Origin of the sequence: Nocardia sp. NPDC051052 (assembly GCF_044456045.1) — a bacterium.
Lineage (GTDB): Bacteria > Actinomycetota > Actinomycetes > Mycobacteriales > Mycobacteriaceae > Nocardia.
Genome location: NZ_JBITFL010000012.1, coordinates 113102 through 170123 on the forward strand (window position 1 = coordinate 113102; position 57022 = coordinate 170123).

Here is a 57022-nt window from a genome sequence, read left to right on the forward strand (position 1 = left end):
CCGTGCAGGCGTGCATCGCGGCCGGGGTGAACATCACCTACAAGCTGCTCTACAACGACGTCGTCGCGATGACCGGGGCACAGGACGCCGAGGGCGCGCTCGCGGTGCCGATGCTGACCCACAAGCTCAGCACCGAGGGCGTCGCGCAGATCATCATCTGCGCCGACGAGCCGAAGAAGTACCGCAAGCGCGACCTCGCACCGGGTACCCGGCTGTGGCACCGCGATCGGCTCGACGAGGCTCAGCGCGTGCTGCGTGAGGTGCCCGGCGTCACCGTGCTCATCTACGACCAGCACTGTGCCGCCGACGCGCGTCGGCAGCGCAAGCGCGGCACCCTGCCGACGCGCCGGACCCGGGTCGTCATCAACGAGGCGGTCTGCGAGGGCTGTGGTGACTGCGGCGTGAAGAGCAACTGCCTGTCCGTGCAGCCGGTGGACACCGAATTCGGCCGCAAGACCCGGATCGATCAGACCTCCTGCAACACCGACTACACCTGCATGGACGGCGACTGCCCATCCTTCGTCACGGTGGAACTGCCGGATCCCGCGAAAGCCAAGAAGCGCAAGGCAATGCAGCGTCCGGCCCCGGCGGTGCTGCCCGATCTCGCGCAGCCGGCGCTGACGACGACACAGAACGTCTTCCTCGCGGGCATCGGCGGCACCGGCATCGTCACCGTGAACCAGGTGCTCGCCACCGCCGCGCTGCGGGCAGGCTACGAGGTGGCCAGCCTGGACCAGATCGGCCTGAGTCAGAAGGCGGGACCGGTCGTCTCGCACCTGCGGTTCGCCACCGGTGAACTGGAGCCCGCGAACCGGCTGACCCCGGGCTCGGCGGACTGCATCATCGCCTTCGACCTGCTGACCGCCACCGACAACAAGAACCTGGCCTACGGCTCGAACGCGACCACCCTGTCCGTCGCGTCCACCAGCAAGACCCCGACCGGTGACATGGTGTACGACAAGGCCATCGAGTACCCGGAGACACCGGCGCTGCTGTCCAGGCTCGAGCAGGCGTCGCGCGAGGTGCGATCATTCGACGCGCTCGCCGCCGCCGAGGTGCTGTTCGGCAACACCGCGGCCGCCAACTTCCTGATGGTCGGCGCCGCGTACCAGCTCGGCGGGCTGCGCCTGCCCGCGGCGTCGATCGAGGAGGCCATCGAGATCAACGGCGTCGCCGTGAACGCCAATATCGCGGCGTTCCGCTGGGGCCGGATCGCGGTCGCCAGGCCGGACGACTTCGCCGCGGCCGCGGGTCGCCCGCAGGCCGAGCGCCCCGAAATCAAGGTTCCTGCGGACCTTTTCGACTGCCTGACCGCGACGGGTGAGACCAGGCGGCTCGTCGAACTGCGGGCTGCGGAGCTGATCGGCTTCCAGGGCGTCCGCATCGCCCGCGACTATGTGCGTACCGTGCAACACATTTGGGACGCGCAGCTGCGCACCACCGAGCGCACCGAGTTCAGCGAGCAGGCGGCGCGTGGACTGTACAAGTTCACCGCCTACAAGGACGAGTACGAGGTGGCCCGCCGCCTGGTCGACCCGGCCTTCCTGAACGAGGTCGCGGGTCAGCTGCCCGAAGGGGCGAACCTCACCTACAAGCTGCACCCGCCGGTGTTGCGGGCGATGGGCCGCAAGAAGAAGATCGGCATCGGTCCGCGCGGGCATCTCGTGCTCAAGGTGCTGGCTAAGGGAAAGCGGCTGCGCGGCACCAAGTTCGATCCGTTCGGTTATGCCCACGTTCGTCGGGTCGAGCGCACCCTGCTCGCCCATTACACCGAGATGGTGACGACGCTCGCGGACACACTCGACGAGGCCGGTTACGACCGCGCGGTGCAGGCCGCCGCACTCGCCGACACCGTGCGTGGCTACGAGGACATCAAGCTCGCCAACGTGGAGCTGTACCGGAACAGCCTGCGCGACCTCGGCATCGAGCCGCCGGTGCTCGAATCCACGAGCGCGGCTGGGCAGTAGACCGCGCGCCTGGTCGAGCGTGAGGCCACGCTCCCGGGTACATGGAAAGCGGCCCGCAACTGCAGAGTTGCGGGCCGCTTTCTCGTTGACGGGCTATCTGACGTCGGCCGATATGACCGCTCAGCTGGACGTGTTCCTGCGCGAGATCATCACCGGCTGACCGGTCGGCGGTAGCGACTCGCAAATCGGTTGTCTCGCTATGGAACCGATCGGGCGGTTCGCACGTCCAACCAGGTAGTCAGGAACAGTAAGTCAGTGGGGGGATTCCATGAACACCGCACAACTGAGCCGGGACATCACCGAGATGGCCAAGCCGAACGCATTCGCGCATCCGAGTCTGCGCGACTATCTGGATCCGGCGAACGGGCCATGCGGGAGCCTGCTGGCTCCGGCTTTTCAACTGGAGTTCGCCGACTACGACGAACTCACCGCGCGCGGCGACGTCGACGGTGCGCCGATCGTGCTGCCGGTCAATACCGAGCCCCAGGCCGACAGTCTGCGCTCGATCCGGGCGACGCATGCCATGGGACTGATCGTTGCGGTCACCAACGACCTCACCGGCCACTCGACCTATTTCGCCATCCGCTCGGGTGCCAACTTCGTGGTCAACATCGCGATATCCATCGAGCGGCAAGCCGAACCCTTGCGCGCCCAACTGCTCGACCACGTACGTTCGGCTCGCGACAACCGCCGCCCGCCACGCGACGTGATGACTGCCCGCCGGGCACCGGAGCTCCCGCGCTCCCGAAACCTTGTACCCGCCAGAGAGGTCCGCCGACCTGCCCCCTCCACCTTGGACGACTTCGATACCCGGCTCCTGCGCATGCTGCGCACCTCGATGACGGTCGCCGAAATCGCCCGCCACAACTACCTTTCGGAGCGCTCCATGTACCGGCGCATCCGAAACCTCTACGACACCATGGGCGTACACAGCCGCGCCGAGCTGGTCAGATCGGCGCCCCGCGACGATGCCCCCGCCCCACGCACCATGTACCGATCACGGCCGGCGAGTTGATCGAATCACTCAGCGCTACACCATCCGTAGCCGAATTGAATACCGATGCTTTGGAGGAAGATATGGTCTCGAAGGTTCGACGTCTACTGCTGGTCGGGGTTGCGAGCGGCGGTGTGTTGATGATCAGTGCATGCGGGGGAGGGGGTGAGGGGGCGGCGCAGCCGAGTCCGGTGCCGCTGCCCGAGCCGACGTCCAGCAGGCAGGCGGTGGCCAGCGAGAACCTCGGGTCCCTGTGGCCGTTCACGGTCGATCACGGCACCCTCGAGTGCCGGGCGGGGGTGCAGGCGGTGTTCGTTGCGCCGGACGGGAAGTCGTACGCGCTCAACGACAAAGCTGAGCAGGCGGGGGTGGCGGGCGTTGAATCGTTGCGGGCCAAAGGTTCCGGGGGTGACGAGATCAGTCTCGGTGCGGTGCGCAGCAGGGCGTTGCGGTTGTGTGAGTTCGCGGGCTAGTCAGGTGTGTTGGTTCGGCCGGAGAGTTGCTCGACGACGTGCAGGACCGCGATGTGGTCGAGGTGACCGAGGTCTTGGGCGACGAGGGCGGCCATCAACTGCGCGGTCCAGGTGGCGAGGGGCACGCTGACGCCGTGGGCACGGGCTAGGTCGAGCACGATGCCCATGTCCTTGTGGTGCAGTTCGGCACGACCGTGGGGGGTGTAGTCGCGCGCGCACATCGCGCTGCCGCGCCGGTCGAGCAGTCGACTACCCGCGAGTCCGCTTGCTAGAACGGATAATCCGGTTGCCGCGTCGATGCCGCAGGCTTCGAGCAGGACGATCGCTTCCGCGAGCAAGCCGAGCGTGCCGCCGACGACGAGTTGGCTCGCGGCCTTCACGATCTGTCCCGACCCCGCCGGGCCGACGTGGGTAATGGTGGTGCCCACCGCGGCGAGCACGGGTCGGGCGCGTTCGACGCAGTCGTGCGCACCGCCGACGATCACCGTGAGGGTGCCGTCGATCGCGCCTTGCTGTCCGCCACTGACCGGGGCGTCCAAGACGTCGACCCCATAGCGGCCGCCCTCCTGAGCCAATTCCTGTGCTAGAGAAGGGGGTACGGTACTCATGTCGATGTAGAGGGCACCGCGGGGCAGTGCGGGCAGGATCTCGGACAAGGCGATCTGGCGGACGGCGTCCGCCGAACCGAGCACGGTGATCGCCACCTCGGCGGCCTGGACCGCCTCGGCCACGGAATCGCGCAGCTCGACGCCCTGAGTCACGAGGGGGCGAGCCTTGTCGAGAGTGCGGTTCCATCCGGTGACTTCATGACCGGCGCGGGCCAAATTCAGTGCGATCGGTGCGCCCATGGCGCCGAGTCCGACTACCGCGACTCGTGCCATCAGCGTTCCCCCTGGGCGGGGCGCAGTGTGACGGGAAGGGATCGCAGCGCACGGACGGAAAGGTTCTCGTGCCACTCGATTTCCTCGCGGACCAACCGGATATCGGTGGTGCGCCGGCTGAGTTCGCCGAACAGGATCTCGGCTTCCAGCTGCGCCAGGGCCGAACCCGGACAGGTGTGTACCCAGTGCCCGAAGGCCAGGTGCCGCCCGCCGGGTCGAGTGATATCGAAACGATCCGGATCGGTGAACACGCCGGGGTCGCGGTTGGCCGCACCCACCATGAAGAAGACCAGCTCATTGGCGGGGATCTGCTGACCACTCAACTGGATATCCGCTGTCGTCATCCGCGACAGCCGCTGCACCGGACTCTCGACCCGGAGCATTTCTTTGATCGCGGAATCGAGGAGCTCCGGCGTCGCACGGAGTAGCCCGAACTGCTCGGGGTGCCGCATCAGCAGTAACAGCCCATTGCCGAGCAGGTTCGTGGTGGTCTCGAATCCGGCGAAGACCATCATGATGCAGGTGGCGATGATGCGGTCCTCATCGACCGCGCCAGTGCGGCGTGACGCGGCGAGCAACGCGCTGATCAGGTCGTTGCGGGGTTGCCGCGCCCGCGCGCGCACGATGGGCCGCAGGAGTTCGACCGTGTCCTGCAGCGTCCGGGTCGCGACATCGGCCTTGGGCAGGTACGTGGCCGGCGGTGTGCCCAGAAAATCGACGATATCGATCGCGCACCGCTTGAGTGGATCGAGCGCGTCGCGCGGCACGCCGAGCAGCTCGGCGACGACGTAGAGCGGCAGCGGGACGGCGATGTCGGCCACGGCGTCCACGTGCTGCCGGTCGAGCGCGCGGTCCAGAAGTTCCGTCACCACGGCGTGGACCAGCGGACGAAATTTCTGGATGACCGACCGGTGCATCGCCGCGGTGAGCGGCGCGCGTTCGGTCGCGTGGCGCGGCGGGTCGAGCAGCAGTGGCCACTGCGAGAGCACCTTCGTCAACTCGCCGAAGCGTGGCCTGTCCGCCGCCGGGAACTGGCGCAGCCGCGGGGTGATGCGGTCGGCGGAGACCGCGGGGTCGCTCAGTCCGGTGACGACGTCGCGGTACCGAGTGATCAGCCAGGCGCGCCACTGGGCGCTGTAGTGCACCGGTGCGTCCGCACGCAGACGATGGAAGGCGGGATACGGGTCGCGACGGAAACCGGAGCTGATCAGGTCGGGCAGGTTGGATGCAGTCAGAGTTGGATGAGACAAAGCCGCTGACCTCCTGACGAGGCAAATGTGAACGCGGATCCTTCCAAACTGTACGAAGTTATTCTAACAGTGCGAGATCACTGCTTCGGACACCCATCTCCGGAGGTGGTGGATTCTTGAACGTGCCTCTTTTAAATTTGAAGAGCAGGTGTCGAGTCGTGCGAACCAACTATGGACAAGTGATCAACAGTGGTCTGACCGGGGATGGTTATGGTTACTTGTGAGTATCCAGATGGAAGGTTTATGATCAGTAAGATCATGCGGGAGTGATCTTGACGTGTTCTGATCGGTCGGCGACGTTCGGGGAGGATCGGTCACGTGGAAGCCGAAAGGAGCTCTCTCGCAGGCATTTTGGCGGGCGATTCTGCTGTATTCGGTGCTGACGAGGGCGATGTCGCTATTGTCGGAATGGCCTGCCGATACGCCGGTGATATTCGATCTCCGGAAGATCTTTGGCAGTTCATTGTCGATCGTCGTGATGCAATATCTGCCTTCCCGCATAATCGTGGATGGAATGTAGCGAATCCGAACAATTCTGAACCGCTCGATTCACTCTATGTGCGCGCTGGCTGCTTTCTGCATGACGCAGATGAATTCGATGCTGGATTCTTCGATATTTCGCCGCGGGAAGCCCTCGCCATGGATCCGCAACATCGTCTATTACTGGAAATCTCGTGGGAAAGTATAGAAAGCGCCGGCATCGATCCGGCGACGCTCAAGGGCAGTCAGACCGGCGTCTTCGTCGGCGTCACCGATAGCGACTACGTCGAGCTCTTGGAACAATCGGAGACGACCGAAGGCTACCGGGTTCTCGGCACCGCACTCGGCATGGCATCGGGCCGTATCTCCTATGCGCTCGACCTCAAAGGGCCGGCACTCACCGTCCACACCGCGTGTTCGTCCTCGCTCGTTGGTCTGCACCTTGCCGTTCAAGCGCTGCGCCGCGGCGAATGCGGCATGGCCCTGGCCGGCGGCGCCGCCGTGATGTCCACGCCCCGGACCCTCATCGAATTCTGCAAGCAGCGTGGCTTGGCGCCGGACGGTCAGTGCAAGCCGTTTGCCGCGGCGGCGGACGGCACGATGTGGGCCGAGGGCGCCGGTGTGCTTCTGCTGGAAGGGCTTTCGGCGGCCAGGCGGAACGGTCATCCGGTGTTGGCCGTCGTCCGCGGGTCGGCGGTCAATCAAGACGGCCGGAGCAACGGGCAGATAGCACCCAACGGGCTCGCGCAGCGGCAGGTGATCGAGCACGCGCTCGCCGACGCCCGGCTCGGCCCGCACGAGGTCGACACGGTGGAGGCGCACGGCACCGGCACGGTGCTCGGCGACTCGGTGGAGGCGGCGGCGCTGCTCGCCACGTATGGCCGGGACCGGCGGCCGGATCGTCCGCTCTGGATCGGGTCGGTGAAATCGAACATCGGTCATACGACGGCCGCGGCGGGCATCGCCGGCGTGCTCAAGATGGTGCTGGCGATGCGCAACGGTGTATTGCCCGCGACCGTGCACGTCGACAAGCCGACGCCGCACGTGAACTGGTCCGGCGGATCGATAGCGCTGCTGACCGAGGGCACCCCGTGGCCGGAGCAGCCGCGGCCGCGCCGGGCGGGAGTGTCGGCGTTCGGCGTCACGGGAACCAATGCCCACGCGATCATCGAAGCCGCCCCGCAGGGCCCCGAGCCGGGCATGCGCTCCGAAGGCGATCCGGCACCTCGCGAATTCCTGGTGCCGAGCCCGATCTCGGGCCGAGGTGACGCGGCATTGATCGAACAGGTTCGCCGGTTGCGCGAACACGTGCTCGCGCACACCGAAATCTCGATCGCCGATCTCGGATTCTCCTTGGCCACAACGCGTACCGCGTTCTCGCACCGCGCGGTGGTGCTGGCTCGCACCAGGACGGATTTCCTGGCCGCGTTGGATTCCCTGCTGGCAGAGCGTGATACGCCGGGCATCCAGCGCGGTGTGGCGCCATCCCGTACTCGGCTCGCTTTCCTTTTCGCGGGTGGCGGATCTCAGCTCGCGGGTATGGGCAGGCAGTTGTACGAAACACTCCCGGTCTTCGCCGCGGCCTTGACCGAGGTCTGTCGGCACCTGGACGACGATCTCGGCTGTTCGCTGCGGGAGGTCATGTTCGCCCCCGCCGGTTCCGAGCGGTCCGCGCTGCTCGACGAGATCGCGTACGGGCACCCCGCGTTGTTCGCCCTCGAGATCGCGTTGTTCCGGGTGCTGGAAAGCTACGGAGTGCGCCCGGATGTCGTGCTCGCTCACTCTGTCGGCGAGCTGGCGGCGGCGCACGTGGCCGGTGTCCTCGCCCTGCCGGACGCATGTCGGGTTGTCGCCGCCCGGAGTCGGCTGATGCAAGCCATGCCGGGCGACGGTGCCATGATCGCGATCGGGGCGCCTGCGGACGCGGTGCTGGCCACGCTAACCGGATACGAAGACCAGGTGAACGTCGCCGCATCGAATGGGCCGTCGTCGACGGTGATCTCCGGCGACGGGGCGATCGTTGCGCGGATCGCCGAAGCGTGGGCGGCACAGGGCTATCGGACTCGCCGGTTGCGCATGAGCCGGGCCTGTCATTCGCCGCATATGGACGGCATGCTGGACGAGTTCCGGAAAACCCTTGCCACCGTCGACTTCTCGCCACCGAACATGCCGATCGTGTCCACGGTGACCGGTGATTTCGCGTCGGCCGAGCAACTCTGTTCGGCGGAGTACTGGGTGACGCAGGTACGCGATACCGTGCGCTTCCAGGAAGGTATGCGTCGACTCGAAAGTTGCGGCGTCACCGGGTTTATCGAACTGGGCCCGGATGGTGCGCTGACCACGCTGGCGCGGGAATGTCTGCCCGATGACGCCGTCACCATACCGATGCTGACCGCGCGTGACGGCGGTGTGCCCGGTGTGATGGGCGCACTCGCCGCGCTCCACGTGCACGGTGTGACGCCGGACTGGCACGCCGTCTTCGCAGGACGCACCACTCGGCGAATCAGCCTGCCGACCTATGCCTTTCAGCGACGGCGCTTCTGGCCCGAGATTCGCCGGGTGCGGACCGGCACCGCGTACGGCCATGACGAGATCGGCCACCCATGGCTGAATAGCGTTACCGCCGTCGCGAATACAGACACCTTCCTGCTCGAAGGCTGCGTGTCCACCCGTACTCAGCCGTGGCTCACCGAGCATCGGGTACTGGGCGCCATCGTGTTTCCGGGCACCGCCATGCTCGAACTCGCGCTGCGGGCCGGTCGACTGCTGGGTTGCGCGCGGGTGCGGGAGCTCGTGCTGGAATCGCCGATGGAATTGCCGGAAGACGGAGAACTGTGGCTGCAACTGGTCGTCGGTACCGCGCACGAAACCGAGGGCCGATCAGTGGAGATCCTTTCCCGGCCCGCCGGGACCACCGATACCGCGCCGTGGACCCGGCACGCCACCGGTGTGCTCGCGCCCGCCGCCCAGCCGCTCGAATACGACGCCAAGGCCTGGCCGCCCGCCGATGCGGCGATCGCTGAGATCGGCGACTTCTACCATCGGCTCGCCAGACGCGGCTTATCCCTCGGCCCGGCCTTCCAATGCCTGCGTGCGGCGTGGGTGGGCGCAGGCGAGGTCTGCACCGAGGTCGATCTCGCCGGGCATATCGATCCCGGTGTCCGGCCGCGGTTCGATCTGCACCCCGCGCTGCTGGACGCGGCTGTGAGCGGCGTCGATTTCATCGCGCCGTCCGACACCGACCCGAGTGGACCGCCGGTGCCCTTCGTCTGGCGGGGCGTATCCGTGTATTCGCGGGGTGCTGAACGCCTGCGTGTTCACGTGGTGCCGACCGGGCCCACCGAGGTAGCCATCACGGCCACGAACGAGGCCGGTGCGCCGGTCATCTCGATCGAGTCGTTGCGGTGGCGGCACGCGCGCGCTCGGGTTGCGCGCCCGGAGCCCAGGCTGTACCTCCCCGGATGGACGCCGATGCCGAAGCCGGCCGACCCGACTTCGCCGCCGGAAGCCCAAATAGTCATCGCGGCAGGCGATGTCGAGCGACTGGCCGCGCTGGCGCGCGAACCGGTCGTACCGGCGGCGGTGTTCGTGCAGTGCTTTGTGCAGGGGGACATCGAGTCCGCGGATCGGATCCGCAGCACCGTTACCGAGCTGTGCGACCTGATCCGGCAATGGACGTCGGACGACCGATTCGCCGCGTCACGGCTGGTGGTGCTGACCCGGGGAGCCGTCGCGGTCGGCGTCGACGAGGGCATATCCGACCTGACGTGCGCTCCGGTCTGGGGGCTTGTCCGCTCGGCGCAGGCCGAGCACCCCGGTCGGCTCGTACTGATGGACCTCGATCAGCACGCGGACTCATGGCGCGCGATGGTGGCCGCGCTCGCCACGGGCGAAGATCAGGTGGGGATACGGGAGGGCCGGTTGTATCGCCCGTCGCTCAGCGGCGACTTTGCCGACTTGCCCTGTCCGGCCGGTGAAGTGCCGTGGCGGCTCCGCCAACAGCAGGCGGGGTTGCTGGACGATTTCGCGCTCCTGCCGCACCCGGAATCCATGAAGCCGTTGCAGCCCGGCGAGATTCGTCTCCGCGTTCGCGCAGCAGGGCTCAACTTCCGCGATGTGCTCACTGCCCTCGGCCGTCTGCCCGGCGCGATCGGGCGAACCGGCGAGGCAGCGGGCGTCGTCATCGAAACTGGCTCGGACGTGGTTGATTTCAGGCCGGGAGATCGAGTGCTCGGCCTGTTCACCGCACCCTTCGCCGCCATCGCGACCACCGATCAGCGCCTTGCCGCCCCGATCCCCGCCGGGTGGTCGTTCGGCGCCGCGGCGGCGTTCCCGGTGGCGTACCTCACCGCGTATCATGCGTTGACCGAGCGCGCCGGGCTCCAACCCGGCGATAAGTTGCTTATCCATGCCGGGACCGGTGGCGTCGGCATGGCCGCGATCCACCTCGCCGCGCACCTTGGCGCGGAGATCTTCACCACCGCGAGCGCAGCGAAGTGGCCGGTCCTGCGCGCGCTGGGAATACCGGACACTCATATCGCGTCCTCCCGTGATCTCGGCTTCGCCGAACAGTTCGGTGCGCGCACCGGCGGCCGCGGGCTCGACGTGGTGCTGAACAGCCTCGGATCCGAGTACATCGACGCGTCGCTGCGGCTGTTGGCGCCGGAGGGACGCTTCATCGAACTGGGGAAAGTCGATATCCGCAGCCCCGAACGGATGCGGGCCGAACACTCCGGCGTCGCCTATGCCGCGTTCGATCTCGCGGACTTCGACGCGGACGACATCCACCGAATGCTCAGGGAGCTACTGACATTGGTCGCTGCCGGGCAGATTTCGCCGTTGCCCGTGCATGCCTGGCCGATCGAGCGAGCGCCACGGGCGTTCCGGTTCATGAGTCAAGCCAGGCACGTGGGCAAGGTCGTGCTGAGCGTGCCGACGGCGGTGAATCGAGACGGCACGGTGCTGATTACCGGCGGTACCGGGGCGTTGGGCGGGTTGGTCGCCCGGCATCTGGTCGGCAAGCATCAGCTCCGGCACGTAGTGCTGGTGAGTCGTCGTGGTCTGCACGCGCCGGGCGCGCAGGAACTCGCTGCGGAGCTGACCGGCGCGGGCGCCACCGTACGCGTCATCGCGTGCGATGTCGCCGATCGTGCGGCCGTGGCCGCGGTGCTCGACGGGATACCGGCTGAGCATCCGTTGACGATGGTGGTGCATGCCGCAGGCACCCTCGATGACGGAGTGATCGAGGCGCTGACGCCGGAGCGTGTCGATCGGGTGCTGCGCCCGAAAGTCGATGGGGCACTGCACTTGCACGAACTGACCCGAGACCTCGATGTGGCGCGGTTCGTGTTGTTCTCCTCCGGCGCGGGACTGTTCGGCGTCGCGGGGCAGGCCAGTTATGGCGCGGCCAATTCCTTCCTGGATGCGCTGGCGCGGCGGCGCAGGTCGGCAGGCTTGCCCGCGGTGTCGCTCGCGTGGGGGTGGTGGGACACCGCGACCGGAATGGGCAGCGACCTCGGCGCCCGGCTGCTTCGCACGCTCGCCCGTAGCGGCATGGCGCCGATGCCGATCACCGACGGGCTGGCGCTGCTCGATTCGGCGCTCGAGTCCACCGAAGCCGTTCTCGCGCCACTCAATCTGATCCCCGCGGCCACCGGCGCGGTGGTCGCCGCGCCCGAGCGGCCGCCGGTCGGTGGCGACGGATCCAGCGTGCGACCGCTGGCGGCCTTGCCCGCCGAAGAGCGTGATCGTGCCCTGCTCGACCTGGTGTGTGCGCACACCACTGCGGTCCTGGGATACGAACCGCAGGGCACGGTATCGATCGAAGACGAGTTCGTCGGCCTCGGCTTGGATTCGCTGTGCGCGACCGAACTTCGCAATCGATTGAACGCGGATACCGGTCTGCGGCTGTCGCCGACGGTGATCTTCGACTTTCCCACGCCGACATTGCTGACCAAGTATCTGTCCGACGCCATGGCAGCCGTGCCCGCCGAAGAAGGCATGGATCTACGCCGCGTGTCGGATAATTCCATACGGTTTTAAATAATACAATTAAATCGACCGATCGACTCTTGAAGAAAACATACAAAACTATTCCAGGAGGAGAGCCCGTGTTCGAAACCTCTGTCCACCGTGCAAGCTGGGCCGCAGGGTTCGCATTGTGCGCCGTTGCTGTGTCTTTTTCGACACCGAACGTCGCGAGCGCCGCAGATAAAGTGATCGACGCGGTGTGCGAATTTTCCGGAACTGTCACTTTCGATCCGCCGCTCAGTGAAAACGCTGAGGACACCAAGGTGGTCGGCACGGTCAAGAAGGATGGTGCTACCTGCAAGGACGGCAAGGGAAAGGCCATCGATGGACCGAAATCCGTCACTTTCAAGGGCAAAGTTGAGGATGAGAAAGGTACCGCGAATGACACGGCCGAAGACGAGGGGGACGTCAAATGGGCGGACGGTACTTTCAGTCATATAACTTCCCATCGGACCAGTGGCAGTGATCCGGATGGTAAAGGTACGGACAAATTCTATTTCAAGGGCAAGGTGTCGGACGATTCGACCAAATTCGCCGGAGACGACGCCGATGCCAAGGGCGCCGAGAAAGTCGAGGCCGATGACAAGAAAGCCAAGAAAGAGGACTTCAAGTTGACAATGACATTCTCGCATCCGGCATCCTGAATATTTCGCATGCCGATCTGACGATATTACGTCGACCGTTTGGGGAGACGGCTGGCTGCCGCCGGCCGTCTCCTGCGGATATCGAGGAGTCGAGTCCATGACCCACGTGTACGACCGGTCTTCGCGCGGAACCTGCGAGCCGGCGATGCCGCCCGAAGAATTCATCGAATCGGCGATGCGCTGGCATTTCTCGCCGGCGACCGGTTCGCCGTTCTGGCTACACAAGGCGCAGGATTTCGATTTCGACCCGCTGTCCGACGTGCGCACGCCGCGGGATCTGGCGTTGTTTCCCGATGTGGCCGACGAGCTACGGGATGTCCCGGTGGGCGATCTCGTGCCACGCGGCTACGGTGCCGATCCAGAGATATACGCGGTATATGACTCGGGTGGGACGACCGGCAAGCCCAAGCGGTTGGTGTTCATGGCCGACTGGATGAATCTGTTGATGGAATGGTCGAGCCGAGATCTCGATATACGCGGATTTCGGCGCGGCTGCCATTGGCTCGCGCTCGTGCCGAGCGGGCCTCATCTGTTCGGTGACTTCACTGCGGAAATGGTGCGGCGCAGGGGTGGCTTCCGATTCACCATCGACATCGATCCGCGGTGGGTGAAGGAATGTATCCGCACCGGCGACAGGGTAGCGACCGCGCGGTACCTGGAGCATCTCGTGGGGCAGACCGAGACTGTGCTGCGCACACAGGACATCTCGGTTCTGGTCGTCACCCCGCCGCTGCTGGAGCGGATATCCCGGAACGGCGAGCTCGTCGAGCTGATCAACCGCAAAGTCGAGTGGATCATCTGGGGTGGTGCGCATATGGGGTCGGATACGCGTCGGGTATTCCGCACCGAGCTGTTCCCGGATGTCAGCTTTTACGGCTACTACGGCAGCGTGACGATGCTCGGCACGTCGATCGAGCGAGCGGGACTCGCGGACGACGAGCCGTGCGTGTTCGACACCTTCTCGCCGTATATTTTCCTTTCTGTGGTCGACCCCGATACCAGAACGGCGGTGGCCTACGGTGAGCGCGGCCAGGTAGTCATGAACCACGTCAGCAAGAGCATGCTGCTGCCGAACAATCTGGAACGCGACCTGGCGCTTCGGGTGCGGGCACCGGAAGGCGGGCTCGGTGATTCCGTCGCCGATATCCGGCCGATTCCGTCGCTGTCCGGCAACCCGGTCATCGAGGGCGTCTACTGAATGAGTGACCTGATCCAGCTGGCCGCCCTCGGTCCGCGTGGACGTTTCCAGGCGGACAACCGCCACGAGATCCGCTCCGTCACCGAGCTGCCGGTCGCCGAGATGTCTTTGGTGCCATCGGTATTCGTATACCGCAGCCTCGCTGCGCTGCGGCAGGCGCCGACGATGCCCGCAGCGGAACGAGCAGCGGCGCTGACCAAGGCGGGACAGCTCTTCGCGACCGAGACCATCGCTGACCTGTCGGTGCGGGAGTACGAGCACGTGGTCAGCCGAGTATCGGGGGTACCGATCTCGGCTGTGCGCGCCGCAACCCGGTATATCGCGGACGTGGCGCGGCAGGTATGCCAGGCGGTTCAGGACGTCAGGCCGGCGGGCGCTGACCGTGATCCGCGCGCGCGGCGGCTCGTATGGTCCAGGCGCGCAGATGTGCTCGCGGTCAATGCCGCAGGCAACCATCCCGCAGCGCAGTCTCGTTGGCTGGAGGCGGTGGCGCTGGGCTACCGCGTGGCGGTTCGCCCTTCGCCTCGCGAACCGTTCACCGCGCATCGCCTCGTCGGAGCGCTCCGCGCCGCCGGATTCCGGGACGACCACCTCGTGCTCCTGCCCACCGAGCCAACGGTTTCCGACGACCTCATCGGCGGCGCGGACCTGGCGCTGGTCTACGGCGGCGAGGTGATCGGTAAGTACGCCACCGATCGCTCGGTGCTAACGCAGGGTGTAGGGCGTTCGAAGATACTGCTGACCGGGCAGGACTGGCGGCATCAGGTGGACGCGATCGTCGGCTCGATCGGTCATGCGGGCGGCACCACCTGCACCAATACCACCGCGATCTTCGTAGAGCATGACCCGGCGCAGGTGGCCGACGCCATCGCGCAACGGCTCGCGAACCTGCCGAGCAGGCCGCCGGAAGCCGAAGATGCCGTGCTGCCAGTGCAATCCGTAGCCACGGCACGAATGCTCGATACGTATCTGCGCAGCCATGGCGCAGGCACGACCGCCTGGCTGGGTGGCGATGGGATCGTCGATGAGCTCGGCGACGGCAGCGCCGTGCTCCGGCCGGCGGTATTCCAGGTGGGGCGCGGTGACGCACCACAGCTCGGTATCGAGCTGCCGTTTCCCTGCGTATGGATCGCCCCGTGGTCATCGGCGGACGGGGTGACTCCGCTGCGAAATAGCCTCGCGCTGAGGGTGATCGGGGCGGACGGGCAGGCGCTCATCGAACAGATATTGGATGAGCCGACAATCGGCACCGCGTATGTGGGTGACTGTGACGATCACTGGTCGACACCCGAGCTCCTACCGGACGGCCGCATAGTCGAATTCCTGATGCAGACAAAGAGCTACGTCAACGCTGTGCTGTGTTGAGCCGCACGAGTTCTCGCGCCAGTGCGGACGGCGTCGGATGATCGAACAGCACGGTGACGGGCAGTGTCAGTCCGGTGTGCGCCGTCAACTTGTTGCACAGCTCTAGCAGTCCCATCGAATCGAAGCCCATGTCATGGAAGGTAGGGTCCGCGGCCGTCGTCTGCCGCCCGAGCACCGCCGCAGCCGCTCGGTAGATGACCTCGATCAACGCATGCTCCGCACCGAGCGGCTGCGACTTGTCGAAAACGTTCGGCACGGGCGGTTCTTCGATCACCGGCCCGCCACCGCCGCGTCGTCCAAGTCGAGCCTGCCGGTGTACACGGCGTCACCGGTCACCTGGGTGCGGTGGCCGAACGATCGCTCGGTGATCGAGAATGCGCCGTCCTCTCGAACCAACAGCACAGTGCTGCAACGAGTTCCATACAGCAGGTCGGCGACGAAGCGAGCCGAGACGGCGCGCTCGTGCCGCGGCGGCAGACCGGTATCGGGCAGCTCGTGGTCGGCGGCGAGGGTCCGGTCGGCAAGTACGCGCAGGTAGCCCGGCACATCGGCAGGATCGGAATCGATCACGGCGTGCAGGCCGCGCAGGCCCTCCCACACCTTCGGCCATGCGGGTGCATCGGATTCGGTGCGAATCTCGGTGGGATCGGCCAGATTCGAGGAGCCGAGCAGGGCGCCGTTGGACAGCCCGTGCAGTCCCGGAGTGAGTTCCAGCGGGGTCGCGGTGCTCCGATTGCTGTGCCACCACAGCGATTCCAGGTCCGAGACCACCAGGTTGTAGCCGTTGTAGTCGTCGGGGGCTGCCGCGATCGCACGCGCGAATTTCTCGGGTCCGGTCACGCCGCGCAGGTACGCCATGGGCAGTGCGCCACGAGAGCGGGCGTCGGTGCGGTGTTCCCTGCGGCCGTAGACGTTGGTCACCGCCGCGAATCGGCGATCGCCGGGTACCAGGCCTAGCCACGAGCCCGGCACCTGGTTGTCGACCTCCAGATCCCGGCCCGCAAGCAGCCCCGGTACCTCGGGCCACCAGCGCAGCGATTCCGTTGGGCGGGTGTAGAACTCGTCGCGGTTGGCCGCCACGATCAGCCGATACTCCGGGTGTGCGCGCCAGCCGATCAGTACCAGACACATGGGCTTCAGCATGCCGGACCGCGTCCCGGCGGGAATGCTCGAATCGCCGGGCAAGAGTGAAAATCCGAATGGCCTGTCCGCGCCGCCCGGCGACAACGAAAACGGCCCGGAACCAAAAGGTTTCGGGCCGTATCGTTTGTAGCGGGGACAGGATTTGAACCTGCGACCTCTGGGTTATGAGCCCAGCGAGCTACCGAGCTGCTCCACCCCGCGTCGGGTGTTCCCCAACCCTACACACTGCGTGCCTAGATGCGAAAACGCCTGGTAGGGCGTGTCGAAGCGAGGCTGGACGACTCGGAGGCGGGCACCCGTGAGCCACCAGGGAGTGTGGTCTGGATCACTGTGCTGGGGTGTTTGAGATAGACATCACTCGTCGTTTCCCGAATCGTGACCGAGGTTTATGGTTGCTGCTTAGCTTGTGGGCGCGAGGTCGCCGCGGTCCGGGGATGGGAATGGCCGCAGTTCGACAACTGATGCTTGATTCTGATTTCAGGAGTTGCTGATGGCGCTGACTCATCGCGGACATCGGACCGAGCGGGCGGCTGTGCCCGCGGCGCAGGCGGGTCCGGCCGGTTTCACGCATCGGCAGGTGCTGATCATTCTGAGTGGCCTGGTCCTCGGCATGTTCATGGCGGCGCTGGATCAGACGATCACCGCGACCGCCGTCCGGACCATCGCCGATGACCTGTCCGGCTACTCCTTGCAGGCGTGGGTCACCACGGCATATTTGATCACCGCGACATTGACAACGCCGTTGTACGGCAAATTGTCGGATATGTATGGCCGCAGGCCATTTCTGCTCGCCGCGATCGCGATATTCGTCGGCGGATCGCTGCTGTGCACGGTGGCGCAGTCGATGTATCAGCTCGCGGCGTTCCGTGCCATTCAGGGCGTGGGGGCGGGTGGGCTGATGTCGCTCGCGTCGGCCGTGCTCGGCGACATCGTGAGTCCGCGCGAGCGGGCGAAGTACCAGGGGCATTTCCTGGCCACCTGGGCGACGGCGAGTGTGATCGGCCCGGTGCTCGGCGGGCTTTTCGCCAGTCAGCACGCCATTCTGGGGATCACCGGGTGGCGCTGGGTGTTCTTGATCAATGTGCCGATCGGCCTGATCGCGCTGGTTGTGGTGTATCGCGTGGTGCGGATGCCGAGGAGTAATTCGGCTCGGGGGCCGGTCGACTGGCTTGGCACGGTGGCCTTCGCCGCCGGCATCGCGCCGTTGCTGATCGTGGCGGAGCAGGGGCGTAGCTGGGGATGGACCAGCGTGGGCGCGTTGGCCTGTTACTCGATCGGTGTGGTCGGGCTGGTCGCGTTCGTCGGTATCGAAGCGAAGATGGGCAACGCGGCGCTGATTCCGTTGCGGCTGTTCCGAAATCGGACTTTCGCGCTCGGCGTCGCGATCGCGATGGTTGTCGGTGCGGCCCTGTTCGGCGGCATCATTCTGGTTCCGCAGTACCTGCAGGTTGTCCGGGGTGCCAGTCCGATAGCCGCGGGTCTGCAGCTGTTGCCGATGGTCGGTGGGCTGATGGTGGGTTCGATCGTGTCGAACCGGCTCATCTCGCGGACCGGTCGCTACCGAGCCTTCCCGATTATCGGCACCGCCACGGTCGCTGTCGGCTTGTTCCTGTTCCACTATCTGACGCCGGATACGCCGCTGTGGCGAACCATGATCTTCATGGCGATCACCGGATTCGGGCTGGGAAATCTGTTGCAGCCCATCACCTTAGCCATCCAGAACGCCGCTGCGCCCAAGGACATGGGTGTATCGAGCGCGGCCGCGACCTTCTTCCGTCAGGTCGGCGGCACGCTCGGTGTCGCGGCGATGCTGTCGACGCTGTTCGGCCTGCTGCCGACCAAGGTGACCGCCGCGATCGAGGCGGCTTCGACCCGCCCGGCGTATCAGCAGGCGGTGGTGGCGGGTTTGCACAGCGGCAACCCGGCCGACGTGGCCTTCGCGCAGGGGCTGGTGCATCACGACCAAGCCGCGGTCCAGAAGGTGCTCGACGACAGTTCGGTGATTCAGCAGTTGAACCCGACTCTCGCTGGGCCGTTGCAGACGGGCTTCGCCGAATCCATGTCGACGGTGTACGTCGCCGCTTCCGTGCTCGCGGTGGTCGCATTGGTCATGGTGTTGTTCTGGAAGGAGATCCCGCTGCGGGAATCCGGCGGGGTCGAGGATTCCGATGTCAGCGCGGGCGGAGCTGTCTGAGAAACTGCGAGTGGTAGTCCGAATTGAGCGATAATTCGGACAATCCGTGCGGCGGAAGAATCGAATATTAGCGACACGTTACGTTGTAGCTAATTATTCGCCTCGTAATATTTATAGACGGCTATGGCGCGACCTGCCTGCGGGCAGGGTGCTGGGGTTGCGGACGCTTCCGACGGGCCTGTCCTGTCCATACCGATGGCCGATCACTGGCCTCAAAAACCGGACTAATCAGGCAATATGGAAATATCTGACTTTCCTTGTCTTTGCTGCTAGGAGCGGATTCTTCGTCGGTTTACGGCGTGAATCGCAGCGCATGGGCGGAATGTGCTGAATTGTCGTAGAACCGCTCGCGTAAAGATTCCGTAGGGGTTGTGTGATCTGAAGTACAGCACCTTGAACTCTATTAGCTAGAGGTTCACTGTATCTGATACGACGTGTAGCAAGATGAGATCGAAACGTCATCGAGTTGCGTCTCAAAACCTATCTACGGGTCAGTGAAAGCGGTACGAATCCGCGCTGACGCTGGGATGGGTAGCGACAGCGTCGTCGCCGATATCAGACACCGCAAAGAAGGTTGACCCATGGTGGAACTACTCGACGCAATGGCGGTGGAGCAAATCGACACGAATTTCTTTCGTGGCAAGCTCCAGCACCGCACCGCGCTGGTTCGGACATTCGGGGGCGAAGTGGCGGCGAGGGCGCTGGCGGCGGGCTCGGCGGGGATGCACGCCGGATTCTCCGTTCATTCGATACACGGATATTTCGTCCGGCCGACGACGCCGGAGATTCCGATCGACTATCTGGTCGACACCGTCAAGCTCGGCCGCTCGTTCGGTGTTCGCCGGATACGGGCCCTGCAGCACGGTCGAGAGACCTTCCTGATGGTCGCGTCGTTCCATGTCGGTGGGCACGGTGTGCGGCATGCCGACCCGTGTCCGGAAGCTCCCGAACCCGAAGCGCTGGCACCCATCGGGATGGGCGACGCGGGCAACGAATGGGACGGCTGGGACCTCCGCCGGGTGCCAGACGGCGCGATTTGCGCGGCGCGCCAACAGGTTTGGCTCCGCTACACCGGCGAGCTGCCGGACTGCCCGGTGACCCACAGCTGTGCGCTCACCTACGCCAGCGACATGACGCTGCTGGGAGCCGCCGTCGCGGCGCACCCGGGTATCGCCATCCAGACTGCCGCGCTGGACTATTCGATCTGGTTCATGCGGCCGTTCCGGGTGGACGATTGGCTGCTCTACGACGAGATATCGCCGTCGGCGGCGGGCGGCCGGGCGTTTACCCAGGGCCGGATATTCAGTCGCAACGGCGATTTGGTGGCGATGGTCGCGCAGGAGCGGATGCTGCGGCTGGCCGAGCCCGCCTTCCTGTCGGACGCCTCGGAGCTGATGGATCGGGAGGCTTCCTGATGGCCCCGGTGTATGTCGGTCTCACCGACAAGGCATTCCTGCGGCTGCATCACGGCCACGGCGCACCGGTCATCAGTCAGACGGTGACGGTGCTGGCGAACTCGCTGACCGAGGACGAGTTGCGGGAGATGTACGCCCAGCTGCGCTCCGGCCCGTTCATGCGGCGGGTGCGGCGCCCCCGGGTGCCCTTCGCCCGGTGGCGCTGGGTGCTCGCGGACACCGCCTTGCCGTTGACCATGGAGCACGCCGCGATCGACGACGCCGACGCGCTGGCCTGGGCGAACGACCAGGCACAGTACCCACTCGATCCCGAGCAGGGGCGCGGATGGCGGCTGTCGGCGGTGCCGACCCGATCCGGCGGCATGGTCTGTTCCTGCGTCGCGTCGCACGCCATCGCGGACGGCCACGCGGGACTGATGGCCGCCATCGGACTGGTCCAGCCGGAACTGGCGAAGACGGAGGGCCTCGACGACGTCGGCCGACTTCGCGACGATCTGAAGGACGGCACCACCCGCGGTATCGCGGTGGCGCGCGAAGTGGTTTCGGAAGCGCGTCGCGCGTATCGGGATCCAGCGCACCGCAAGGCAATTCGTCAGGCGATGGCCCGCCGCGGCGCGTCGCGCGAGCCGGCGCCGCTCGGCTGGCGCGAAGGCTCGATCATCGCCACCTTCGACGCGGCGCAATGGAAGGAACTGGCGGCACAGCGTGGCGGTTCCACCAACACGCTGTATCTGGCGCTGGTCGCCGACCTCCTGCGGCACTGCGGTGCGGTGGGCGAGACGGCTCCGCTGGTGCTGATGACCGCCGTGCGGATCTTGCGGGAGCAGGACCAGATCGACTCGAATTCCTTTGCCCGCGTGCCGATCGTGGTGCAGCGGGACTGGCTGGATCGGTTCGATCTCGCGCCGCTGCGCGCGGCGAGCAAGGCAGGCTTCGGCGCGGTGCACGGGGTCGGCGCGGGCGGGATCTCGCGCCCGCGGAACATGCCGCCCGAGCTGATCGACGTGCTCCCGGAAGCGATGGTGGAACGGCTCGCCGACATCCCGCCGATCACCGTCGGCATGTGCTCCAACATGGGCGTACTCGACCCCTTCGTGCCGACCGTGATGCGCAATGGCGCGGAGCCGACCATGTTCGTGATGCGCGGGGTGTTCCAGGGCATCGACACCGAACAGGCCGATCGGCAGCCGATCGCGCTGGCGACCTGGTTGTCGGAGTTCGACGGGAAGGTCCAGTGGGTCCTGGAGAGCATCAAACCCGAAATGGCGCACACCGATGAAGAACTGGGCTTCCTGGCGCGACTCGTCGCCGAGGCCTGGGGATTGAAACCGCTCCAAGTCAGCAGCGGCGGCGGCAGTAACCGCAAAACGGCCAGGGAGTTCTCATGACCAAGCCATTGATCAAACTAGGCACCGACTTCGTCTACAACCCACATCCGGTGTACGACGAACTGCGCAAGCAAGGCCCGATCCATCACGTCCTGCTGCCCAACGGGCTGACCTCTTGGCTGGTGGTCGACTATCAGCTCGCGCGGGAGGTGCTCGCGGACGGCCGGATCAAGAAGGGCGCGGCCGCCTTGGCGCCCATCACCACCCGGCTGCGGCCGGGCGATACGTATACGACGGTGAGCACGGACCTGTGGGAGCACATGCTCAGTTCCGATCCGCCGGACCACACCCGCCTGCGCAGGCTGGTGACCAAGGCGTTCACCGCACGCACCGTGGAGCAGCTGCATCCGCGGATCGACGCGCTCGCCGACAAGCTGCTCGACGAGATGGCGGGCAAGACCGAGGTGGACTTGATCGCCGACTACGCGCTGCCGATTCCGATGACGGTGATCTGCGAACTGTTCGGGGTACCGGAGGCCGATCGGGCGCGGTTCCGTGAACTGTCGACCACGATGACGGCGGCCTCCGCCGAGAACGCCGAAGATCAACTGGCGGCGGCGAATTCGCCGTTCTACGCGACGGCAGCCGAGCGCGGTGCGGCCAGCGTCGAACTGGCCACCTATCTGATCGGGCTGGTCGCCGAGCGAGCGAAGGACCTCGGCGAGGATCTGCTGTCCCAGCTGATCATGGCGAACCACGAGGGCGACAAGCTCAGCGACAAGGAGCTCATCGCGATGCTGTTCCTGATCCTGGTGGCCGGGCACGAGACGACGGTCAACCTGATCGGTAACGGTCTCTACGCGATGCTGCGCGATCGGGTGCTGTATGAGGAGCTCACGCGGTCATCGGAGCAGATTCCGGCGGCCATCGAGGAGTTCCTCCGGCACGAGGGTCCGGTCCATCTGGCCACCCTGCGGTACACCGCCGAGCCGGTGACCTTGGCGGGCATCGACATTCCGGCCGAGGAGTTGGTGTCGGTGTCGCTGGCCGCCGCCGATCACGACCCCGGTCAGTTCGAGAATCCGCACGGCATTCAGATCGGCCAGACCGGCAAGAGCAAGGGCGGGCACCTGGCCTTCGGGCACGGCATCCACTACTGCGTCGGCGCGCCGCTGGCCCGGTTGGAGGCGAAGGTGGCGTTCGAGAAGATCCTGGCCCGCTATCCGAACATGAAGATGGCCGACGAGGTGCAGTGGCGGCCGAGCACCTTCCTGCGCGGTCTGCAGACGCTGCCGACCGTGATCGACTGAGCGATCCGGGCCCAGGCCGCGAACGACCTGGGCCCGGATCGCGTCGGCTCAGCCGAACTGGATGCCCTGTGCCAGCGGCAGTTCGGCGGAGTAGTTGACGGTGTTGGTGGCCCGGCGCATGTACGCCTTCCATGAATCCGAACCGGATTCGCGGCCGCCGCCGGTCTGCTTCTCGCCGCCGAACGCGCCGCCGATCTCGGCGCCGGAGGTGCCGATGTTGACGTTGGCGATGCCGCAGTCGGAGCCGTCGGCGGCCAGGAAGCGCTCGGCCTCGCGCTGGTCGGCGGTGAAGACCGCCGACGAAAGGCCCTGCGGCACTTCGTTGTGCATGGCGATCGCGCTGTCGAAGTCGTGATAGGTCAGCACGTACAGGATCGGCGCGAAGGTCTCCTCGCGCACCACCGCGGTCTGCGCGGGCATCCGCACGATCGCGGGCCGCACGTAGTACGCGTCGTCGCCGAAGCCGTCGACTCGTTCACCGCCGCAGATCAATTCGCCGCCGTCGGCGAGCGCCTTGTCCAGCGCGGCACGCATGCCCGCGTAGGCCCTGCCGTCGATCAGCGGACCGACCAGCACCCCGTCTTCCAGCGGATTACCAACGCGCAGTTGCTGATACGCGCTCTCGATCCGCTCGACTAGCGGGCCGACCACGTCGGCGTGCACGATCAACCGCCGCAGCGTGGTACACCGCTGCCCGGCCGTGCCCGCCGCCGAAAACACGATGCCGCGCGCCGCGAGCTCCAGATCGGCTGAGGGCGTGACGATCGCGCCATTGTTGCCGCCCAGCTCCAGCAGGCAGCGGCCGAACCGTTCGGCAACCCGAGGTGCCACGATCCGGCCCATCCGTACCGAACCCGTCGCACTGACCAGCGCGACCCGTTCGTCGTCCACCAGCCGCGAGCCGACCTCTGCCGCGCCCTGAACCAGTTGGTGCACTTCGGGATCCGCGCCGACCTCGGTCGCCGCGCGGCGCAGCAGGGTGTGGCAGGCCAGTGCGGTCAGCGGTGTGGTCTCCGACGGCTTCCACACCACCGTGTCGCCACAGACGAGCGCGATCGCGGTGTTCCACGCCCACACCGCCACCGGGAAGTTGAACGCGGAGATGACCCCGACGACACCCAGCGGATGCCAGGTCTCCATCAGCCGGTGCCCCGGCCGCTCGGACGGCATCGTCTGCCCGTACAGCTGCCGCGACAGGCCGATCGCGAACTCGCAGACGTCGATCATCTCCTGCACCTCGCCCGCGGCCTCGGCGCCGATCTTGCCCGCCTCGAGTGTCACCAGTTCGGCGAGCTCACTCTTGTGCGTGGTGAGCAGCTCGGCCAGCCTGCGCACCACCGCGGCGCGGATCGGCGCGGGCACCGTGCGCCAGGCGCCGAATGCGGTGGCCGCGCGGTCGATCGCGGCATCGACCTCGTCCGATGTGCTCGATGGCAGGCTCATCAACTGGGTGCCGGTAATGGGGCTGCGAGCGGGCAGGTCGCCCGGTTCAGGGGGTTGGACACCGAGGCCGCGCAGTACCGCTGCCGCGCGGTCCGCGAGTTCCCGGGTGGACTGGTCGCCGAGTACATCCGTCATCTGTTGCTCCGCCGTACCTTTCGGCCGCATTGCGGCATCTCTGTCCCATGTCTTGGGAGGATCGGGGTGATGTTTCTGCCACGAGGAGGGCTGCCTGGGTTAGTCTCCGCTGATGGCGGATACACCTGCACGACCTGCACTCGACGATATCGATCGCCTGCTGATCCGGGAACTGATGGCCGATGGGCGCGCCACGTTGTCGAACCTGGCCGAGAAGGCGAGCCTGTCGGTGTCCGCCGTGCAATCGCGGGTGCGCAGGCTGGAAGCGCGCGGGGTGATCCGCGGCTACACGGCGCACGTCGACCCGGAGGCACTCGGCCAGCTGTTGTCGGCATTCGTCGCGATCACTCCTCTCGACCCGTCGCAGCCCGATGACGCCCCGGCGGTGTTGCAGCACATCCCCGGGATCGAGGCGTGCCACTCGGTAGCAGGCGATGAGAGCTACATGCTGCTGGTCCGGGTGGCCTCGCCACGGCACCTCGAGCAGCTGCTGCAGGAGATCAGAGCGACCGCCAACGTCAGGACCCGAAGCACCATCATCTTGCAGACATTCTATGACAGGTAGCCGTTACGTGTAATTAATCCGCTTTCCTGTACAGAAACCGTAAATTTTCGTATCCTCGATGGCGTGACCATCGAACTGGAACGCACCCGCCCGGCGGTCACCCCCGCCGCCCGGGTGCACGAGATTCTGTCGGCCAGCATCCTCGCTGATGGCTTCGATTTAGTGCTGGACTTACAACAGTCCCGCGGCTGCAAGCTCGTAGACGAACGCGACGGCAGCTCCTATCTGGACATGTTCGGCTTCTTCGCGTCCAACGCGCTGGGGATGAATCACCCCGCGCTGGCCGACGACGCCGAGTTCCGCGAGGAGCTGGTGACCGCCGCACTGAACAAGCCGAGCAACTCCGATATCTACACCGTAGAAATGGCGCGCTTCGTCGAGACGTTCGCGCGGGTACTCGGCGATCCCCGGCTGCCGCACCTGTTCTTCATCGACGGCGGCGGACTCGCCGTGGAAAACGCGCTGAAGATCGCGTTCGACTGGAAGAGCAGGCACAACGAGAGCCACGGCCGCGCACCGGAACTCGGCACCAAGGTGCTGCACCTGACCGGCGCCTTCCACGGCCGCACCGGCTACACGATGTCGCTGACCAACACCGACCCGGTGAAGACCGCCCGGTTCCCCAAGTTCGACTGGCCGCGCATCGACGCGCCGTTCCTGACCGACGACCACGACATCGACGAGGCCGAAGCCCGCGCGCTGGACCAGGCCCGGCGCGCGTTCGCCGAAAATCCGCACGACATCGCGTGTTTCATCGCCGAGCCGATCCAGGGCGAGGGCGGCGACCGGCATCTGCGGCCGGAATTCCTGCAGGCGATGCAGCGGCTGTGCCACGAGAACGACGCGCTGTTCGTACTCGACGAGGTACAGACCGGCGTCGGCATGACCGGAACCACCTGGGCCTACCAGCAGCTCGGCGTGCAGCCGGACATCATCGCGTTCGGCAAGAAGACCCAGGTGTGCGGCGTGATGGCCGGCGGGCGCGTCGACGAGGTGCCCGACAATGTGTTCGTGGTCAACTCCCGGATCAACTCGACCTGGGGCGGCAACCTCACCGACATGGTGCGCGTGCGGCGCATTCTCGAGGTGCTGGAACAGGATTCGCTGATCGAACGGTCCAGGGCACTCGGCGCGCACCTGCTCGATCGGCTGGAAACGCTCGCGGCGCAGCATCCGAGTATCACCGAACCGCGCGGACGCGGACTGATGTGCGCGGTCACCGTGGCGTCGGTGCAGCTGCGTGACGAGGTGCTCACCGCGCTGCGTGAGCGTGAGCACGTGCTGATCCTCGGCACCGGCGAGCGGAGCATCCGTTTCCGGCCGCCGCTGACGGTGTCCGCCGCCGAACTGGATGCCGCGGTCGACGCACTGGATCGGGTGCTGGCCGGCTTCGAGTAGGCACGGCCGGGGCCGGGCGCGATTTTCGTGCGGCCGCTTGGGTGGTAGCTTCGCGCGGTCTGCCGGACGGAACGTCGTCCGGCAGACCGCGCGTTTGTGTCACTCGTCAGCTGCTCGGCTGCGTTGTGCCGCACGTGTTTTGTCGTGCTGCCGCCGGAATTGCCGGCAATTACACGCGCAGGCCCAGGGCGCCTTCGACGAATCGGCGGACGGTGCTCAGGCCGGCTTCGAGGGCGGGTTCGTAGCCGTCGCGGGCCCAGCCGGTGAGTTCGGCCGCGCCGTCGCCGGTGGGGCGCGCGCCTACTTCGGCGACCAGCTCGGCGGTTGTCGGTTCGCATACCGCCCAGGAAAAGTGGGATTCCTCCACCCATCCGGCGGTGCGCAACGCGACGTAGCCAGGGTCGGTGATGCCGCCCTCGGCCAGTGCGGGGCGGTCATCGATGCGGTCATCGGCGCGGAGTGCGCGCAGATACCAAGTCCCCGCGTTGATCTCGATCGGTTCCATCAGTGGCCGCACTCGTCGCGATGCTGCGGCGTCGACTCCTGTTGCTGCATGCACCGAGGCTAGCGGCTGTTGCCGAGCCCGATTCGATCGTCCCGTAGTACCGCGCAGCGCGGTGCTGTCCGGTGAGCCGATCGCGGGTGACGACGAGCAGGTTGCGACGCGATCATGCCGACGGTCTCCGCGCTGTTCTCGATCAGTCGATGGCGTCCCGGCCGCGGCCCCTGCGGTCCCGTCGGCGATCCCGGCCGCGGTCGTCCTGGTTGTGCCTGCTGCCGAACAGCAGGGCGCCCATCAGCGGGATGGCCAGGAACCACAGCCAGCTGCCGGTGGCGAAGAACAGGATGACCGCGAGGATCGGGATCACCGCCATCACCCGCTCCGGCCACTCCGAGAGGAAACCGGACTCCGGCTTTGCGGGCACCGCCGCGGCCTTGACCAGCGGGTCCGGCAGATCGGCGAACACCGGCGTGATGTCGCCGCGCGTGACGGCGGCCGCGATCACCGCGCTGCGCTCGTCGAATTCCGCGACGCTGAGCCGCCCGGCTGCGAAATGATCGGACAGTCGTTGCATCGCCGCTTCACGCTCCGCGGTGCCGATACGGATATCGGGTAGATCCTCCATGAGGAAAAGGCTAGCGGGAGGTGCAACACCATGGGTGAGACGTGGTTCGGCCACTATCGCCTCGATCGATTGCTCGGCAGCGGTGGCACCGGACAGGTGTGGCTCGCGCACGACAGCATCGCCGATCGTGTCGTCGCGTTGAAGGTGTTGTCCGCCACGGTGGCGGCCGACCCCAAGTACCGTCAGCGGTTCACCAGGGAGGCGCGGCTTGCGGCTCAGGTGCGCGGGCCACACCTCGCGGCGATCCACGCGTTCGGCGAATTCGATGACAAGCTCTACCTCGCGATGGAGTACATCGAGGGCACCGATCTGGCCACCGTGCTCCGGCTGGAGGGTCCGATGTCGCCCGCACGGGCGGTGCGGGTGGTGGTGCAGGTCGCGACGGCGCTCGACGCCGCGCACCGGGCGGGCCTGGTGCATCGCGACGTCAAGCCGGCCAACATCATGGTCCATCCCGGCGGGCACGTGCAGCTGATCGACTTCGGTACCGCGTATCGGATCGACCAGCCCGCGATCACGACGAGCAGCAATGTGGTCGGCACCCTGGCGTACATGGCGCCGGAACGCTTCGCCAGTTCGGGCGACGCTCGCTCCGACCAGTACTCGCTGGCCTGTGTGTTGTATGAATGCCTCACCGCGCGAAGGCCCTTCGGTAATGCCGATGCGGCGCAGTCGATGGTCGCGCACCTGATGACTGAGCCGCCACTGGCCGCGGACGTCAACCCCGCGGTGCCCGCCGCGCTGGACGCGGTCATCGCCCGCGGGATGGCCAAGGCTCCGGAGCAGCGCTGCGCCAGCGCGGGCGAATTCGCGTCGGCCGCCTATGCCGCGATCACCGGCCTCGACGTGCCTACGGTCGAGACCGCCGCCGCGCTATTGCCGACGACGGCCGTGCTGCCCCAGCCGCTTCGATCCCCTCCGATGCGGGTGGGTGGTGGCTCCGGTAGTGCGTCACCGGGTGTCGGCAGCACGGTTTCGCAACGCCTGACGCGTCCGGAGTGGCTCGGCGGTGGCTCGCGGCAGGTGACGAGATCGCGATTCGCGGTCGCGGCCCTGGTCGCGCTGCTCGTTGCGGTAGGGATGGCGATGTGGCTCGGTCGGCCCGGTGATCATGGGAAAGACTCGGCTGATTCGATATTCGGGCCGCCGACCACGCAAACCGGATCCTTCGAGCCTCGGCTGGCACCCCCTTCGGTGACGTCCGCGCCCGCCCCGCCGGTGCAGGCTCCGGTTTCTGCTGCGCCGCTTCCGGTTCCGGAAACCCTGCCGGTCGCCAGTGATCCGGTCGTATGGCAGCCGTGCGATCCGGCCGTCGACGGGCGCGGCCTCGCCGGGGACGGCACCCCACTGCAGTGCGTTGGCATTGGCGGCCGGCTCGCGAGCTGGATGCCCGCGGCGCTCGGCACTGGGCCGCCCGCGAACACTGCGAAGCCAGGTCGCGACAAGCCGGGCGGCGAAAACAACGGCAACGGCAACGGCAACGGAAACGGAAACGGAAACGGCAACGGGCACGGCAAGCACGGCAACGACAAGTAACGGCCGGGTGGCACGCAGGGCGAGGGCGGGTGTTGTTGACGACACACTGGCCGGTCGGGCGGGGCGGGGTTAGGCTCCGAAGGAGGTTGGGTTCTTTGGTGTTCGCGGCGTGAACTGGTGTTTTCCAGTGGCGCCGTGGTCGATCGGAGACCGGCGGGCTGGGCCTGGACAAGTCGACGGTGACTGGAGGTTCGCGATGGGGGAGGTGCGATTCGGGGGTTACCGGCTGGAGCGGTTGCTCGGCCGGGGTGGGATGGGGCAGGTCTGGCTGGCGTATGACGACGCGGGCGCGCGCTGGGTGGCGTTGAAGCTGCTACCGACCGAGCTCGCGGCGGATGCGGGGTATCGCAAGCGATTCGAGCGCGAGGCCGAGGTGGTGGCCAGGCTGCGCGATCCGCACATTCCGCGGATCCATCGGTTCGGCGAGATCGACGGCCGGCTGTTCATCGACATGGAATTCGTCGAGGGGCAGGATCTGGCGAGCACGGTCGCCGCCGGAAAGTTGGCGCCTGCCGCGGCCGTCGGGATCGTCGGGCAGGTGGCGGTTGCGCTGGATGTGGCGCAACGGGCCGGGCTGGTGCATCGAGATGTCAAGCCGTCCAACATCGTTGTGCATTCCGGCGGCTTCGCCTATCTGATCGACTTCGGCATCGCGCACGGCATCGGCCAAACTGCGGTAACCACAACCGGATTGGCGATCGGCACGCTGGCGTACATGGCGCCGGAACGGTTCACCGGTAAGGCCGATGCCCGCTCCGACGTGTACTCACTTGCCTGCGTCCTCTACGAATGCCTCACCGCCGCAAGGCCTTACGGTGATACCGACCCTGCTCAGCAGATGCACGCGCACCTGATGACCGACCCGCCGCGCGCCGCGTCCCGCAACGCCGCCGTTCCTGCCGCGTTGGACGCCGTCATCACCCGCGGCATGGCCAAGAAGCCTGACGATCGCTATCCGACCGCGGGCGAATTCGCCGCTGCCGCGCACGCTGCGATCGGAACCCGCCCGCCCGATTCGCCGGCACGTCCGCCGAAATCGCTTGCGTCGACCAAGGTTTTGCCGCAATCCGGACCCGCGCCCACTCGCGTCGAGACCCGTCGAGCGGAACATGGGCGGCCAGGACCTATGTGGGGCGTGCCGCAGCCCCCCGCGCGGCCTGGTCCCGCGCAGCCGGTCGGGGCCGGGCAGGGCTTGGCGCAATCCGGGCCGACAGCCACCCGTGTAGAGGCCGGTCGAGAGGGCTTTGCGCTGCCGGTCAGGTCTGCGTGGGGTGTGTCGCGATCCGGCGCGGCGCCGACCCTGGGCGAGCAACCGGTCGCCGCGCCTCGCGCGGCGAAACCGCTTGCGCCGACGAAGGTTCTGCCAGAACCAGGGCCGACGCCCACTCGGGTGGCGACTCGGCTCGAGGTGTCGCCTGCGAGTTATCTGCCGCCGCAGTCATATCCGACCGGAGCGCAGTATCGAGAAGACGCGCGTGGATATCCCGTAGTGGCACAGCGGGGTGCCGAAGTGCCGGTTGGCTACTCGTCGGACCACCGTCCGCTACGGTCGGGTTCGGTTGCACCGCAGTCGAGTTCGGTCGCGCAGCAGGTCGGGGCGGCCGCGCGAGGGTTGCGCGCGCTTGTGCTGCCGCGTTCGGCTCCATCGAAGCCGGGAACGGTGGGTCCGGGGTCGCGTCCTCGGGAAGTGCTGTCCCGTCCGGGGGTTCCGCAGCAGCGCTACCCGGTCGGCTACGGGCGTCGTGTTTTCCCGGCTCCGGCGAAACGGCCGAAGTATCAGCGGTATTCGGATGCTCGCCGACCGATCGTTGCGGTGCGCCGCCCGCGGCGCAAGCGCGGCGGGGTGCTGTCCAAGGTGATCGGCGCACTGGTTGTCATCTTTCTGACGCCGTTCATGCTGGCGGCGGGGTGTGTTGCGTTGTTGGCAGGCAGTCGAACCGGTGACTCGAACGGGACCGGTGCGCCGCGGCCGACGGCGATGGCTGAGGAGAATCCGGCGCCACCGCCGGATCAGCCCGATTCGCCGGGACTTCCGGCCGCAGGTACGCCGGTGCGGGACGGGAAGTTCGAGTTCGTCGTGCGCAACGTCGATACCGGCGTGCATCGCGTCGGCCTTCAGTCGGCGACGGGGTCGTTCGTGATCGTCACCCTCGACGTCCAGAACATCTCCGACGAGTCGAAGTGGTTCCTTCCGGTCGGCCAGCGCCTGTTCGACGCGCAAGGCACCCCGTTCGACCACAATGTCACCGCGACCATGTGGCAGTCCGCCCAGCACGGCTACAACTACTCGTTCGAACTGCCGCCCGGCCAATCCGCAACCACCCAACTGGTTTTCGACGTGCCGCCCGCCGCGACTCCGGCCCACCTGGAGCTACACGACTTCGTCCTGTCCAACGGCGTCGCCGTCCGGCTGGACTGACCCGCGGAACTGTCAGGCGACGCGAGCCGTGTCGGCGAGCACCGTGTGTACCGCGCGGCGGCCGATCTCCAGTGCCGTGGCGAGCAGGGTGGTGTCGCGGGCGGCGCTGTCGATGTCGGGGGAGCCGAGGGGCGGGTGGATCTGCAGGACGGCGTCGCCGAGTTCGGCGAGGGCGCGGTCTTCGATGGCCTGCTGGTGCGGGCGCTGAATCCAGGCGCGGTAGGCGCCGGGGGCGGTGGCGCGCAGGTAGCCGCCGCCGACGACGCGGTGCAGCAGCGAGGCGGGCGGCCGGTGTTCGTCGATGCGGCGGGTGCGCAGGACGAGGGCGTGCGTAGCGCCGTCACGGACGGCGGTGCGGACCGGGACGGTTTCGGTGAGGCCGCCGTCGAAGTAGTGCGCGCCGCCTAGGGCGACCGGTGGACCTGCGAGGATGGGCAGGCCCGCGGAGGCCCGCAGCGCGCGCATGAGGGTGCGTTTGTCCACGATGTGGGGGTGCAGGTCGACCGCGTGGCCGGTGCGGATGTCGGTGGCGATGGGGTGAAAAGTGGTGGAGTTGGCCAAGATCGCCGAGAAGTTCATCCCCTCGGCGCCGTCGTAGACCTGATGCACCAGGTAACGCAGATCGAAGGCGGGCCGCCCGCGTAACAACCTGGCCGGATCGATGGCACGCTGCATGATCTCCGGATCGGTCCAGGAACGCATGCCCGACCGCGCGCGGCCACCGAGCAGCCAGGCGCCGTTGATCGCGCCCGCGGAGGTGCCGTAGACGGCGTCGAAGACCTGGCCGAGGCCGAGTTCCTCGATGGCCGACACCATGCCGCTGGAGTAGACGCCGCGACTGCCGCCACCCTCGACGACGAGCACCAGCCGCTGCCCGTCGGCGCGGCTTCCCGCCGCACGACGGGCGCGGATCATCTCCGCGACGACGGAGACGGTCTGCGTACTGGTCACCGGACCACGATACGACAGAGCGGGCGCGGACGGCGTTGTCCTGCGCCCGCTCGAAGCGGTGTTCGCCCTACGTTTACGCGGGCTGCACTACTTGGTCGCATCGAATCCGACGCGAGCTCGGTGGGCCGAGCCGCGCGTCATTCGATCAGGCGTTACTTGATCTCGGCGAGAACCGTGCCCTGGGTGATCGCGGCACCGGCCTCGACGGACAGTCCGGTGACCACACCGGCCTTGTGCGCGTTGACCGGGTTCTCCATCTTCATGGCCTCGAGCACCACGATCAGGTCGCCCGCCTCGACGGTCTGGCCCTCTTCCACGGCCACCTTGACGACGGTGCCCTGCATGGGCGCGGTGACCGCGTCACCGGAGGCCGCACCGGCACCGGCGCCGCCACGCTTGCGCGGCTTGGGCTTCTTGCGGACCACGCCGGCGCCATTGCCCGCGGCGACGGGGCCACCGCCACCGAGGCTGAACTGCCCGGGCAGCGACACCTCGACGCGACGCCCACCGACCTCGACGACCACCTTCTGCCGGGGCAGGTCCTCGTCCTCGTCGGCCTGGGCCGCGCCGGTGTACGGCTCGACGGTGTTGTTCCACTCGTTTTCGATCCACTTGGTGTAGACGTCGAACGTGGTGCCGTCACCGATGAACGCGGGGTCCTCGATGACGGCCCGATGGAACGGGATGACCGTGGCAAGCCCCTCGACCTGGTACTCGGCCAGCGCGCGCCGGGCCCGCTCGAGCGCCTGGGTGCGGTTCTCGCCGGTGACGATCAGCTTGGCCAGCATCGAGTCGAACTGCCCGCCGATCACGCTGCCTTCCACCACCCCGGAATCCACCCGCACACCGGGGCCGCTCGGCTCCTTGTAGACCGAGACCGGGCCGGGCGCGGGCAGGAAGCCGCGACCGGCGTCCTCACCGTTGATGCGGAATTCGAACGAGTGACCGCGCGGGGTCGGGTCCTCCTTGATCGTCAGCTCTTCGCCGTTGGCGATGCGGAACTGCTGGCGCACCAGGTCGATGCCCGCGGTCTCCTCGGTGACCGGGTGCTCGACCTGCAGCCGGGTGTTCACCTCGAGGAACGACACCGTCTCGCCCTGCACCAGGTACTCGACCGTGCCCGCGCCGTAGTAGCCGGCTTCCCGGCAGATCGCCTTGGCCGAGGCGTGGATCTTGGCGCGCACGTCGTCGGACAGGAACGGCGCGGGCGCCTCCTCGACGAGCTTCTGGAAGCGACGCTGCAGCGAGCAGTCACGGGTGCCCGCGACCACCACGTTGCCGTGCTGGTCGGCGATGACCTGCGCCTCGACGTGGCGGGCCTTGTCCAGGTACTGCTCGACGAAGCACTCGCCTCGGCCGAACGCGGCGACCGCCTCGCGAGTGGCCGACTCGAACAGTTCGGGGATCTCCTCGATGGTGTGCGCGACCTTCATGCCGCGGCCACCGCCACCGAAGGCGGCCTTGATCGCGACCGGCACGCCGTACTCCTTGGCGAAGGCGACGACCTCGTCGGCGTTCTTCACCGGGTCCTTGGTGCCGGCGGCCATCGGCGCCTTGGCGCGCTCGGCGATGTGCCGCGCGGTGACCTTGTCGCCGAGGTCGCGAATCGACTGCGGCGACGGGCCGATCCAGATCAGGCCGGCGTCGAGGACGGCCTGAGCGAAGTCGGCGTTCTCGGAAAGGAATCCGTAGCCGGGGTGGATGGCGTCGGCACCGGAGCGCGACGCGGCATCGAGGATCTTGTCGAAGACGAGGTACGACTCGGCCGAGGTCTGGCCGCCGAGCGCGAATGCCTCGTCGGCGAGCTTCACGAACGGGGCTTCGGCATCCGGCTCGGCGTAGACCGCGACGCTGCCGAGGCCGGCGTCCTTGGCGGCCCGAATCACGCGCACGGCGATCTCGCCTCGATTAGCTACGAGTACCTTCGTGATCCGTGCGCTGGCGTGGCTGGGCACTGAGCCTCCTGTGTGAAATCTTTGGTCGCCCCGTGGTCGACGAAACTACGTCTGGGCGAGTGTAGGCAGTCTGCCAACAGACGCCGAACTCGGCCAGTCCTACTGAACAGTAGGTCGCGGATCGCCGAGGGGCCACCCCTACAGAAAGGCGTGCGTGCGCTACCTGTTGCGGGGTCGGCGGGCGGTACCGGCCGGTGCCGCACCGGGTTCAGTCCCCTGGGCGATCGGCATGCGCACCGAATTGCCCCATTCGGTCCACGAGCCGTCGTAATTGCGCACGGTGTCGAACCCGAGCAGATAGGTCAGCACGAACCAGGTGTGGCTGGAACGCTCGCCGACCCGGCTGTAGACCACCAGATCGTCCTCGGCGGTGTGCGCGCCGTAGATCGCGTCCAGTTCGGCGCGCGAGCGGAACCGGCCGTCGTTGGTGAACGCCTCGGTCCACGGAATGTTCGCGGCGGTCGGGATGTGCCCACCGCGCAACGCCGCGTCCTCCGGGTTGGTCGGCTTGATGGCCGGCATCGCGTAGCGATTCGATGGGGGGTGGTGGTCGGGTGACGAGTGGGCAAGCGTGCCGGAGTACTCCTCGGGCGAACGCACGTCGATCAGCGGCTTGCCGAGGTGCGCGAGCACGTCTTCGCGGAACGCGCGGGCGCTGCTGTCGTCGCGTTTGACGGCCGGATAGTCGCTGGGGGTGAGATGCGGGGTGTCGAATGTGGTGTCGCGTTCCTCGGAAATCCAAGCGCCGCGACCGCCGTCCAGCAACCGCACATCTTGATGCCCGAACAAAGTGAAAACCCACAATGTGTGCGCCGCCTGCGCGTTGCCCCGATCACCGTAGATCACCACGGTATCGTCTCGCTCGATTCCCTTGGCGCGCATCAACTCGGTGAATCGGGCTCCGTCGATGTAGTCACGAGTGACCGGATCGTTCAGATCGCCCCGCCAATCGATCTTGGTAGCGCCGGGAACATGTCCGATGTCATAGAGCAATATGTCCTCGTTGGACTCGACGATCTTGAGTCCTGACGTGCCGATGTTTGCCGACAGCCACTCTGTGGTTACTAGTCGGTGAGGATGTGCGTAAGAACCGAATGCGGGATGAGGGTCCGGAGCAGCGGGCACGATGTGGGTCCTTCACGCGTGGTAGACGGCGGTTTCAGCGGTTCAGGTCTCACAGCGATGGTATGTGTGAGGCGTTAGTGACTCTCGTTTCAGATCACAAATCGGCTGAATGAGCGAATAAATCGCACCTGCATCCGATAAAGTCTCCCGGGAGGAGGGGTGAGCTATGTCCGATTCTTGGCCGCGGCGGCGACTGCTCGCGATCTTACGTGGCGCCAGCGAGCCTCTCGATGCCCAGGAACTGGCCAGAATCACCGGACAACACGTCACCACGGTTCGGTTTCATCTGGACGTGCTCACCAGGGAATCACTGGTGCGGCAATTTCAGCAGCCGCCCCGCGGTCGCGGACGTCCGCGCATCGGATACAGCGCGGTGCAGCGATCGGTCGGTTATCAGGAACTCGCGCAGGTGCTCGCCGATCAACTCGGTCCCGATCCGCGCAGGCGTTCCGAGGCGGCCATCGCGGCCGGGCGGTCCTGGGGCGCGAAGCTCGACGCCGGTGACCATCGGATCGAATCGCTCGACGACGCCAAAGACGTCGCCATGACGGTGCTTTCGGAGCTCGGCTTCGCGCCGGAACGCGATCCGAACGAGACCGCCGAGCAGGCACTGATCCGGCTCACCGCCTGCCCGCTGCGCGAACTCGCGCGCACGCACTCCGAAGTGGTGTGTGGTGTGCATCTCGGCCTGATCAAAGAGGTCCTAGACCGCAGCGGCGCGCGCGGCGACGTGAATGTGCGCCTGCATCCGTTCGTCGAGCCGGAGCTGTGTGTGGTCCGGCTGGAGATGATGGCGCGGCGCGAGCAGGAGATGCGCCGCGAGCCGGACAGCCGTGAGGTGGTCACGGTGCCGGTGGCCGGGGATGCGACCGGGTCGGAGCCGCTGATCGCGCCACCGTCAGGTGGCCGAGTGGCCCCACAACTGCGTAACGGCGACCCCAACGTCGCCAAGCAGTCGGCGCAGCAGTGGTAGACCGATGCCGATCACGCTCGACGGATCGCCATCGATGCGGTCGACGAACCAGCCGCCCAGCCCGTCGAGGGTGAACGCGCCCGCCACCTGGAGCGGCTCGCCGGTGGCGATGTAGGCGTCCAGCTCGTCGGGTTCCGGCTTGGCGAAATGCACTGTGGTGGAACTGCAGTCGATGGCTTCGGCGGTAATCCGACCGTCCCGAACGCGCAGCACGCAGTGCCCGGTCACCAGATCGGCACTGCGCCCGGCCATTTCGCCCCAGCGGGCCCTGGCCACCTCGGCGGTGTGCGGCTTGCCCTGGAGCTCGCCGTCCACCAGCAGCATCGAATCGCAGCCGACGACAACACAATCGGCGCCGAGCTCGGGAATCATCCCGGCGACCGCCGCGGCTTTGGCCTTGGCCAGCTCGACGACGACCACCTCGGGTGAGGTGCCGTCGGGCAGCGCGGCTTGGATCGCGTCCTCGTCCACGTCCGACACCCGGACGATCGGATCGATGCCCGCCGAACGGAGTACTTCCCGACGGGCCGGGGACGCGGAGGCGAGAACGAACGCGGTCACCCGCGCAGGTGCGACTGCTGCGGGAAGGCGTAGGGGGAGAACGGCGAGGTGCCCCGGTGCATGAAGCTGGGCCGCCCCCACATGTCTGCCGGGCCCGACGAACCGGCCGACGCGCTCGCCGCGGCCGCGGAGAGCACACAGACCAGCGCCGCGATCTCCTCGTCGCTCGGGTTGCCCTTCACGACGGTGAAGAACGGCGCCGCGGCCTGGGCCGCGGACTCGGCGACAGCCACGTCGGCCGCCTCGACCTCGTCGGTGATCGAACCGACGGTCAGGTCGAGCTCGGCGGCGGTCAAAACATCTTCTTCTGCCACGGTCGTCACAGTGCCAGATCCTCTCTTTGCCTGATCAGGCGTGTTCCTCGGTCGAAATCAGCGGGCGAATGATGCGATCATCCTCAGATCCACTCATTGCGTCTCTACATCCAGTGTGCGCGGCCTACCGAGCGTATCGCTGGATCGCCACCGGGTGTTGCGGCCGGAATCACAGCGGGATGTTGCCGTGCTTCTTCGGCGGCAGCGCTACCATCTTGCGCTCGAGCAGCCGCAACGCCGAAACGATCTGGCCGCGGGTGTGCGAGGGCGGGATGACCGCGTCCACATAGCCGCGTTCGGCGGCGATGTAGGGGTTCACCAGGGTGTCCTCGTACTCGTTCTGCAGCTGAAGCCGCAGCGCATCGACGTCGTCGCCGCCCTTCGCGGCATCGGCAAGCTGCTTGCGGTAGACGAACCCGACGGCGCCGGAGGCACCCATCACGGCGATCTGCGCGGTCGGCCAGGCCAGGTTCACGTCGGCACCCATGTGCTTGGAACCCATCACGTCGTACGCGCCGCCGTAGGCCTTGCGGGTGATCACCGTGATCTTTCCCACAGTGGCCTCGCCGTAGGCGTAGAGCAGCTTCGCGCCACGCCGGATGATGCCGTTGTACTCCTGGCCGGTGCCCGGCAGGAAGCCCGGCACGTCGACCAGGGTGAGGATCGGGACGTTGAACGCGTCGCAGGTGCGCACGAACCGCGCGGCCTTCTCCGAGGCGTCGATGTCGAGGCAGCCGGCGAACTGGGTGGGCTGGTTGGCCACGATGCCGACGCTGCGGCCGTCGATCCGGCCGAAGCCGACGATGATGTTCATCGCGCGCTCGGCCTGCACCTCGAGGAACTCGTCGTCGTCGAGCAGCCGGCGGATCACCTCGTGCATGTCGTAGGGCTGGTTCGGCGAGTCCGGGATGATCGAGTCCAGCTCGCGGTCCTCGTCGGTGAGCGAGTCCTCGATGGCGCCGTCGATCGGGTCGGTGGCCGGGAAGCGCGGCGCCTCGGCGCGGTTGTTGCTCGGCAGGTAGGACAGCAGGTCCTTGACGTAGTCGAGCGCGTCCTGCTCGCCGGAGGCAACGTAGTGCGCGACACCGGATTTCACCATGTGCGTGTGCGCGCCACCCAGGTCCTCCATGGTGACGTCCTCGCCGGTGACCGTCTTGATGACGTCGGGCCCGGTGACGAACATCTGGCTGGTCCCGTCGACCATCACCACGAAGTCGGTGAGCGCGGGGGAGTACACGTGCCCGCCCGCGGCCGCGCCCATGATCAGCGAGATCTGCGGGATCACGCCGGAGGCCTGGATGTTGCGGTGGAAGATCTCGCCGTAGAGGCCGAGCGAGACGACACCCTCCTGGATGCGCGCGCCCGCGCCCTCGTTGATGCCGACCAGCGGACGGCCGGTCTTGAGCGCCAGGTCCATCACCTTGACGATCTTCTCGCCGTAGACCTCGCCGAGGCTGCCGCCGAACACGGTGACGTCCTGGCTGAAGATGCAGACGTCGCGGCCGTCGATGGTGCCGTAGCCGGTCACCACGCCGTCGCCGAGCGGCCGGTTCTCGGCAAGGCCGAAGTTCACGCTGCGGTGCCGCGCCAACGCGTCGAGCTCGACGAAGGAACCCTCGTCCAGCAGGGCGAGGATGCGCTCGCGGGCGGTCATCTTGCCCTTGGCGTGCACCTTGTCGACCGCGGCCTCACCCATCGGGTGCTGCGCCTCATCCAGCCGATTCCGCAGGTCAGCCAGCTTCCCGGCGGTGGTGTGGATGTCGGGGGCGCCCGCTGGATCTTGCGCGGACTGCTGCTGGACACTCGTCATGGCTCCGGAGTGTAACGAGTGACAGTGTTTCCCACTAACCCAGTAGGGGCTACCGGTGGGTAAAAAGCGCAGCTAGATCGTGTTGTTTTGGTGAATTTTCGGGTCGTTTGGCGCGTTTGCGCCGGTAGTAAACCGCTATCGCGCCACCTGGGGGCCCAGTTAGCCTGGAGGAGTCCAGTTTTCGTGCTCAGGGGGAGGAGCCCAGTTATGTGGGAATGGAGCAAGACCGTCGCGGAATACGCGGCCGCGGCGTCGTGGACGAGCTGTCACAACTACGAGAGCGAACCGACGATCCTCGATCCGGAAGGCAAGCCCGAGGTCACCCACGGGCATGCCGAGGGGGCCGACGGTGCGGCACGCGCACCGAGTGACGGGTACATCCTCGTCGGATAGTCGATGTCGACCTCGTCGGTCAGGCCACCGCGCACCAAGTAGCCTGCCCGTGTGACCAGGTCTCCTTTGGATGCAGAGCAGTTGCGACGCAGTCTCATCGAACAGCCCGAGCTGTCGTTTTTCCGCCACATCGAGGTGGTGGAGTCGACCGGGTCCACCAACGCGGACCTGATCGCGCGCGCAGGCGAACCGGACGCCGATCGCGCGGTACTCCTCGCAGAGGCGCAGGAGCAAGGGCGCGGGAGACACGCACGCACCTGGGTCAGCCCGCCGCGGGCACAGATCTCCCTGTCGCTGTTGGTGCGGCTGGACGGGATCGAGCCCGCGGTACTCGGCTGGCTGCCGCTGCTCACCGGCATCGCCGTGGTGGACGCACTGCGCGCGACGGCCGGTGTGGACGCGAACCTCAAGTGGCCCAACGATGTGCTGATCGATGGCCGCAAAGTCGCGGGCATCCTGGCCGAGGTCGCGTCAAGCAACGACGCACCGGCGGTGGTCATCGGCATGGGGCTCAACGTCAGCCTCACCGAGGCGGAACTGCCGGTGCCGCATGCCATTTCGCTCACCATCGCGGGTGCCGAGAACACCGACCGGACGCTGCTCGTGCAGTCGATGCTGACCGAATTCGCCCGTCGTTTCACGGCGTGGCGGGACGCGGGCTGGCAGACCGCCGACCTCGCCGTCGCCTACCGCGCGCGGTGCGCGACGTTGGGCGTGCAGGTGCGCGCCGAATTGCCAGGCGGCCGAACGCTTACCGGCGTCGCCACCGACATCGACGACGCGGGCCGCCTGCTGATCGGCGACCAGCCGGTCTCCGCCGGCGACGTCACCCACCTGCGCGCCCAATACTGAAAACGAAACAGCCGCACAGCTGCTGACCCCCGCACCGGTAATTGCCTGCGAATCCGGTTGCGGCAAATCAGAACTTGTGCGGCTGTTCGCGCCTACGCGGGTTGCAGCGCGCCCTTCGCGGCTTCCCTGGCGAACATCCGGTCGCGCTGCTCCTCGAACTTGAGCACGTCCTGCTCCAGCTTCTCGACGAACACCCCGAGCTCCTCCCGCGCCTGCTCACCGCGCGGCCCGAAGTCGTTGCGCTCGAAGATGTTCCACTGCTTGAGCACCGGCGCCACCACATCCTCCAGGTGCTGGCGCAGGTCGTAGATGCCGTGCTTGGCCATCAGCACGCCGTTGCGGCGGAAGTTGGGCATGCCCGCGCCGGGCATGATGAAGTGGGTCAGGATCTTGGTGATCGCCATCATCGCCTGATCGGGTGCCAGGTCGAGGCCCGCGGCGCACAGGTTGCGGTAGAAGATCATGTGCAGGTTTTCGTCGGCGGCGATGCGCTGCAGCATGCGATCGGCGACCGGGTCGTCGCAAATCCGGCCGGTGTTGCGGTGCGAGACGCGGGTAGCCAGCTCCTGGAACGTCACGTAGGTAACGCTTTCCATGAATCCGCCCCAGTTGTCCGGCGACGCGACCCCGTTGGTCATATGGATCATCCTGGCCTCTTCGAGGGCGACCGGATCCACGCCGCGGGTGACCACCAGGTAGTCACGAATGGCGATGCCGTGCCGGTTCTCCTCGGCGGTCCAGCGGCCGACCCAGGTGCCCCAGGCGCCGTCCTGAGAGAAGTTCTCCGCGAGTTCGCGGTGGTAGGAGGGCAGGTTGTCCTCGGTGAGCAGGTTGGTGATCATGGCGACTTTGGCCACCTCACTCAGTTTGGACTGCTCCGGCGCCCAGTCCTGCCCGCCCATCGCGGCGAAGTTGCGGCCCTCGTCCCACGGGATGTAGTCGTGCGGGTGCCAGTCCTTCGCCAGTGCGAGGTGCCGGTTGAGATTCTGTTCGGCCACCGGCTGAAGTTCGGTCAGGATTTCCAGCTGAGTCAGGTCTTTGGTCACGCATTCCTCCACGGTCGTATTCGGCTTTGTTCGAGCAGAGCTGTTTGCGGACAGAGCGTTCGAGCCAGATCGATCGGAGAACTTTCCTGCCGAGAGCGAAAACTCTAAGACGCGCGGGTTCGGCACACGCAGGCAGACGATTGTGCAGCACGACGCGGTTCGGTGTCCGGCATTTCGGCATCTTCACGCGGTAGTGTTCCCGCCATGGGTTATCCGGAGGATGTGCTTGCGCCGGAAGAGCAGCTGATCCTGCACCGTCATCCGCATTGGAAGATGTTGTTCTGGCCGATCGTGACGTTGATCGTGATCACCGCACTCGCCGGTTTCGCAGGGGGACTCGCTTCGCGCAAAGCCGAGGGGACGGCGCGGACGGCATTGCTGATCGCGGTGCTCGCGGTGTGGTTGATCGTCGTCGTGTGGCGTTGTGTCGCACCGGTTCTCAGCTGGAAGTCGACGCATTTCATCATCACCGACCGACGGGTGCTGGTCCGGCAGGGCGTGCTCACGCACACCGGCATCGACATTCCGATGAGCCGCATCTCGAGTGTGCAGTTCCGGCACGGGCTGTTCGATCGGATGCTCGGCACCGGGACGTTGATCATCGAATCGTCCTCGTCGGAGCCGCTCGAGTTCGACGATATTCCGGCCGTGCAGAAGGTGCACGCCTTGATGTACCACCAAGTCTTCGACGTGGAAAACGGCGATAACGGACGAGGCGAGCACAGGAGCGAGCACGGCGACTACCGATGAATGAGGCATCACGCATGAGGCAAAGGGGGCAGGTGACGGGTAAGCCCGTTAACCTGGGCGTATGACGGCCGTACTGCTAGCAGAAGACGACGAGGCGATTGCCGCGCCGTTGTCGCGCGCCCTGGGGCGCGAGGGGTACTCGGTGACCGTCGAGCGCTTCGGTCCCGCCGTGCTCGAGCGGGCACTGGAGGGCCATCACGATCTCCTCATTCTCGACCTCGGCCTGCCCGGCATGGACGGGCTCGAGGTGTGCCGTCAGGTCCGCGCCCGCGGCGCCGACCTGGCCGTGCTGATGCTCACCGCGCGCACCGACGAGGTCGACTTCGTGGTCGGGTTGGACGCGGGCGCCGACGATTACGTCGGCAAGCCGTTCCGCCTCGCCGAGCTGCTGGCCCGGGTGCGAGCGTTGTTGCGGCGCAGCGGGATCGGCGACGACACGGTGGAGGTCGGCGGCATCCGGCTGGAGCCCGCCGCGCGGCGGGTGCTGGTGAACGGCGTCGAGATCGGCCTGGCGAACAAGGAATACGAGTTGCTGAAGGTGCTGATCGATCGCGCGGGTCAGGTGGTGCCGCGCGAGACCATCCTGCGTGAGGTGTGGGGCGACGCCGAACTGCGCGGCTCCAAGACCCTCGACATGCACATGTCCTGGCTGCGCCGCAAGATCGGCGACGAGGGCCCGATGGCCGAGCGGCGCATCGTCACCGTGCGCGGTGTCGGGTTCCGCCTGAACACCGCATGATCGGGTCAGGCCCGGCGGCAGCCTGCGTGACCACGCAGGGCCTCCGCTCACGCGCCGAAGATATCGACTGACGTGCGACGCCGAATCCTGCGGTCCATGCTCACCGTGCTGACGCTCACCACGGTGGTGCTAGGCCTGCCGCTGATCTACACGGCATGGCTGTGGGTCGAGGACATCACCCGCGACGATCTGCAGAGCAAGCTCGAGCGGATCGCCTCGGCGATCATCGTCCAGGAACAGAGCGACGGCATGGTGCTCGGCGCGCTGGACACCCGATCGGTGGAGCCGCTGCTCCCGCAGGACGGCAAGCTCACCATCATCTATCCGGCGCCACAGGACAACGCGTCCCGCCTCGACGTCGGCGTGATGCAGGTTTCCGACCCCCTGGTCGAGTCGCTGTCGATGGGAACCAAGGGGTCGCTGCGCCTGGAGGTGCCCTCGGCGCCGATGCACGCCAGACAGCGTCAGGCCGTCGCGGTGGTGGCCCTGGCGGTGCTGGCCTCGCTCGGCGCGGCGGTCTCGGTCGCGGTGATCACCGCACGCCGGGTGGCCGATCCGCTGCGCGATGTGGCGGCACGGGCGGCGCGGCTCGCCATGGGTGACTTCCGGCCGGACCCGCGCAGGCACGGCATCTCCGAACTCGATCGGGTCTCCGACGTGCTCGACTCGGCCACCGTGGAGATCGCCGGGCGGCTGCAGCGCGAGCATGCCCTGGTCGCGGACGTCTCGCATCAGCTGCGCAGCCGCCTCACCGCGGTGCGGCTACGGCTGGACGAGTTGTCCACGCACGCCGATCAAGAGGTGGTGCACGAGGCCGAGGAGGCGATGGCGCAGGTCGATCGGCTCACCGACGCGATCGACGAGCTGGTGCGCGCCTCCCGCGACGAGGACGCCGCCGATCTCGATCCGGTGCCGGTGATGGCGGAACTGCGCGGGGTGGTCGCCGAGTGGACGCATCCGTTCACCGAGAAGGGCCGGTCGCTGAAGCTGATCGGGGACGAGTCGTTGCTGGCGCCCATCACCGGATCGCGTTTGCGCGAAGCGGTTTCGGTGCTGGTCGACAACGCGTTGATGCACGGCGGCGGCACCTGCACGGTGTCGGTGCGCACGGTGCGGCCCGGGGTCGATCGGGACCCGCTGGTGTGTGTGGAGGTCGCCGACGAAGGCGACGGGGTGCGCGACGAATTGGCCCCGCACATTTTCGACCGTGGTTTCTCCGCGGGCGGCTCGACCGGTGTCGGATTGGCGTTGGCCAGGGCGCTGGTGGAGGCGGATGGCGGGCGGCTCGAATTGCAGCGGCGCAGGCCCGCGTTGTTCGCGGTGTTCCTCGGCTCGTCCGCGTATCGCACGGTGAACGCGGTGGTCACCGAGCCGCGCTGAATCAGTTGCGGCGGAATGTCAGTTGCGGCGGAATTCCTCTTCGACCAGGTCTTCGAATTCGGCGGCGATCTCGTTCATTTCGTCGGGGAACACCCAGCGGCGCATCGCCCAGAACCGGAACGCCATCTGCAGCAGGTTGCCGATGATGAAGGCGCTGATGAAGTCCGCGACATTCTCGACGGTGAAGCTCACGTCGGGCTGACGCAGGTCGAAGACGTAACTCGAGATCCACAGCGGGATGAAGGCGAGGACCACGCCGACGCCGCTGACCCCGAAGAACAGCAAGGCCTCGTGATGGCGTTCGCGGCCGCCGCGATTCCGGAACGACCATTCGCGATTCAGGATGTACGACGCGATGACCGCGACGACACCGGAGATGATTTTCGCGGTGACCGGCTTCTCGGAAAGCACGGTCCATTTCAGCGCGTAGAAGATGCCGCTATCGATCACGAAGGTCGTCGCACCGACTATGGCGAACTTGATCAGTTCCCGATGCCGGTACGCGATCTCCGCGAGCGGTTTGGGAAGGACGCTCACCACGTCGTCGACGAAGGACACGGGGCCGAGTGTACCGCTACCCGGTGCCGGTGCCCCGGTGCGTCCGCGTGACAGTGACTTGCTGGGGAAGCGGGTGAGCCGCTCCCGCGTGGGGGCATTTCCGCCGGTTATGACAATATTGTCGGTCGTGAGCACCGGCCGGTCCTTTGATCCCTCCGCTATGCCCACCGTCACCATGATCGGCGGTGGTCAGTTGGCGCGCATGACGCATCAGGCCGCGATCGCGCTCGGCCAGCGGCTTCGCGTGCTCGCCGAGCATCCGGACGATCCGGCGGCCCAGGTCAGCCCCGAGGTCGTGTTCGGCAGCCACACGGATCTGACCGCGCTGCGCAAGGCCGCGATCGGGTCGCACGCGCTGACCTTCGACCACGAGGGCGTGCCGACCGAACATCTCGAGGCGCTGGTCGCCGAGGGCGTGAACGTGCAGCCGCCGCCGCGCGCGCTGATCTTCGCGCAGGACAAGCTGGCCATGCGGGTCAAGCTGTCCGAGCTCGGCCTGCCGGTGCCCGCGTTCGCGCCGGTGGGTTCGGTGGCCGACGTGGTGCGCTTCGGCGACGAGCAGGACTGGCGAATCGTGCTCAAAGCGGTGCGTGGCGGTTACGACGGTCGCGGCGTGTGGATGCCCGAGTCGGCGGATGAGGCCGCGGCGATCGTGACCGAGCAGCTCGCGCACGGCGCGCAGCTCCTCGCCGAGGCGAAGGTGGATCTGAAGCGCGAATTGTCGGCGATGGTGGCGCGTTCGCCGTTCGGGCAGGCCGCGACCTGGCCGGTGGTGGAGACCGTGCAGCGCAACGGCCAGTGCGCCGTGGTGATCGCGCCCGCGCCGGATCTCGACGACGATCTGGCCGCCGAGGCGGAGACGTTGGCGCTCAACCTGGCCAAGGAGCTCGGTGTGGTCGGCGCGATGGCCGTGGAGTTGTTCGAAACCCACGACGGCACGCTGCTGATCAACGAGCTGGCGATGCGCCCGCACAACTCCGGGCACTGGGGCATGGACGGTGCCCGCACCGGCCAGTTCGAGCAGCATCTGCGCGCGGTGCTGGATTACCCGCTCGGCGACACCTGCCCGTTGGCCCCGGTCACCGTGATGGCCAACATTCTCGGCGCCGCCGCGGCGCCCGCGATGTCGATGGACGAGCGTCTGCATCATCTCTTCGCGCGGATGCCCGACGCCAAGGTGCACATGTACGGCAAGGGCGAACGCCCCGACCGCAAGATCGGGCACATCAACATTCTCGGTGACGAGGTCGCCGTGGTGCGGGAACGAGCTGAGCGCGCGGCACAGTGGATGTCGCACGCGGTATGGACCGATGGATGGGATCCCCATGAGTGAGCAAGGCGCGCACGGCCCGCAGGTTGGCCTGATCATGGGCAGCGACTCCGACTGGCCAACCATGGAGGCCGCCGCGGAGGCGTTGGCGGAGTTCGGCATTCGCTTCGAGGTCGGCGTCGTCTCGGCACACCGCACCCCCCAGCGCATGCTCGACTACGCCCGCGAAGCCGCCGATCGCGGCCTGCAGGTCATCATCGCCGGCGCGGGCGGCGCCGCCCACCTCCCCGGCATGGTCGCCTCCGCGACCCCCCTCCCCGTCATCGGCGTCCCCGTCCCCCTCAAATACCTCGACGGCATGGACTCGCTGCTCTCCATAGTCCAAATGCCCGCAGGCGTCCCCGTAGCCACGGTCTCCATCGGCGGCGCCCGCAACGCCGGCCTCCTGGCCGTCCGCATCCTCGCCGCCCACGACGCACCCCTGCGCACCCGCATGCAACAGTTCCAAGCGGGCCTGGAAAAGATGGTCCTCGAAAAAGACCAAGCCCTCCGCACCAAACTCCTCGGCTGATCAGCGGTTGCGACTGCCTACCCGCAGCGCCGCAACGGATTCCACGAGGCCCGCACTATCGAGGGCATCGAGCACGTCCTCGATAGTCTCCGGCGGATTGGTGTGCGAATCCGCAATCTGCTGGATGCAGGCCCAAACCACGCGATCATCGAGGTCGATCTGGTCGAGCAGAAAGTCGTCTGGACTCTTTGCCTCGATGTTCCAGGAGGCCAACACATCTAGTGGGAAGTCCGCGAGATTGGAAGTGACGATGACCTGTGCGCCGACTTTGATCGCCGCCGCGAGGACGTGCCGATCATCCGGGTCGGGCAGCTTCAGGCCATCGATCAGTGGCTCGTAGCCGTCGACCCGGCAGTCCGGGACCGCATCGTTCATAAGTCTGCGCAGCCGGGTGAGTTTCTCGGTCGGGATGTCCGGCCGTTTGGCCGCCAGGTTTGTCAGGGCCTCGTCGAGGATCTTGTCGGTCCACTCGGCTTGGATCACGCCAGACCTGGCGAGTCGAATGAGCAGGTCTCGCAAAGCATTTCCGTAGAGGACGTTGGCGTCGTACACCACGACGAAGACCATGTTCAGATGCCGAGGTCTTGACCGAGGGTGGCCAGCTCATCTGCCGCAGCCTTGCTCTTTGCCTCATTCTGCTGCTGGTACGCCTTGAGGTCCTCATACCGGATCCGACGATGCCTGCCGACAAGACGGAATGGAATCTCGCCGGCTTCCAGCAGCGTGACCACATAGGGTCGGGAGACGTTCAACATATCTGCCGCTTGCTGCGTGGTGAACTCCGCGTGCGAGGGGACCACCGACACACCGCGACCGTCGGCGGCCTGGGCCAGGATGAACGCCAGGAGGCTGACAGCCTGTCGGGGCAGGACCAAGGCATCCTCACCGGAGTGCTCCTGGGTAACCCGGATGTTCTGTTCGGTGGGGTGCTGCATGAGGTAGTCCTTGATCCTCCGCATTGCGCGGGCGGCTACGTCGGCATCGATCTCCCCAGGTGCAGTGCGCTTTGCGGCCTGCATGTTCACCATGACAACCACCTCCTCATTCGCAGTATACGAAACAAACGAAATATTCGAAAGGGGCCGCGTTGGGTTGGTCAGGGGGTTGGGCTCGCTACGGTGGGGTGGTGACTACTGGGGATGGGCGGGTTCGGGGTGGGGAGGACAACACTCGGTTTCGGCTGACTGTTGTTGATCAGGCGTTGCGGTTGTTTGCCGAGAAGGGGTATGAGGCGACGACTGTTGAGGAGATCGCGGAGGCGGCGGGGATTTCGCGGCGGACGTTCTTCCGGCAGTTTCGGTCTAAAGAGGATGTGATCTTCGCCGATCACGAGTCGCAGTTGGCGCAGGCGGCGGAGTTTCTCGGGGCGTCGCGGGGCGATCCGTGGGACACGGTGTGCGAGGCCGTTGTTCAGGTGTTCGAGCGGTTCACCCAGTGGCGGGAGATCGCGGAGCGGCGATATCACGTGGTGCGGCGGGTGCCCGCGCTGCGCGAGCGCGAGATCGTGACGGTGTTCCGGTATGAGCGGCTGTTCACCGATTATCTGCGGGATCGGCTGCCGGAGGTGCCGGATCTGGCCCGGGTGCAGTACACCGCCGCGGTGACCGCGACGCACAACTATCTGCTGCGCCGCATGGTGCGCGGTGAGTCGGACGCGGGTGCGGCGGATCTGCGCGTCGAACTCGCCGCGATTCCGCGCGGCCCGGGACGACGCGCGGGTGCCGATGAGCTGGTGGTCGCGGTGTTCCCGCGCGACACCCCACCCCGGCAGGTCGCCGATCTGGTGGCACGCAAACTCGGTAGTCTTTGAGCTAGGTCAGTGCGACCAATCTGACACTGGGTGCCAGGAAGAATCCGCACGTTGCGGCCGTTCCTGGGCGTACACTGGATGACAATGTGGCACTGAGTGCCGACATGTACCGACGACCAGGAGTGAGCCCCATGGCGGGAAACCCCGATTTCGACCTGTTCAAGCTCGAGGACTTCCACGACGAACTGCGTGCGGCCATCCGCGGTCTTGCGGAGAAGGAGATCGCTCCGCACGCGAAGGACGTCGACGGCAACGCGCGCTTCCCGGAGGAGGCGCTCACCGCGCTCAACGCCGCGGGCTTCAACGCGGTGCACGTGCCGGAGGCTTACGGCGGTCAGGGCGCCGACTCGGTGGCCACCTGCATCGTGATCGAAGAGGTCGCCCGCGTCTGCGGTTCCTCCTCGCTCATCCCCGCGGTCAACAAGCTCGGCACCATGGGCCTGATCCTCAACGGCTCCGAGGACCTCAAGCAGCAGGTGCTCGCCGACATCGTCAACGGCGAGATGGCCTCCTACGCGCTGTCCGAGCGCGAGGCCGGTTCCGACGCCGCCAGCATGCGCACCCGCGCGAAGCAGGAGGGCGACGACTGGATCCTCAACGGCTCCAAGTGCTGGATCACCAACGGCGGCAAGTCTTCCTGGTACACCGTGATGGCGGTGACCGATGCGGACAAGGGCGCCAACGGTATTTCGGCGTTCCTGGTGCACAAGGACGACGAGGGTTTCGTGGTCGGCCCGCTCGAGCACAAGCTCGGCATCAAGGGATCGCCCACCGCGGAACTGTATTTCGAGAACTGCCGGGTGCCGGGTGACCGCATCGTCGGCGAGCCGGGCACCGGCTTCAAGACCGCGCTGCAGACCCTCGACCACACCCGCCCGACCATCGGCGCGCAGGCCGTCGGCCTCGCGCAGGGCGCGCTGGACGCGGCCATCGCCTACACCAAGGACCGCAAGCAGTTCGGCAAGGCCATCGCCGACTTCCAGAACACCCAGTTCATGATCGCCGACATGGCGATGAAGATCGAGGCCGCCCGCCTCATGGTCTACACCTCGGCCGCCCGCGCCGAGCGCGGCGAGAAGAACCTCGGCTTCATCTCCGCTGCCGCGAAGTGTTTCGCCTCCGATGTCGCGATGGAGGTGACCACCAACGCCGTTCAGCTGTTCGGTGGCGCCGGCTACACCACCGACTTCCCGGTGGAGCGGATGATGCGCGACGCGAAGATTACCCAGATCTACGAGGGCACCAACCAGATCCAGCGGCTCGTCATGTCGCGCGCGCTGTTGCGCTGACGTCTTGACAGCGAGGGCCCCGAACGCGAACCGCGTTCGGGGCCTTGCTATTCGAGGGCATGACGTTCAAGGCCGGCACGCACCGTATGCGCTCAGCCGACCAGGTCGGCGTACTCGCGGTGTTCGCCGATGTACTTCTCGACGTACCAGCAGGTTGGGATGACGGTATAGCCGTTGTCGCGTGAGTCCTTCAGCGCGTATTCGACGACCTCGGCCGCGACGCCACGGCCGCGGAATTCCGGGAAGGTCATGGTGTGATGGAAGTCGCGGATTTTCGGGTTGTCGCGCTGGGCGTAGTCGGCGTAGCCCGCGAGGGTGTCGTCGAGGTAGATCTCGAAACGAGTGTCGGCGACGTTGTGCTCGAGCCTGGTGGTCATGATCTGGTGAAACTCCTTCACGGTCGGGAATGTTCCGTGGGCTAAAGAATCGCGCCTGGATTGAGGATGCCGTGCGGGTCGAGGGCGTCCTTGATGCGGTGGGTCAATGCCATCACATCGGCGCCGAGCTGATCCGGCAGCCACGCCTTCTTCAGCCGCCCCACGCCGTGCTCGCCGGTGATGGTGCCACCGAGCGCGATCGCCAGGTCCATGATCTCGCCGAAGGCGCGGTGCGCGCGCTCGGTCATCGCGGCGTCGTCCGGGTCGTGCACGATCAGCGGGTGGGTGTTGCCGTCTCCGGCGTGCGCGATCACCGAAACCATCACGTCGTTGCGTTCCGCGATCTCGGCGACGCCACGCACCAGGTCACCTAGTCGCGGCAGTGGCACGCCGACGTCTTCGAGCAGCAGCGTGCCCAGCTTTTCCACCGCGGGAATGGCGAAACGGCGTGCCGCGGTGAAGGCTTCGCCCTCCTCCGGATCCTCGGTGTGGAAAACCTCTGCCGCGCCGGCTTTTTCACACGCGGCGACCATGATTTCGGCTTCGCGCCTGGCAAATTCGCCCGGCGCGTCCGAACGGGCGACCAGCAATGCGGCGGCTTTGCGATCCAGCCCCATCCGCAGCTCGTCCTCGACCGCGTTGATCGACACCGAATCCATGAATTCCAGCATGGAGGGCCGCAATTCGCCGGTGATCGCGAGAATCGCGTCGACGGCGGCAGACAGTGTCGCGAAGGTCGCGACGACCGTGCTCTGCGGCGGTTGCGCGGGTAGCAGGCGCAGCGTCAGCTCGGTGATGATGCCGAGCGTGCCCTCGCTGCCGACGAAAAGCTTGGTCAGCGACAGCCCCGCCGAATCCTTGAGCCGTGGTCCGCCGAGCCGCAGCACCGTCCCGTCGGCGAGCACCACCTCCATGCCGAGCACGTAATCGGTTGTCACGCCGTACTTCACGCAGCACAGCCCGCCCGCGTTGGTGGCCGCGTTCCCGCCGATCGAGCAGATCTCGAACGACGACGGGTCGGGCGGATACCAAAGCCCATGCTCGGCGACCGCACGTTTCACCTCGGCGTTCAGCAGGCCGGGCTGCACCACAGCGGTCCTGGTGACCGGGTCGATCGCGATCGCCCGCATCCGCTCGGTGCTCAGCACGAGGCCGCCGTCCACCGCGGTGGCACCGCCGGAAAGACCGGAGCCGGCGCCGCGCGGCACCACCGCGATCCGCCGCTCGTGCGCCCAGCGCAGGGTCGCCGCGACATCGTCGGTGCTGGTCGCGCGCACCACGGCGACTGGCGTGCCCGCGTCTGGATCCCGCGCCCAGTCCTGCCGGTAGCTCGCGAGCAGGTCGGGGTCGGTGACTACGGCGCCATCGGGTAGTCCATCGATCAGGTCATGCAGCTCCACAACCCCACGCTAGCCGCCCGGGCGGCCAGGCCACGCAAGCCACCGAATCTGATGTCACCCGCCCCAGTGGTGTTCGGGCCGGTTCGAGATAAGAACGCCGAGAGGGGCTTGCTGTTCAGGGCATCGAGTTCTCCCGGCACCACAGCGGCGGCGCGGTTCACTTTGCGGACACCTGCCGCTGGCAGGCTGGCCGCGTGCACGAGCTGGCGAAAACCACCGACACGGTCGCCGACCGGTTCACCCGATGGTGCGAGGCCGTGGTCGCGCGGCTGCCGTGGGGTCTGCATCGGCTTGTCGCCCCGACCTTCCTCGGCTTCGCGCTGATCAACAGCTTTACGTTCGCCGTCGACCTGCTGCTGCTCACTATTTTCCACGGCTGGTGGGGCTTGCCCGTCTGGCTGTCGGTCACCATCGCCTACATCTGCGCGTTCGGGCTCAGTTTCGTGCTCAACCGCACCTTCAACTTCCACTCGCACGCGCCGGTCGGCCAACAGGCCGCGGTGTACGGGGTGGTCGTCGCGATCAACTACGTCGCGTTCATCCTCGGCGTCGGCAGCGGTCTCACCGCGCTCGGTCTCGAATACCACCTGTCCCGGCTGCTGGCGGGCGCCTGTGAGGCCGTCTACATGTACAGCGCGATGCGCTGGGTCGTGTTCCGCCGCGAGCCGAAGCCCGAACTTGCACCTCACGCGACGTGAGGTCATAGCGTCGTAGGTGTGGCGAACACCAACGGATACGTCAAGGTCGGCGAGCTGGCCACGGCGACCGGGCTGACCGTGCGCACCCTGCACTACTACGACGAGATCGGCCTGCTCTCGCCCTCGGGCCGCAGCGGCGCCGGGCACCGGTTGTATTCGAACGCTGACGTACAGCGGCTGTACCGGATCGGCCTGCTGCGCAATCTCGGCCTGCGGTTGGACGAGGTGGCGGCGGCCCTCGACGAGCCCGCTTGGGATCTGTCCGGCGTGATGCTCCGGCACGCGGCCGAACTCGATCGCAGGCTGGCCGTCGGTCACCGGCTGCGTCAGCGACTCATCACGATGGCCGCCACCGTCACCGCTCGCCGCAGCCTCGAAACACGGGAGCTGCTGGACACATTGGAGGACATGGCCATGCTCGACACCAAGATTCAGCGTCGCATCCCGACGCTCGTCTACCGCGATATCGCCGCCGCCCACGAGTATCTGACCACCGTGTTCGGCATGGAACCCGGCCGGATCAGCAGGGGCGAGGACGGCACCGTGCACCACGCGGAGATCACCGCCGGGGACGGCGTGATCTGGTTGCACGCGGTCTCCGAGCAGTTCAAGCTGCAGTCGCCGATCACCCTCGGCGCCTGTACCGAGGGGATGTCGATCGTCGTCGAGGACGTGGACGCGCACTTCCGGCACGCGCGGGCGGCGGGCGCCGAGATTCTGTACGAGCCCACCGACCAGTTCTACGGATATCGCGACTACAGCGCGCGTGACCTCGAGCAGCGGCTGTGGTCGTTCATGACGCCGCTCGACTGATCAGTACCTCGGTCCGGTCGCCGTCGACGACGATCGCGTCGTCGTCGGTGAGTGCCCAGTGTGCGATGCCTGCCGCGCGATAGGACTCGGCGAGCTCGCCGCATTCGCCGGTCGGGTCGGTGGGGGAGTCGACGTGGGGCACGATCCGGCGATCGACCAAACCCAGTCCGTCCCAGCGGGGTTCGATACCGCACGTGGGCGCGACCTCGGCGGGATCGTCCACCGACTCGATCCCGTGCAGGTCGGGGGTCAGCACGCAGGCGCCCGCGCTGTAGCCCGCGTACACCAGGGCATCGGCGGCGAGGAGCTTGGGGAGCACGACATCGGCTCCACTGCGGGCGAATTGGGCGCGCAGCACGAAGGTGTTGCCGCCGCGCACCCACAGCAGCGGGAACGAAGCCAGTGTGCGCTCCAATTCCGCTGAGCCGTCGACGAAATCGCGTAGGTCCACCGTTTCGGGCGCGTAGCCCAGCTTGCGCAGCGGCACCATGTCGCTGGTGATCGCCGCCTGCCACGCCTCGGGCCACGCGTCACAAGCATTGGGAATCAACGCGACTCGGCCCGGCTCGCCGGTCAACGCCGCGAGCCGATCGTAGTGCGCCCCGAATCGGTAGCTGGACAGGAAGAGTCGCACCGGATCTCAGAAGGTGAAGGCCAGGTTGCGGACCAACCGCTGCCCGAGCTCCTCGTCACCGGTGATGACGATCGCATCCGGGTGCTCGTCCGCGGTGGTGCGTCCGCCGCCGAGCCGAACGAAAAGCTCCGACGGCAACTGGATTTCGACGGTGGCGGGCTCGTCGAACGAGTCCACATAGCCTGCGCGTTCCGCCACCTGGATGTGCAGTGTCCTGGCCAGCGACCCGGTCAGGGCCAAGGTAATCCGCGAACCCTCCGGCGCCCCACCCTTTTTCACCACTACCCGCGGCACGCTGCCCAGGAACTCGGCGAACCCCAGCTCGCCACGGGGCCCACCCTCCTCGACCTGAACGTCGAGCGCGTCGGCGAGGTCGAGTTCGTGCATCCAGCAGTCGAACAGTCGCACCCGCATGAACCGGCCGTAGCTGACCGGCCCGATCGGGGACTGGGTTTGCGCCTGCCATTCCTCATCGCCCATGGCGGCCAAAGCTTTCCGCCTGCGCTCGACGGTCTCGCGGAACACTTCTAGCAGCCGGACGCCGGACATCGGCCGCAACCTATCCACCCAGATCTCGTTGAACACCGCGGTCTCGTTGCGGACATGCGGCAGCGTGCTCACATCGGTCTTCGCGGTGAGCGGGTCGTGCGGCGGCGGGCGCTCGCCGAGCAGCCACGATTCGCTCCCCACGACATGCGCGACCACATCGAACACGGTCCAGCCGGGCAGCGCGGTCGTTGCCCGCCACTGGTTTTCGTCGATGTCGGCGACCAGCGCGGCGATCGCGTCCCACTGTTCGGACAGCCGGGCCGTCAGCTCGGTGCGGTCCAGTGTCGGGTCGGTCATTCCTGCGCTCCTTTGTCCGGGTCTTCCATGCCCAATTTTGCACCGAGGCCCGGCTTTTCGTCGCGCTCCAGCGCGGCGATGCCGCCCTGGATGGCGGCCGCGGTGGACTGTGCGTCGTGCGGGCGGCGCAGCACCACCCCGGCCGCGAACCGGAACTTGTCGCCGTGCCGGCGCGGGATCACGTGCAAATGGACGTGCGGGACCGTTTGAAAGGCGGCCGTACCGTCGTTGAGCAGCAGGTTGGCGCCGTCGGCGGCCAGGGTGCTTCGCCGGACGGCCAGCGCGAGCCGGTGCCCGGCGCGGAACACGTACGCGCCCAGCTCGGCGTCGAGATCCTCGAGCTCGGTGGCGTGCTGTTTCGGCACCACCAGCATGTGGCCGCGGGCAATCGGGCGGATATCGAGGAAGGCGCAGAGGGTGTCGTCCTCGTACACCTTTGTTGCCGGGGCCTCGCCGGCCACGATGCGGCAGAAGACGCAGTCGGTCACACCGCAGGACCTTACGGTGTACGAGCGGCGCGGAACAGCCCCGCGCGCGAAACGCCCATGACGCACGTCACTATTCGCGCCCGCGACCACGCCCTGACCTGCTGACGAACCTAGAGGTAAGCAAGGGACCTGCTGGTTCGCTCTTGTCGCGGTCACCGGCAGCGACAAACATCAGTACCGGCGCTCATCCGAACGGCCGACAGCGCGAGAGGTGACCACGATGTTCGCGACGACCTGCCGAATCCGGCAAACCGGCGGAATCAGGCATGATCTTGTGACGGGCGTCTCAGCGGTCTGCACAAAACGGCAGGTACAGTAGCGAGGATTTGAGCGACCTTACTCTGAAGTAACATCGTCCGGTCGTCCATCTGATGCCTGAAGCTCAGCACGAGAAGGAACTGACATAGTGGAGACAACGCAGAGCGTAGGCGACGAGTCGCCACGCGGCGCGCGTGTCGGAGTCGTTCGCGAGTCCAACGCGGGCGAACGACGTGTCGCATTGGTGCCGAAGATCATTCCGACCCTGCTGAAGCAGGGCGTGCAGGTGGTGATCGAGTCCGGCGCCGGGCTCGGCGCACTCATTCCCGACAGCGCCTACGAGGCGGCGGGCGCGACGATCGGCGATCCGTGGTCGGCCGAGGTGGTCGTGAAGGTGGCCCCGCCCAGCGACGCCGAGGTGGCCAAGCTGTCCAGTGGTCAGACCCTCATCGGCTTCCTGGCGCCGCGCAACGCGGACAACCAGATCGGCAAGCTGAAAACCGCTGGCGTGCAAGCGTTCGCGGTGGAGGCGATCCCGCGCATCTCGCGTGCGCAGGTGCTGGACGCGCTGTCGTCGCAGGCCAACGTCGCCGGTTACAAGGCCGTGCTGCTCGCCGCGTCGGAGTCGACCCGCTTCTTCCCGATGCTCACCACCGCGGCGGGCACGGTGAAGCCCGCCACGGTGCTGGTGCTCGGCGTCGGTGTCGCCGGCCTGCAGGCGCTGGCCACGGCCAAGCGCCTCGGCGGCCGCACCACGGGCTACGACGTGCGGCCCGAGGTCGCCGATCAGGTGCGTTCGGTCGGTGCCCAGTGGCTCGATCTCGGCATCGATGCCGCAGGCGAGGGCGGGTACGCCCGCGAGCTCACCGACGAGGAAAAGGCGAAGCAGCAGCAGGCGTTGGAGGACGCGATCAAGGGCTTCGACGTGGTGATCACCACCGCGCTGGTGCCCGGCCGCCCCGCGCCGCGACTGGTGACCGCCGCCGCGGTGGCGGGCATGAAGCCCGGCAGCGTGATCGTCGACCTGGCCGGGGAGACCGGCGGCAACTGCGAGCTCACCGAGCCCGGTGAGGTCGTGGTCAAGCACCAGGTCACCATCGCCTCGCCGTTGAACCTGCCCGCGACCATGCCGGAGCACGCTTCAGAGCTGTACTCGAAGAACATTTCGGCACTGCTGGAACTGATGCTGGTGGACGGCAAGCTCGCGCCGGACTTCAGTGATCAGGTGCTCGCCGATTCCTGCGTGACACGTGAGGTGGAAGCCTGATGTACACCGAACTGCTCGCGAATATCGCGATCCTGGTCTTGTCCGGGTTCGTCGGATTCGCCGTCATCTCCAAGGTGCCCAACACCCTGCACACCCCACTCATGTCCGGTACCAACGCCATTCACGGCATCGTCGTGCTCGGCGCGCTGGTCACCCTGGGCAACGTGCAGGACCCGTCGATCCTGACCCAGATCATCCTGTTCGTCGCCGTGGTGTTCGGAACCCTCAATGTCATCGGTGGTTTCGTGGTGACCGACCGCATGCTCGGCATGTTCAAGGGCAAAAAAGCAGCCCCGGTGAAGGCGGAGAAGTGATGCATACCTTCGACAACGTGTCCTACCTGGTCAACGGCCTCTACATCATCGCCTTCGGCATGTTCATCTACGGCCTGATGGGCCTGACCGGCCCGAAGACCGCGGTGCGCGGCAACCTGATCGCCGCGGTAGGCATGTTCATCGCCGTGGTCGCGACGCTGATCTCGGTGCGCCACACCAGCAACTGGATCCTGATCGTCGCCGGTCTGGTGGTCGGTATCGCGCTCGGTGTGCCGCCGGCCCGGTTCACCAAGATGACCGCCATGCCGCAGCTGGTCGCCGCGT

The 57022-nt window shown here is 66.8% G+C and carries 52 protein-coding genes, 1 tRNA gene and 1 pseudogene (2 of these 54 cut by a window edge); 31 read left to right on the forward strand and 23 right to left on the reverse strand.

The window, feature by feature from the left end; all coding sequences use genetic code 11:
• From ACIBCN_RS34215 to ACIBCN_RS34225, 3 genes are all read left to right on the forward strand, one after another.
• A protein-coding gene (locus ACIBCN_RS34215; protein ID WP_396995834.1) for an indolepyruvate ferredoxin oxidoreductase family protein crosses the window boundary here: on the forward strand, positions 1 to 1967 show its 3' portion. Its footprint begins 1531 nt before the window's first position; the window shows 1967 of its 3498 coding nt (coding positions 1532-3498); its start codon lies beyond the left edge, outside the window; the stop codon is at positions 1965 to 1967.
• Positions 1968 to 2235: 268 nt separating this feature from the next.
• Positions 2236 to 2982 (forward strand): hypothetical protein, encoded by a 747-nt coding sequence (locus ACIBCN_RS34220; RefSeq protein WP_396995835.1) that lies wholly within the window; start codon positions 2236 to 2238, stop codon positions 2980 to 2982.
• A gap of 119 nt (positions 2983 to 3101) precedes the next feature.
• Positions 3102 to 3434, forward strand: a complete 333-nt coding sequence (locus ACIBCN_RS34225; RefSeq protein ID WP_396995836.1) for a DUF2511 domain-containing protein — start codon at positions 3102 to 3104, stop codon at positions 3432 to 3434.
• Here ACIBCN_RS34225 and ACIBCN_RS34230 read toward each other — a convergent pair.
• Together ACIBCN_RS34230 and ACIBCN_RS34235 are read right to left on the reverse strand one after the other, a co-directional pair.
• Positions 3431 to 4315, reverse strand: coding sequence for an NAD(P)-dependent oxidoreductase (locus tag ACIBCN_RS34230; RefSeq protein ID WP_396995837.1), 885 nt, complete (start codon positions 4313 to 4315; stop codon positions 3431 to 3433). The two genes, ACIBCN_RS34225 and ACIBCN_RS34230, sit on opposite strands and share 4 nt — an antisense overlap.
• Positions 4315 to 5565 carry a cytochrome P450 gene (locus tag ACIBCN_RS34235; protein ID WP_396995838.1) on the reverse strand — a complete coding sequence of 417 codons (1251 nt, stop codon included), beginning with the start codon at positions 5563 to 5565 and terminating at the stop codon, positions 4315 to 4317. Before ACIBCN_RS34235 ends, ACIBCN_RS34230 begins: the two co-directional genes overlap by 1 nt.
• Positions 5566 to 5883: 318 nt before the next feature.
• On the opposite strand from ACIBCN_RS34235, the gene ACIBCN_RS34240 reads away from it, so the two are divergent.
• The 4 genes from ACIBCN_RS34240 to ACIBCN_RS34255 all read left to right on the forward strand — a co-directional run bounded on the left by ACIBCN_RS34240 (position 5884) and on the right by ACIBCN_RS34255 (position 15282).
• Entirely contained in the window at positions 5884 to 12087 is a 6204-nt protein-coding gene (locus ACIBCN_RS34240; RefSeq protein ID WP_396995839.1) for a type I polyketide synthase, read from the forward strand.
• A gap of 68 nt (positions 12088 to 12155) precedes the next feature.
• The gene (locus ACIBCN_RS34245) at positions 12156 to 12719 is read left to right on the forward strand and encodes a hypothetical protein (protein WP_396995840.1); all 564 of its coding nucleotides are present in this window, start codon (positions 12156 to 12158) and stop codon (positions 12717 to 12719) included.
• A gap of 97 nt (positions 12720 to 12816) precedes the next feature.
• On the forward strand, positions 12817 to 13917 hold the full coding sequence (locus ACIBCN_RS34250) for a phenazine antibiotic biosynthesis protein (RefSeq protein ID WP_396995841.1): 1101 nt from the start codon (positions 12817 to 12819) through the stop codon (positions 13915 to 13917).
• The gene (locus ACIBCN_RS34255; RefSeq protein WP_396995842.1) at positions 13918 to 15282 is read left to right on the forward strand and encodes an aldehyde dehydrogenase family protein; all 1365 of its coding nucleotides are present in this window, start codon (positions 13918 to 13920) and stop codon (positions 15280 to 15282) included.
• On the opposite strand, the gene ACIBCN_RS34260 is transcribed toward ACIBCN_RS34255, so the two are convergent.
• Together ACIBCN_RS34260 and ACIBCN_RS34265 are read right to left on the reverse strand one after the other, a co-directional pair.
• Positions 15263 to 15556, reverse strand: a complete 294-nt coding sequence (locus ACIBCN_RS34260; protein WP_396995843.1) for an acyl carrier protein — start codon at positions 15554 to 15556, stop codon at positions 15263 to 15265. The two genes, ACIBCN_RS34255 and ACIBCN_RS34260, sit on opposite strands and share 20 nt — an antisense overlap.
• A complete protein-coding gene (locus ACIBCN_RS34265; protein ID WP_396995844.1) occupies positions 15553 to 16413 on the reverse strand; it encodes an NRDE family protein in 861 nt (286 codons plus the stop codon). The genes ACIBCN_RS34260 and ACIBCN_RS34265 overlap by 4 nt, the downstream gene beginning before the upstream one ends.
• Between ACIBCN_RS34265 and ACIBCN_RS34270 the strand changes: the two genes are divergently transcribed.
• On the forward strand, positions 16412 to 16555 hold the full coding sequence (locus tag ACIBCN_RS34270; protein ID WP_396995845.1) for a hypothetical protein: 144 nt from the start codon (positions 16412 to 16414) through the stop codon (positions 16553 to 16555). The genes ACIBCN_RS34265 and ACIBCN_RS34270 overlap by 2 nt on opposite strands.
• Here the strand turns inward: ACIBCN_RS34270 and ACIBCN_RS34275 are convergent.
• Positions 16553 to 16626, reverse strand: a tRNA-Met gene (locus ACIBCN_RS34275). The two genes, ACIBCN_RS34270 and ACIBCN_RS34275, sit on opposite strands and share 3 nt — an antisense overlap.
• Positions 16627 to 16915: 289 nt before the next feature.
• On the opposite strand from ACIBCN_RS34275, the gene ACIBCN_RS34280 reads away from it, so the two are divergent.
• From ACIBCN_RS34280 to ACIBCN_RS34295, 4 genes are all read left to right on the forward strand, one after another.
• Positions 16916 to 18619 (forward strand): MDR family MFS transporter, encoded by a 1704-nt coding sequence (locus tag ACIBCN_RS34280; RefSeq protein WP_396995846.1) that lies wholly within the window; start codon positions 16916 to 16918, stop codon positions 18617 to 18619.
• Positions 18620 to 19200: 581 nt separating this feature from the next.
• Positions 19201 to 20034, forward strand: coding sequence for an acyl-CoA thioesterase (locus tag ACIBCN_RS34285; RefSeq protein ID WP_396995847.1), 834 nt, complete (start codon positions 19201 to 19203; stop codon positions 20032 to 20034).
• Positions 20034 to 21422, forward strand: coding sequence for a hypothetical protein (locus ACIBCN_RS34290; RefSeq protein ID WP_396995848.1), 1389 nt, complete (start codon positions 20034 to 20036; stop codon positions 21420 to 21422). Before ACIBCN_RS34285 ends, ACIBCN_RS34290 begins: the two co-directional genes overlap by 1 nt.
• A complete protein-coding gene (locus tag ACIBCN_RS34295; protein WP_396995849.1) occupies positions 21419 to 22672 on the forward strand; it encodes a cytochrome P450 in 1254 nt (417 codons plus the stop codon). Before ACIBCN_RS34290 ends, ACIBCN_RS34295 begins: the two co-directional genes overlap by 4 nt.
• A 48-nt stretch (positions 22673 to 22720) precedes the next feature.
• Here ACIBCN_RS34295 and ACIBCN_RS34300 read toward each other — a convergent pair whose 3' ends face one another.
• Positions 22721 to 24250, reverse strand: a complete 1530-nt coding sequence (locus tag ACIBCN_RS34300) for an aldehyde dehydrogenase family protein (RefSeq protein ID WP_396995850.1) — start codon at positions 24248 to 24250, stop codon at positions 22721 to 22723.
• A gap of 112 nt (positions 24251 to 24362) precedes the next feature.
• Between ACIBCN_RS34300 and ACIBCN_RS34305 the strand changes: the two genes are divergently transcribed.
• Both ACIBCN_RS34305 and lat read left to right on the forward strand, forming a co-directional pair.
• Entirely contained in the window at positions 24363 to 24815 is a 453-nt protein-coding gene (locus ACIBCN_RS34305; RefSeq protein WP_150404358.1) for an Lrp/AsnC family transcriptional regulator, read from the forward strand.
• Between the two features lie 63 nt (positions 24816 to 24878).
• Positions 24879 to 26213, forward strand: coding sequence for an L-lysine 6-transaminase (gene lat, locus ACIBCN_RS34310; RefSeq protein WP_396995851.1), 1335 nt, complete (start codon positions 24879 to 24881; stop codon positions 26211 to 26213).
• Positions 26214 to 26382: 169 nt separating this feature from the next.
• On the opposite strand, the gene ACIBCN_RS34315 is transcribed toward lat, so the two are convergent.
• Positions 26383 to 26718 carry a hypothetical protein gene (locus tag ACIBCN_RS34315; protein ID WP_396995852.1) on the reverse strand — a complete coding sequence of 112 codons (336 nt, stop codon included), beginning with the start codon at positions 26716 to 26718 and terminating at the stop codon, positions 26383 to 26385.
• A 193-nt stretch (positions 26719 to 26911) separates the two neighbouring features.
• Positions 26912 to 27340: a DUF1707 domain-containing protein gene (locus ACIBCN_RS34320; protein WP_396995853.1), complete on the reverse strand. Its 429-nt coding sequence runs from the start codon at positions 27338 to 27340 to the stop codon at positions 26912 to 26914.
• Between the two features lie 30 nt (positions 27341 to 27370).
• Between ACIBCN_RS34320 and ACIBCN_RS34325 the strand changes: the two genes are divergently transcribed.
• Positions 27371 to 28876, forward strand: coding sequence for a serine/threonine-protein kinase (locus ACIBCN_RS34325; protein WP_396995854.1), 1506 nt, complete (start codon positions 27371 to 27373; stop codon positions 28874 to 28876).
• A 196-nt stretch (positions 28877 to 29072) separates the two neighbouring features.
• Positions 29073 to 31295 carry a protein kinase gene (locus ACIBCN_RS34330; protein WP_396995855.1) on the forward strand — a complete coding sequence of 741 codons (2223 nt, stop codon included), beginning with the start codon at positions 29073 to 29075 and terminating at the stop codon, positions 31293 to 31295.
• 12 nt (positions 31296 to 31307) lie between these two features.
• Here the strand turns inward: ACIBCN_RS34330 and ACIBCN_RS34335 are convergent, their stop codons facing one another.
• The 3 genes from ACIBCN_RS34335 to ACIBCN_RS34345 form a co-directional block, all read right to left on the reverse strand.
• Positions 31308 to 32246 (reverse strand): patatin family protein, encoded by a 939-nt coding sequence (locus ACIBCN_RS34335; protein ID WP_396995856.1) that lies wholly within the window; start codon positions 32244 to 32246, stop codon positions 31308 to 31310.
• Between the two features lie 152 nt (positions 32247 to 32398).
• Positions 32399 to 34201, reverse strand: coding sequence for an acetyl/propionyl/methylcrotonyl-CoA carboxylase subunit alpha (locus tag ACIBCN_RS34340; RefSeq protein WP_396995857.1), 1803 nt, complete (start codon positions 34199 to 34201; stop codon positions 32399 to 32401).
• A 159-nt stretch (positions 34202 to 34360) separates the two neighbouring features.
• Positions 34361 to 35326, reverse strand: a complete 966-nt coding sequence (locus tag ACIBCN_RS34345) for a sulfurtransferase (RefSeq protein WP_396995858.1) — start codon at positions 35324 to 35326, stop codon at positions 34361 to 34363.
• Between the two features lie 166 nt (positions 35327 to 35492).
• Between ACIBCN_RS34345 and ACIBCN_RS34350 the strand changes: the two genes are divergently transcribed.
• Positions 35493 to 36299 (forward strand): helix-turn-helix transcriptional regulator, encoded by an 807-nt coding sequence (locus tag ACIBCN_RS34350; protein WP_396995859.1) that lies wholly within the window; start codon positions 35493 to 35495, stop codon positions 36297 to 36299.
• Here the strand turns inward: ACIBCN_RS34350 and ACIBCN_RS34355 are convergent.
• The 3 genes from ACIBCN_RS34355 to ACIBCN_RS34365 all read right to left on the reverse strand — a co-directional run bounded on the left by ACIBCN_RS34355 (position 36225) and on the right by ACIBCN_RS34365 (position 38984).
• Positions 36225 to 36860, reverse strand: a complete 636-nt coding sequence (locus tag ACIBCN_RS34355; protein WP_396995860.1) for a nucleoside triphosphate pyrophosphatase — start codon at positions 36858 to 36860, stop codon at positions 36225 to 36227. The genes ACIBCN_RS34350 and ACIBCN_RS34355 overlap by 75 nt on opposite strands.
• The gene (locus tag ACIBCN_RS34360; protein WP_396995861.1) at positions 36857 to 37183 is read right to left on the reverse strand and encodes an acyl-CoA carboxylase subunit epsilon; all 327 of its coding nucleotides are present in this window, start codon (positions 37181 to 37183) and stop codon (positions 36857 to 36859) included. Before ACIBCN_RS34360 ends, ACIBCN_RS34355 begins: the two co-directional genes overlap by 4 nt.
• A gap of 160 nt (positions 37184 to 37343) precedes the next feature.
• Positions 37344 to 38984, reverse strand: a complete 1641-nt coding sequence (locus ACIBCN_RS34365; RefSeq protein ID WP_396995862.1) for an acyl-CoA carboxylase subunit beta — start codon at positions 38982 to 38984, stop codon at positions 37344 to 37346.
• Between the two features lie 207 nt (positions 38985 to 39191).
• On the opposite strand from ACIBCN_RS34365, the gene ACIBCN_RS34370 reads away from it, so the two are divergent.
• Positions 39192 to 39377 (forward strand): hypothetical protein, encoded by a 186-nt coding sequence (locus ACIBCN_RS34370; protein ID WP_396995863.1) that lies wholly within the window; start codon positions 39192 to 39194, stop codon positions 39375 to 39377.
• A gap of 51 nt (positions 39378 to 39428) precedes the next feature.
• A complete protein-coding gene (locus ACIBCN_RS34375; RefSeq protein WP_396995864.1) occupies positions 39429 to 40229 on the forward strand; it encodes a biotin--[acetyl-CoA-carboxylase] ligase in 801 nt (266 codons plus the stop codon).
• 92 nt (positions 40230 to 40321) lie between these two features.
• Here the strand turns inward: ACIBCN_RS34375 and ACIBCN_RS34380 are convergent, their stop codons facing one another.
• Positions 40322 to 41275 (reverse strand): acyl-ACP desaturase, encoded by a 954-nt coding sequence (locus ACIBCN_RS34380; protein ID WP_396995865.1) that lies wholly within the window; start codon positions 41273 to 41275, stop codon positions 40322 to 40324.
• A gap of 204 nt (positions 41276 to 41479) precedes the next feature.
• Between ACIBCN_RS34380 and ACIBCN_RS34385 the strand changes: the two genes are divergently transcribed.
• The 3 genes from ACIBCN_RS34385 (at position 41480) to ACIBCN_RS34395 (ending at position 44144) form a co-directional block, all read left to right on the forward strand.
• A complete protein-coding gene (locus ACIBCN_RS34385; protein ID WP_396995866.1) occupies positions 41480 to 42025 on the forward strand; it encodes a PH domain-containing protein in 546 nt (181 codons plus the stop codon).
• 61 nt (positions 42026 to 42086) lie between these two features.
• Positions 42087 to 42764 carry a response regulator transcription factor gene (locus ACIBCN_RS34390; RefSeq protein WP_378717306.1) on the forward strand — a complete coding sequence of 226 codons (678 nt, stop codon included), beginning with the start codon at positions 42087 to 42089 and terminating at the stop codon, positions 42762 to 42764.
• A gap of 72 nt (positions 42765 to 42836) precedes the next feature.
• Complete coding sequence (locus ACIBCN_RS34395) at positions 42837 to 44144, forward strand: sensor histidine kinase (protein ID WP_396995867.1); 1308 nt, start codon at positions 42837 to 42839, stop codon at positions 44142 to 44144.
• Positions 44145 to 44177: 33 nt separating this feature from the next.
• Here ACIBCN_RS34395 and ACIBCN_RS34400 read toward each other — a convergent pair.
• Positions 44178 to 44702, reverse strand: a pseudogene (locus ACIBCN_RS34400) (GtrA family protein); the annotation flags it as partial.
• Positions 44703 to 44862: 160 nt separating this feature from the next.
• On the opposite strand from ACIBCN_RS34400, the gene ACIBCN_RS34405 reads away from it, so the two are divergent.
• Together ACIBCN_RS34405 and purE are read left to right on the forward strand one after the other, a co-directional pair.
• The gene (locus tag ACIBCN_RS34405) at positions 44863 to 46035 is read left to right on the forward strand and encodes a 5-(carboxyamino)imidazole ribonucleotide synthase (RefSeq protein ID WP_396995868.1); all 1173 of its coding nucleotides are present in this window, start codon (positions 44863 to 44865) and stop codon (positions 46033 to 46035) included.
• Complete coding sequence (purE, locus tag ACIBCN_RS34410) at positions 46028 to 46543, forward strand: 5-(carboxyamino)imidazole ribonucleotide mutase (protein WP_396995869.1); 516 nt, start codon at positions 46028 to 46030, stop codon at positions 46541 to 46543. Before ACIBCN_RS34405 ends, purE begins: the two co-directional genes overlap by 8 nt.
• Here the strand turns inward: purE and ACIBCN_RS34415 are convergent, their stop codons facing one another.
• Positions 46544 to 47110: a PIN domain-containing protein gene (locus tag ACIBCN_RS34415; protein WP_396995870.1), complete on the reverse strand. Its 567-nt coding sequence runs from the start codon at positions 47108 to 47110 to the stop codon at positions 46544 to 46546.
• 2 nt (positions 47111 to 47112) lie between these two features.
• A complete protein-coding gene (locus ACIBCN_RS34420) occupies positions 47113 to 47571 on the reverse strand; it encodes a helix-turn-helix domain-containing protein (RefSeq protein WP_396995872.1) in 459 nt (152 codons plus the stop codon).
• A gap of 95 nt (positions 47572 to 47666) precedes the next feature.
• Here ACIBCN_RS34420 and ACIBCN_RS34425 point away from each other — a divergent pair, with 95 nt between their 5' ends.
• Together ACIBCN_RS34425 and ACIBCN_RS34430 are read left to right on the forward strand one after the other, a co-directional pair.
• The gene (locus ACIBCN_RS34425) at positions 47667 to 48353 is read left to right on the forward strand and encodes a TetR family transcriptional regulator (RefSeq protein ID WP_396995873.1); all 687 of its coding nucleotides are present in this window, start codon (positions 47667 to 47669) and stop codon (positions 48351 to 48353) included.
• Positions 48354 to 48484: 131 nt separating this feature from the next.
• The gene (locus ACIBCN_RS34430; RefSeq protein ID WP_396995874.1) at positions 48485 to 49642 is read left to right on the forward strand and encodes an acyl-CoA dehydrogenase; all 1158 of its coding nucleotides are present in this window, start codon (positions 48485 to 48487) and stop codon (positions 49640 to 49642) included.
• A gap of 92 nt (positions 49643 to 49734) precedes the next feature.
• On the opposite strand, the gene ACIBCN_RS34435 is transcribed toward ACIBCN_RS34430, so the two are convergent.
• On the reverse strand, positions 49735 to 50019 hold the full coding sequence (locus ACIBCN_RS34435) for a GNAT family N-acetyltransferase (RefSeq protein ID WP_396995876.1): 285 nt from the start codon (positions 50017 to 50019) through the stop codon (positions 49735 to 49737).
• 41 nt (positions 50020 to 50060) lie between these two features.
• The gene (locus tag ACIBCN_RS34440) at positions 50061 to 51419 is read right to left on the reverse strand and encodes an FAD-binding oxidoreductase (protein ID WP_396995877.1); all 1359 of its coding nucleotides are present in this window, start codon (positions 51417 to 51419) and stop codon (positions 50061 to 50063) included.
• Positions 51420 to 51613: 194 nt separating this feature from the next.
• Between ACIBCN_RS34440 and ACIBCN_RS34445 the strand changes: the two genes are divergently transcribed.
• Together ACIBCN_RS34445 and ACIBCN_RS34450 are read left to right on the forward strand one after the other, a co-directional pair.
• Positions 51614 to 52117, forward strand: coding sequence for a GtrA family protein (locus ACIBCN_RS34445; RefSeq protein WP_396995878.1), 504 nt, complete (start codon positions 51614 to 51616; stop codon positions 52115 to 52117).
• A gap of 18 nt (positions 52118 to 52135) precedes the next feature.
• The gene (locus ACIBCN_RS34450; protein WP_396995880.1) at positions 52136 to 52930 is read left to right on the forward strand and encodes a MerR family transcriptional regulator; all 795 of its coding nucleotides are present in this window, start codon (positions 52136 to 52138) and stop codon (positions 52928 to 52930) included.
• Here the strand turns inward: ACIBCN_RS34450 and ACIBCN_RS34455 are convergent.
• From ACIBCN_RS34455 to ACIBCN_RS34465, 3 genes are read right to left on the reverse strand one after another with little or no spacing between them, the layout of a single operon-like run.
• Entirely contained in the window at positions 52911 to 53564 is a 654-nt protein-coding gene (locus ACIBCN_RS34455; RefSeq protein ID WP_396995882.1) for a Type 1 glutamine amidotransferase-like domain-containing protein, read from the reverse strand. The two genes, ACIBCN_RS34450 and ACIBCN_RS34455, sit on opposite strands and share 20 nt — an antisense overlap.
• 6 nt (positions 53565 to 53570) lie before the next feature.
• Positions 53571 to 54410, reverse strand: coding sequence for a maleylpyruvate isomerase family mycothiol-dependent enzyme (locus tag ACIBCN_RS34460; protein WP_396995883.1), 840 nt, complete (start codon positions 54408 to 54410; stop codon positions 53571 to 53573).
• Complete coding sequence (locus ACIBCN_RS34465) at positions 54407 to 54898, reverse strand: HIT family protein (RefSeq protein ID WP_396995885.1); 492 nt, start codon at positions 54896 to 54898, stop codon at positions 54407 to 54409. Before ACIBCN_RS34465 ends, ACIBCN_RS34460 begins: the two co-directional genes overlap by 4 nt.
• 406 nt (positions 54899 to 55304) lie before the next feature.
• Between ACIBCN_RS34465 and ACIBCN_RS34470 the strand changes: the two genes are divergently transcribed.
• The 3 genes in view from ACIBCN_RS34470 to ACIBCN_RS34480 are tightly spaced (at most 17 nt apart) and all read left to right on the forward strand, a layout consistent with a single transcriptional unit that may run on beyond the window.
• Positions 55305 to 56423, forward strand: coding sequence for a Re/Si-specific NAD(P)(+) transhydrogenase subunit alpha (locus ACIBCN_RS34470; protein ID WP_396995886.1), 1119 nt, complete (start codon positions 55305 to 55307; stop codon positions 56421 to 56423).
• Positions 56423 to 56737 (forward strand): NAD(P) transhydrogenase subunit alpha, encoded by a 315-nt coding sequence (locus tag ACIBCN_RS34475; protein ID WP_107654393.1) that lies wholly within the window; start codon positions 56423 to 56425, stop codon positions 56735 to 56737. Before ACIBCN_RS34470 ends, ACIBCN_RS34475 begins: the two co-directional genes overlap by 1 nt.
• Before the next feature lie 17 nt (positions 56738 to 56754).
• Positions 56755 to 57022, forward strand: the 5' end (the start) of a protein-coding gene (locus tag ACIBCN_RS34480; RefSeq protein ID WP_396995985.1) for an NAD(P)(+) transhydrogenase (Re/Si-specific) subunit beta. It continues 1148 nt past the right edge of the window; the window shows 268 of its 1416 coding nt (coding positions 1-268); the start codon lies at positions 56755 to 56757; the stop codon falls past the right edge of the window.

Excerpts from the sequence above, each read along its gene's own strand:
- ACIBCN_RS34220 (WP_396995835.1), top strand. The coding sequence starts at position 2,236 with ATGAACACCGCACAACTGAGCCGGGACATCACCGAGATGGCCAAGCCG.
- ACIBCN_RS34225 (WP_396995836.1), top strand. The coding sequence starts at position 3,102 with ATGATCAGTGCATGCGGGGGAGGGGGTGAGGGGGCGGCGCAGCCGAGT.
- ACIBCN_RS34230 (WP_396995837.1), bottom strand. The coding sequence starts at position 4,315 with ATGGCACGAGTCGCGGTAGTCGGACTCGGCGCCATGGGCGCACCGATC.
- ACIBCN_RS34250 (WP_396995841.1), top strand. The coding sequence starts at position 12,817 with ATGACCCACGTGTACGACCGGTCTTCGCGCGGAACCTGCGAGCCGGCG.
- ACIBCN_RS34255 (WP_396995842.1), top strand. The coding sequence starts at position 13,918 with ATGAGTGACCTGATCCAGCTGGCCGCCCTCGGTCCGCGTGGACGTTTC.
- ACIBCN_RS34270 (WP_396995845.1), top strand. The coding sequence starts at position 16,412 with ATGGGCTTCAGCATGCCGGACCGCGTCCCGGCGGGAATGCTCGAATCG.
- ACIBCN_RS34265 (WP_396995844.1), bottom strand. The coding sequence starts at position 16,413 with ATGTGTCTGGTACTGATCGGCTGGCGCGCACACCCGGAGTATCGGCTG.
- ACIBCN_RS34280 (WP_396995846.1), top strand. The coding sequence starts at position 16,916 with ATGGCGCTGACTCATCGCGGACATCGGACCGAGCGGGCGGCTGTGCCC.
- ACIBCN_RS34285 (WP_396995847.1), top strand. The coding sequence starts at position 19,201 with ATGGTGGAACTACTCGACGCAATGGCGGTGGAGCAAATCGACACGAAT.
- ACIBCN_RS34290 (WP_396995848.1), top strand. The coding sequence starts at position 20,034 with ATGGCCCCGGTGTATGTCGGTCTCACCGACAAGGCATTCCTGCGGCTG.
- ACIBCN_RS34295 (WP_396995849.1), top strand. The coding sequence starts at position 21,419 with ATGACCAAGCCATTGATCAAACTAGGCACCGACTTCGTCTACAACCCA.
- ACIBCN_RS34300 (WP_396995850.1), bottom strand. The coding sequence starts at position 24,250 with ATGACGGATGTACTCGGCGACCAGTCCACCCGGGAACTCGCGGACCGC.
- ACIBCN_RS34305 (WP_150404358.1), top strand. The coding sequence starts at position 24,363 with ATGGCGGATACACCTGCACGACCTGCACTCGACGATATCGATCGCCTG.
- ACIBCN_RS34315 (WP_396995852.1), bottom strand. The coding sequence starts at position 26,718 with ATGGAACCGATCGAGATCAACGCGGGGACTTGGTATCTGCGCGCACTC.
- ACIBCN_RS34320 (WP_396995853.1), bottom strand. The coding sequence starts at position 27,340 with ATGGAGGATCTACCCGATATCCGTATCGGCACCGCGGAGCGTGAAGCG.
- ACIBCN_RS34325 (WP_396995854.1), top strand. The coding sequence starts at position 27,371 with ATGGGTGAGACGTGGTTCGGCCACTATCGCCTCGATCGATTGCTCGGC.
- ACIBCN_RS34330 (WP_396995855.1), top strand. The coding sequence starts at position 29,073 with ATGGGGGAGGTGCGATTCGGGGGTTACCGGCTGGAGCGGTTGCTCGGC.
- ACIBCN_RS34350 (WP_396995859.1), top strand. The coding sequence starts at position 35,493 with ATGTCCGATTCTTGGCCGCGGCGGCGACTGCTCGCGATCTTACGTGGC.
- ACIBCN_RS34365 (WP_396995862.1), bottom strand. The coding sequence starts at position 38,984 with ATGACGAGTGTCCAGCAGCAGTCCGCGCAAGATCCAGCGGGCGCCCCC.
- ACIBCN_RS34370 (WP_396995863.1), top strand. The coding sequence starts at position 39,192 with ATGTGGGAATGGAGCAAGACCGTCGCGGAATACGCGGCCGCGGCGTCG.
- ACIBCN_RS34385 (WP_396995866.1), top strand. The coding sequence starts at position 41,480 with ATGGGTTATCCGGAGGATGTGCTTGCGCCGGAAGAGCAGCTGATCCTG.
- ACIBCN_RS34390 (WP_378717306.1), top strand. The coding sequence starts at position 42,087 with ATGACGGCCGTACTGCTAGCAGAAGACGACGAGGCGATTGCCGCGCCG.
- ACIBCN_RS34405 (WP_396995868.1), top strand. The coding sequence starts at position 44,863 with ATGCCCACCGTCACCATGATCGGCGGTGGTCAGTTGGCGCGCATGACG.
- purE (WP_396995869.1), top strand. The coding sequence starts at position 46,028 with ATGAGTGAGCAAGGCGCGCACGGCCCGCAGGTTGGCCTGATCATGGGC.
- ACIBCN_RS34415 (WP_396995870.1), bottom strand. The coding sequence starts at position 47,110 with ATGGTCTTCGTCGTGGTGTACGACGCCAACGTCCTCTACGGAAATGCT.
- ACIBCN_RS34420 (WP_396995872.1), bottom strand. The coding sequence starts at position 47,571 with ATGGTGAACATGCAGGCCGCAAAGCGCACTGCACCTGGGGAGATCGAT.
- ACIBCN_RS34430 (WP_396995874.1), top strand. The coding sequence starts at position 48,485 with ATGGCGGGAAACCCCGATTTCGACCTGTTCAAGCTCGAGGACTTCCAC.
- ACIBCN_RS34435 (WP_396995876.1), bottom strand. The coding sequence starts at position 50,019 with ATGACCACCAGGCTCGAGCACAACGTCGCCGACACTCGTTTCGAGATC.
- ACIBCN_RS34460 (WP_396995883.1), bottom strand. The coding sequence starts at position 54,410 with ATGACCGACCCGACACTGGACCGCACCGAGCTGACGGCCCGGCTGTCC.
- ACIBCN_RS34475 (WP_107654393.1), top strand. The coding sequence starts at position 56,423 with ATGTACACCGAACTGCTCGCGAATATCGCGATCCTGGTCTTGTCCGGG.